General features: G+C 68.6%; 46 protein-coding genes and 2 pseudogenes (2 of these 48 cut by a window edge). 26 read left to right on the top strand and 22 right to left on the bottom strand.

The window, feature by feature from the left end:
* The 4 genes from C4B68_RS04285 to C4B68_RS04270 all read right to left on the bottom strand — a co-directional run.
* Positions 1–1,799 carry the 5' portion of an NADP-dependent isocitrate dehydrogenase gene (locus C4B68_RS04285; RefSeq protein WP_099506605.1) on the bottom strand. 421 nt of this gene lie to the left of the window's left edge, so 1,799 of the gene's 2,220 nt are visible here — the first part of the coding sequence; it begins with the start codon at positions 1,797–1,799; its stop codon lies off the left edge, out of view.
* Between the two features lie 165 nt (positions 1,800–1,964).
* The gene (locus C4B68_RS04280; RefSeq protein WP_099506604.1) at positions 1,965–3,050 is read right to left on the bottom strand and encodes a mechanosensitive ion channel family protein; all 1,086 of its coding nucleotides are present in this window, start codon (positions 3,048–3,050) and stop codon (positions 1,965–1,967) included.
* Positions 3,051–3,469: 419 nt separating this feature from the next.
* On the bottom strand, positions 3,470–4,234 hold the full coding sequence (locus C4B68_RS04275) for a crotonase/enoyl-CoA hydratase family protein (protein WP_099506603.1): 765 nt from the start codon (positions 4,232–4,234) through the stop codon (positions 3,470–3,472).
* 126 nt (positions 4,235–4,360) lie between these two features.
* Positions 4,361–5,320: a lysylphosphatidylglycerol synthase transmembrane domain-containing protein gene (locus tag C4B68_RS04270; protein ID WP_099506602.1), complete on the bottom strand. Its 960-nt coding sequence runs from the start codon at positions 5,318–5,320 to the stop codon at positions 4,361–4,363.
* Positions 5,321–5,548: 228 nt separating this feature from the next.
* On the opposite strand from C4B68_RS04270, the gene C4B68_RS04265 reads away from it, so the two are divergent.
* Entirely contained in the window at positions 5,549–7,468 is a 1,920-nt protein-coding gene (locus tag C4B68_RS04265) for an ABC transporter ATP-binding protein (RefSeq protein ID WP_240634670.1), read from the top strand.
* A 496-nt stretch (positions 7,469–7,964) separates the two neighbouring features.
* On the opposite strand, the pseudogene C4B68_RS44605 reads toward C4B68_RS04265, so the two are convergent.
* The 3 genes and pseudogenes from C4B68_RS44605 to C4B68_RS04250 form a co-directional block, all read right to left on the bottom strand.
* Positions 7,965–8,132: pseudogene (locus C4B68_RS44605) on the bottom strand (IS701 family transposase); the annotation flags it as partial.
* Between the two features lie 263 nt (positions 8,133–8,395).
* Positions 8,396–9,676, bottom strand: a complete 1,281-nt coding sequence (locus C4B68_RS04255) for a dihydrolipoamide acetyltransferase family protein (protein WP_099506600.1) — start codon at positions 9,674–9,676, stop codon at positions 8,396–8,398.
* The gene (locus C4B68_RS04250) at positions 9,669–11,858 is read right to left on the bottom strand and encodes an alpha-ketoacid dehydrogenase subunit alpha/beta (protein WP_099506599.1); all 2,190 of its coding nucleotides are present in this window, start codon (positions 11,856–11,858) and stop codon (positions 9,669–9,671) included. The genes C4B68_RS04255 and C4B68_RS04250 overlap by 8 nt, the downstream gene beginning before the upstream one ends.
* Before the next feature lie 133 nt (positions 11,859–11,991).
* On the opposite strand from C4B68_RS04250, the gene C4B68_RS04245 reads away from it, so the two are divergent.
* Together C4B68_RS04245 and C4B68_RS04240 are read left to right on the top strand one after the other, a co-directional pair.
* Positions 11,992–12,504, top strand: a complete 513-nt coding sequence (locus C4B68_RS04245) for a VOC family protein (RefSeq protein ID WP_099506598.1) — start codon at positions 11,992–11,994, stop codon at positions 12,502–12,504.
* Positions 12,501–13,184 carry a GntR family transcriptional regulator gene (locus C4B68_RS04240; protein WP_099506597.1) on the top strand — a complete coding sequence of 228 codons (684 nt, stop codon included), beginning with the start codon at positions 12,501–12,503 and terminating at the stop codon, positions 13,182–13,184. Before C4B68_RS04245 ends, C4B68_RS04240 begins: the two co-directional genes overlap by 4 nt.
* Before the next feature lie 140 nt (positions 13,185–13,324).
* Here C4B68_RS04240 and C4B68_RS41690 read toward each other — a convergent pair whose 3' ends face one another.
* Positions 13,325–13,489, bottom strand: coding sequence for a hypothetical protein (locus C4B68_RS41690; RefSeq protein ID WP_167459004.1), 165 nt, complete (start codon positions 13,487–13,489; stop codon positions 13,325–13,327).
* A 351-nt stretch (positions 13,490–13,840) separates the two neighbouring features.
* On the opposite strand from C4B68_RS41690, the gene C4B68_RS04235 reads away from it, so the two are divergent.
* Positions 13,841–15,217 carry an NADP-dependent succinic semialdehyde dehydrogenase gene (locus tag C4B68_RS04235; RefSeq protein ID WP_099506596.1) on the top strand — a complete coding sequence of 459 codons (1,377 nt, stop codon included), beginning with the start codon at positions 13,841–13,843 and terminating at the stop codon, positions 15,215–15,217.
* A gap of 707 nt (positions 15,218–15,924) precedes the next feature.
* Positions 15,925–17,220: an MFS transporter gene (locus C4B68_RS04230; RefSeq protein ID WP_099506595.1), complete on the top strand. Its 1,296-nt coding sequence runs from the start codon at positions 15,925–15,927 to the stop codon at positions 17,218–17,220.
* Positions 17,221–17,387: 167 nt separating this feature from the next.
* Here the strand turns inward: C4B68_RS04230 and ltrA are convergent, their stop codons facing one another.
* The 5 genes from ltrA to C4B68_RS04200 all read right to left on the bottom strand — a co-directional run bounded on the left by ltrA (position 17,388) and on the right by C4B68_RS04200 (position 24,767).
* A complete protein-coding gene (gene ltrA, locus C4B68_RS04225) occupies positions 17,388–18,821 on the bottom strand; it encodes a group II intron reverse transcriptase/maturase (protein WP_099506821.1) in 1,434 nt (477 codons plus the stop codon).
* 1,173 nt (positions 18,822–19,994) lie between these two features.
* Positions 19,995–20,705 (bottom strand): enoyl-CoA hydratase/isomerase family protein, encoded by a 711-nt coding sequence (locus C4B68_RS04215; RefSeq protein WP_167459003.1) that lies wholly within the window; start codon positions 20,703–20,705, stop codon positions 19,995–19,997.
* A 123-nt stretch (positions 20,706–20,828) separates the two neighbouring features.
* The gene (pntB, locus tag C4B68_RS04210; protein WP_206337119.1) at positions 20,829–22,256 is read right to left on the bottom strand and encodes a Re/Si-specific NAD(P)(+) transhydrogenase subunit beta; all 1,428 of its coding nucleotides are present in this window, start codon (positions 22,254–22,256) and stop codon (positions 20,829–20,831) included.
* Between the two features lie 23 nt (positions 22,257–22,279).
* Positions 22,280–23,839: a Re/Si-specific NAD(P)(+) transhydrogenase subunit alpha gene (locus tag C4B68_RS04205; protein WP_099506824.1), complete on the bottom strand. Its 1,560-nt coding sequence runs from the start codon at positions 23,837–23,839 to the stop codon at positions 22,280–22,282.
* Between the two features lie 118 nt (positions 23,840–23,957).
* On the bottom strand, positions 23,958–24,767 hold the full coding sequence (locus C4B68_RS04200) for an SDR family NAD(P)-dependent oxidoreductase (RefSeq protein ID WP_104879954.1): 810 nt from the start codon (positions 24,765–24,767) through the stop codon (positions 23,958–23,960).
* A gap of 194 nt (positions 24,768–24,961) precedes the next feature.
* On the opposite strand from C4B68_RS04200, the gene C4B68_RS04195 reads away from it, so the two are divergent.
* Positions 24,962–25,726, top strand: coding sequence for an FAD synthetase family protein (locus tag C4B68_RS04195; protein WP_099501606.1), 765 nt, complete (start codon positions 24,962–24,964; stop codon positions 25,724–25,726).
* Between the two features lie 25 nt (positions 25,727–25,751).
* Here C4B68_RS04195 and C4B68_RS44315 read toward each other — a convergent pair whose 3' ends face one another.
* Entirely contained in the window at positions 25,752–25,973 is a 222-nt protein-coding gene (locus C4B68_RS44315) for a VOC family protein (protein ID WP_338059731.1), read from the bottom strand.
* Positions 25,974–26,186: 213 nt separating this feature from the next.
* Between C4B68_RS44315 and C4B68_RS04185 the strand changes: the two genes are divergently transcribed.
* Positions 26,187–26,831: a helix-turn-helix domain-containing protein gene (locus tag C4B68_RS04185; protein ID WP_240634174.1), complete on the top strand. Its 645-nt coding sequence runs from the start codon at positions 26,187–26,189 to the stop codon at positions 26,829–26,831.
* Positions 26,832–26,976: 145 nt separating this feature from the next.
* Positions 26,977–28,377, top strand: a complete 1,401-nt coding sequence (locus C4B68_RS04180; protein WP_099501605.1) for a M24 family metallopeptidase — start codon at positions 26,977–26,979, stop codon at positions 28,375–28,377.
* Between the two features lie 354 nt (positions 28,378–28,731).
* Here the strand turns inward: C4B68_RS04180 and C4B68_RS04175 are convergent, their stop codons facing one another.
* Positions 28,732–30,150, bottom strand: a complete 1,419-nt coding sequence (locus C4B68_RS04175) for an FAD-binding oxidoreductase (protein WP_099501603.1) — start codon at positions 30,148–30,150, stop codon at positions 28,732–28,734.
* Between the two features lie 953 nt (positions 30,151–31,103).
* Here C4B68_RS04175 and C4B68_RS04170 point away from each other — a divergent pair.
* The 16 genes from C4B68_RS04170 (at position 31,104) to hypA (ending at position 47,494) form a co-directional block, all read left to right on the top strand.
* Positions 31,104–31,688 carry a carboxymuconolactone decarboxylase family protein gene (locus tag C4B68_RS04170; protein ID WP_099501601.1) on the top strand — a complete coding sequence of 195 codons (585 nt, stop codon included), beginning with the start codon at positions 31,104–31,106 and terminating at the stop codon, positions 31,686–31,688.
* A gap of 755 nt (positions 31,689–32,443) precedes the next feature.
* The gene (locus tag C4B68_RS04165) at positions 32,444–33,973 is read left to right on the top strand and encodes a 4-hydroxyphenylacetate 3-hydroxylase family protein (RefSeq protein WP_180289243.1); all 1,530 of its coding nucleotides are present in this window, start codon (positions 32,444–32,446) and stop codon (positions 33,971–33,973) included.
* 151 nt (positions 33,974–34,124) lie between these two features.
* The gene (locus C4B68_RS04160) at positions 34,125–34,985 is read left to right on the top strand and encodes a cupin domain-containing protein (RefSeq protein ID WP_167459002.1); all 861 of its coding nucleotides are present in this window, start codon (positions 34,125–34,127) and stop codon (positions 34,983–34,985) included.
* A gap of 108 nt (positions 34,986–35,093) precedes the next feature.
* Complete coding sequence (locus C4B68_RS04155) at positions 35,094–38,066, top strand: AfsR/SARP family transcriptional regulator (protein WP_240634173.1); 2,973 nt, start codon at positions 35,094–35,096, stop codon at positions 38,064–38,066.
* Positions 38,067–38,168: 102 nt separating this feature from the next.
* A complete protein-coding gene (locus C4B68_RS04150) occupies positions 38,169–38,708 on the top strand; it encodes a flavin reductase family protein (RefSeq protein WP_206337065.1) in 540 nt (179 codons plus the stop codon).
* Between the two features lie 114 nt (positions 38,709–38,822).
* A complete protein-coding gene (locus C4B68_RS04145; protein WP_167459001.1) occupies positions 38,823–39,710 on the top strand; it encodes an NAD(P)-dependent oxidoreductase in 888 nt (295 codons plus the stop codon).
* 513 nt (positions 39,711–40,223) lie between these two features.
* Positions 40,224–40,439 (top strand): barstar family protein, encoded by a 216-nt coding sequence (locus tag C4B68_RS42935; protein ID WP_240634171.1) that lies wholly within the window; start codon positions 40,224–40,226, stop codon positions 40,437–40,439.
* Complete coding sequence (locus C4B68_RS44040) at positions 40,436–40,567, top strand: hypothetical protein (RefSeq protein ID WP_257217297.1); 132 nt, start codon at positions 40,436–40,438, stop codon at positions 40,565–40,567. The genes C4B68_RS42935 and C4B68_RS44040 overlap by 4 nt, the downstream gene beginning before the upstream one ends.
* Before the next feature lie 298 nt (positions 40,568–40,865).
* Positions 40,866–42,512 (top strand): hypothetical protein, encoded by a 1,647-nt coding sequence (locus tag C4B68_RS04130; RefSeq protein WP_373682213.1) that lies wholly within the window; start codon positions 40,866–40,868, stop codon positions 42,510–42,512.
* A complete protein-coding gene (locus C4B68_RS04125; RefSeq protein ID WP_099501591.1) occupies positions 42,509–43,597 on the top strand; it encodes an NADH-quinone oxidoreductase subunit B family protein in 1,089 nt (362 codons plus the stop codon). The genes C4B68_RS04130 and C4B68_RS04125 overlap by 4 nt, the downstream gene beginning before the upstream one ends.
* Before the next feature lie 102 nt (positions 43,598–43,699).
* Complete coding sequence (locus tag C4B68_RS04120; protein ID WP_099501589.1) at positions 43,700–45,493, top strand: nickel-dependent hydrogenase large subunit; 1,794 nt, start codon at positions 43,700–43,702, stop codon at positions 45,491–45,493.
* Entirely contained in the window at positions 45,486–46,061 is a 576-nt protein-coding gene (locus C4B68_RS04115) for a NifU family protein (protein ID WP_099501588.1), read from the top strand. The genes C4B68_RS04120 and C4B68_RS04115 overlap by 8 nt, the downstream gene beginning before the upstream one ends.
* Positions 46,058–46,654 carry a DUF5947 family protein gene (locus C4B68_RS04110; RefSeq protein ID WP_099501587.1) on the top strand — a complete coding sequence of 199 codons (597 nt, stop codon included), beginning with the start codon at positions 46,058–46,060 and terminating at the stop codon, positions 46,652–46,654. Before C4B68_RS04115 ends, C4B68_RS04110 begins: the two co-directional genes overlap by 4 nt.
* 40 nt (positions 46,655–46,694) lie before the next feature.
* Entirely contained in the window at positions 46,695–46,901 is a 207-nt protein-coding gene (locus C4B68_RS04105; protein WP_099501585.1) for a hypothetical protein, read from the top strand.
* A 76-nt stretch (positions 46,902–46,977) separates the two neighbouring features.
* Positions 46,978–47,130 (top strand): hypothetical protein, encoded by a 153-nt coding sequence (locus C4B68_RS41685; RefSeq protein WP_167458934.1) that lies wholly within the window; start codon positions 46,978–46,980, stop codon positions 47,128–47,130.
* A 7-nt stretch (positions 47,131–47,137) separates the two neighbouring features.
* Positions 47,138–47,494: a hydrogenase maturation nickel metallochaperone HypA gene (gene hypA, locus C4B68_RS04100; RefSeq protein ID WP_099501584.1), complete on the top strand. Its 357-nt coding sequence runs from the start codon at positions 47,138–47,140 to the stop codon at positions 47,492–47,494.
* 57 nt (positions 47,495–47,551) lie between these two features.
* Here hypA and hypE read toward each other — a convergent pair whose 3' ends face one another.
* From hypE to C4B68_RS04065, 7 genes and pseudogenes are all read right to left on the bottom strand, one after another.
* A complete protein-coding gene (gene hypE / locus C4B68_RS04095) occupies positions 47,552–48,619 on the bottom strand; it encodes a hydrogenase expression/formation protein HypE (protein WP_099501583.1) in 1,068 nt (355 codons plus the stop codon).
* A complete protein-coding gene (gene hypD, locus C4B68_RS04090) occupies positions 48,612–49,754 on the bottom strand; it encodes a hydrogenase formation protein HypD (protein WP_099501581.1) in 1,143 nt (380 codons plus the stop codon). The genes hypE and hypD overlap by 8 nt, the downstream gene beginning before the upstream one ends.
* The gene (locus tag C4B68_RS04085) at positions 49,751–50,071 is read right to left on the bottom strand and encodes a HypC/HybG/HupF family hydrogenase formation chaperone (RefSeq protein WP_099501579.1); all 321 of its coding nucleotides are present in this window, start codon (positions 50,069–50,071) and stop codon (positions 49,751–49,753) included. The genes hypD and C4B68_RS04085 overlap by 4 nt, the downstream gene beginning before the upstream one ends.
* 3 nt (positions 50,072–50,074) lie before the next feature.
* Positions 50,075–52,408 (bottom strand): carbamoyltransferase HypF, encoded by a 2,334-nt coding sequence (hypF, locus tag C4B68_RS04080; RefSeq protein ID WP_099501577.1) that lies wholly within the window; start codon positions 52,406–52,408, stop codon positions 50,075–50,077.
* Positions 52,405–53,157: a hydrogenase nickel incorporation protein HypB gene (hypB, locus tag C4B68_RS04075; RefSeq protein ID WP_099501650.1), complete on the bottom strand. Its 753-nt coding sequence runs from the start codon at positions 53,155–53,157 to the stop codon at positions 52,405–52,407. Before hypB ends, hypF begins: the two co-directional genes overlap by 4 nt.
* A gap of 57 nt (positions 53,158–53,214) precedes the next feature.
* Positions 53,215–53,808 (bottom strand): annotated as a pseudogene (locus tag C4B68_RS04070) (hydrogenase maturation protease); the annotation flags it as partial.
* Complete coding sequence (locus C4B68_RS04065) at positions 53,805–55,577, bottom strand: hydrogenase maturation protein (RefSeq protein WP_099501575.1); 1,773 nt, start codon at positions 55,575–55,577, stop codon at positions 53,805–53,807. The pseudogene C4B68_RS04070 and the gene C4B68_RS04065, both read right to left, overlap by 4 nt.
* Positions 55,578–55,960: 383 nt before the next feature.
* Between C4B68_RS04065 and C4B68_RS04060 the strand changes: the two genes are divergently transcribed.
* Complete coding sequence (locus tag C4B68_RS04060) at positions 55,961–56,479, top strand: SRPBCC family protein (protein WP_099501573.1); 519 nt, start codon at positions 55,961–55,963, stop codon at positions 56,477–56,479.
* A gap of 212 nt (positions 56,480–56,691) precedes the next feature.
* Positions 56,692–57,671: the start of an FdhF/YdeP family oxidoreductase gene (locus tag C4B68_RS04055; RefSeq protein WP_099501571.1), read on the top strand. It continues 1,345 nt past the right edge of the window; 980 of the gene's 2,325 nt are visible here — the first part of the coding sequence; its start codon is at positions 56,692–56,694; its stop codon lies beyond the right edge, outside the window.

The following is a 57,671-nucleotide window of genomic DNA, read 5'->3' as shown; positions in this document are numbered from 1 at the left end:
TCCCAGCGCAGGTAGTTCTCCTTGACCAACTGCTGGACGTGCTTCGGCGCGGAGCCGCCGGCGCCCGTCTCGAAGAGGCCGCCGCCGGCCATCAGCGGGACGACCGACAGCATCTTGGCGCTGGTGCCCAGCTCCAGGATCGGGAACAGGTCGGTCAGGTAGTCACGCAGCACGTTGCCGGTGACGGAGATGGTGTTCTCGCCGCGGCGGATGCGCTCCACGGAGAGCTTGGTGGCCTCCTCCGGGGACAGGATGCGGATGTCCAGGCCCTCGGTGTCGTGCTCCGGCAGGTACTGCTTGACCTTCTCGATGAGCACGGCGTCGTGGGCGCGGTTCTCGTCCAGCCAGAACACCGCCGGGTCGCCGGTGGCGCGGGCGCGGGTGACGGCGAGCTTGACCCAGTCGCGGATCGGGGCGTCCTTGGCCTGGCAGGCGCGGAAGATGTCGCCGGCGGAGACGACCTGCTCCAGGACGACGTTCCCGGCCTGGTCGACGAGACGGACCGTGCCGGTGGTCGGGATCTCGAAGGTCTTGTCGTGGCTGCCGTACTCCTCGGCCTTCTGCGCCATCAGCCCGACGTTGGGGACCGAGCCCATCGTCGCCGGGTCGAAGGCGCCGTTGGCGCGGCAGTCGTCGATGACGACCTGGTAGACACCGGAGTAGCTGCTGTCCGGCAGGACCGCGAGGGTGTCGTGCTCCTGGCCGTCCGCGCCCCACATGTGCCCGGAGGTGCGGATCATCGCCGGCATGGAGGCGTCGACGATCACGTCGGACGGGACGTGCAGGTTGGTGATGCCCTTGTCGGAGTCGACCATGGCCAGCTCCGGGCCCTCGGCGAGCTCGGCGTCGAAGGAGGCCTTGATCTCGGCACCCTCGGGCAGGGCCTCCAGGCCCTTGTAGATGCCGCCGAGACCGTCGTTCGGGGTGAGACCCGCGGCGGCGAAGGTCTCGCCGTACTTGGCGAAGGTCTTCGGGAAGAAGGCGCGTACGACGTGACCGAAGATGATCGGGTCGGAGACCTTCATCATCGTGGCCTTGAGGTGCACCGAGAACAGCACGCCCTCGGCCTTGGCACGGGCGATCTGCGCCGTGAGGAACTCCCGCAGCGGCGCGACGTGCATGACGGAGGCGTCGACGACCTCGCCCGCGAGGACGGGGACGGACTCACGCAGCACGGTGGTGGAGCCGTCGTCGCCCGCCAGCTCGATACGGAGCGAGCCGGCCTCGGAGATCACGGCGGACTTCTCGGTGGAGCGGAAGTCGTCGACGCCCATGGTGGCGACGTTCGTCTTCGAGTCCGACGACCACGCGCCCATGCGGTGCGGGTGGGTCTTGGCGTAGTTCTTGACCGACGCGGGGGCGCGGCGGTCGGAGTTGCCCTCGCGCAGCACCGGGTTCACGGCGGAGCCCTTGACCTTGTCGTAACGGGCGCGGATGTCGCGCTCCTCGTCCGACTTCGGGTCGTCCGGGTAGTCCGGAAGCGCGTAGCCCTGCACCTGCAGCTCGGCGATCGCGGCCCTCAGCTGCGGGATCGACGCCGAGACGTTCGGCAGCTTGATGATGTTCGCCTCGGGCGTCTTGGCCAGCTCACCGAGCTCGTGGAGGGCGTCGGCGATGCGCTGGCCCTCCTGGAGGAACTCGGGGAAGAGGGCGATGATGCGCCCGGCCAGCGAGATGTCACGGGTCTCCACAGTGACACCCGCCTGCGAGGCGTACGCCTGGACCACCGGCAGGAACGAATACGTCGCCAGGGCCGGGGCCTCGTCAGTGTGCGTATAGATGATGGTCGAGTCAGTCACCGGGTGCTCCGCTCCACGTCTGCAACATTGCTCGACATCAAGATATCTCGTGAGCGACCCCGGCTCGACAGGGGTCTGCCTCGGGCCTCTGTCGCCGAGCCTGGCAGCACGCGCAGCCGGGCGGAAACGCTCCGCCCGGTGCTACGTCCGGCGCACGGTCCGGTGCTACGTCTGGGTGGTGGCCTCGCGCTGGTGCGGGATGCCCGACTCCAGGAGCTCCGCACCGCCTGGCTGCAGTGCCACCGTCCGCGCGGGCGCCGGAATCCGGATGCCCTCGAGGCGGTAGCGCTTGTGCAGGAGCTTGATGAACTCGTGCTTGATCCGGTACTGGTCGCTGAACTCGCCCACGCCGAGGATCACGGTGAAGCCGATGCGGGAGTCGCCGAACGTGTGGAAGCGGATGGCGGGCTCGTGGTCCGGGACGGCGCCGGTGATGTCGTTCATCACCTCCGCGACCACCTCGGTCGTGGCCTGCTCGACGTGCTCCAGGTCACTGTCGTAGGCGACGCCCACCTGAACCAGGATGGTCAGCTGCTGCTCGGGCCGGTTGTAGTTGGTCATGTTGGTCCCCGCGAGCTGGCCGTTGGGGATGATGACCAGGTTGTTGGAGAGGTTGCGGATGGTGGTCTGCCGCCAGTTGATGTCGACGACGTAGCCCTCCTCGCCGCTGCTCAGCCTGATGTAGTCGCCGGGCTGGACGGTCTTCGAGGCGAGGATGTGGATGCCCGCGAAGAGGTTGGCGAGGGTGTCCTGGAGGGCGAGCGCGACGGCGAGACCCCCAACGCCCAGGGCGGTGAGCAGCGGGGCTATGGAAATGCCCAGCGTCTGCAGCACCACCAGGCAGCCGATCGCCAGGACCACGACCCGGGTGATGTTGACGAAGATCGTGGCCGACCCGGCGACCCCGGAGCGTGACTGTGTGACCGTGCGCACCAGACCGGCGACCATCCGGGCCGCCGCCACCGTCACCACGAGGATGAGCAGCACGGTCAGGGACTGGTTCACGTTGCGCTGGACCGTCTTCGTGAGGGGCAGCGCCGCCCCCGCGGTGGCCGCGCCGCCCACGATCGCCGCCCACGGGCCCACGGTCCGCAGGGCGGCCACGATGACCTCGTCGCCGCTCCAGCGGGTGCGGTCCGCGTGCTTGCCCAGCCAGCGCAGCAGTATGCGCAGCAGGAACGCCGCCAGAAGACCCGCGGCGACGGCGATTCCGGCGATCATCCAGTCGTCCAGGGTGAGTGAGCGCGTCATCGATGACCTCCCTGGTGACCGCGGAGAAGGCCCGTGGGCCGGATGTGCTGTGTCGTCACTTGCCACCTGCTCGAATTCGGGAATGCACGATCACGCCCGGACTGGTGTTCGCGAATCCGGGGCGACCGCTCATCCTGCCGCATTGGGCTGCGTGCCCGTCACCAGGCCTGCGCGGAAAGGCCATTGACGGCGGCAGGGGAGACCTTCCTCGCCCGGAACCTGTCGACGGGCGAACCAGTCATGGGCGCGCTTGTGCGGCAGGACCGTCGGACGAAGAGCGTATACGTCGAACTTGCCCCGTACGCCGAAGAGTTGAGGCAAGCGGCTTACCCCTGTGTTGCCGCGCCCGAGATGGCCTGGATGTGTCGCGTCACCCCCGTGGATGGGCGCGGTCGATCCCGCCGGGGGACCGGACCGCGTCACAGTCCGCTGAACGAACCGTGCCTCCCGGCTCCCGACGCGAAGCGGGCGGCACCTTCCAGGCTCTCCGCCAACACGCCCATGCCGTAACGGAGTTCGGTGCGCATCGCCGTCTGCTCGACCAGGCCCTCCTGGTCGAGGACGGAGGCACGGTCGCTGCGGAGGCAGGACTGCGGGAAGTCGGCGATGGCGGCGGCGAGTTGCTCCGCCTCCGCGCGGGCGCGGCCGGTCGGGACGAGGCGGTTGGCGAGGCCCATCTCGTACGCCTCGGGGGCGGTGACCGGGCGGCCGGTGAGGATCATGTCCATCGCACGGCTGGTGCCGATGAGGCGGGGGAGCCGTACGGTGCCGCCGTCGATCAGCGGCACGCCCCAGCGGCGGCAGAAGACGCCGAAGACGGCGTCCTCCTCGGCGACCCGCAGATCGCACCAGAGCGCCAGCTCCAGGCCCCCGGCCACGGCGTGTCCCGCGACCGCCGCGATCACCGGCTTGGACAGCAGCATCCGGGTGGGGCCCATCGGCCCGTCGCCGTCCTCGGTGACCTGGTTGCCGCGTTCGGTGCCGATCGCCTTCAGGTCCGCGCCCGCGCAGAACGTGCCGCCCTCGCCCCACAGCACCGCGACCCTGGCCCCTTCATCGGTCTCGAACTCCCGGAAGGCGTCGGCGAGTTCGGCGGCGGTCGGTCCGTCCACCGCGTTGCGGGCCTCGGGGCGCGAGAGGACGACCGTGGTGACGTAACCCTCACGTTCGATACGGACCGGCATGGTGCTGTCCCCTTCTCCCGACCTTCTCCCGACCGGCGTGCTCACCGCGCGCCGAAGTTACCCCTCGGTATCACGACTGCCGGTGGAATGCACGGCCCACGCCGGGAAGGGGCCCGGGGGTTCGGCTCAGATCACCTTCCAGCGGACCAGCGCCCCGAGCGTCAGCGCCCCCGGGAGCAACGGCAGCCACACCGTGATGATCCGGTACGCCAGCACCACCGCCGTCACCAAGGCCACCGGACCGCCCGCCGCGACGAGCGTCACGATGAGCGCGGCCTCCACGGAGCCGAGGCCGCCAGGCGTGGGGACCAGGGCCACGGCGACCGTGGCCGCGAGATACGCGACCACCATGTGCGCCGGCGGCACCGGCAGGTCCAGCGCCAGCCCCACGGCGACCAGTCCGGCCGCCTGCAGGGTCGGGAAGGCGAGCGAACCGCCCCACAGAGCGAGCGCGCGGGAAGGCCGCGTGTGCACGGAGCGGGCCTCGCCGAGCGCGGTGCGCAGGAAGGAGAGCACCGCTGCGCGCAGCTTCCGTACGAGTACGAGGGAGCTCAGCGCGACGCACGCCAGTGCAGCGAGCGTCAGCAGCAAGGGCCCGACGGCGCCCTGCGGAATGAGCGTGCCGATCCGCAGCGCGTTCGGGAAGACGATCAGCAGGGTGAGCAGCAGGCCCACGCGCGCGACCGACTCCGCGAGGAGGTACAGCGCGACCGCCGCCGACGAGCGGGCCAGCGGGACGCCGCACACCGCCATGAAGCGCAGATTGACCGCGCTGGCGCCCAGGCCGGTGGGCAGGAGGTGGTTGGCCGCGCCCGCGGCGAACTGCGTGACGAGCAACCGGAGCGCGGGCAGCCGCTCGACGAGTGCTCCCTGCCGCGTGACCGCCGCGGCGACCCAGGTCAGGCAAGTCGCGGCGCCGGCGGCCAGCAGCCACGGCCAGTGCGCCGTCGCCAGATGCCCGAACCCCTCGGCGAGTACGGACCAGTGGCGCCCGGCGACCACCAGCACCAGTGCGAGCGGGAGCAGACAGAGGATCTGCCGAACGGGGAGGCGTCCGGCAAACCGTTGGGGGAATCGAGCGACCATCACATCGGGAGAGGCTTTCCACACCAGGTCAACGTGAGGTTGCCGGGACGGGGACGGCGGCTGACACGCCGGAGGCGGGGACGGCGGCTGACGCGCTGGGCACGCCGGGGACGGGGACGGGGACGGCGGCTGACGCGCCGGGCCCGTCATCGGGTCCTTCCAGGGGGTGCCGTTCACGCGAGTGTTGACCTCGATATTGCTTGAGGTCATACCGTCTGTCTCATGAGCATGGAGACCACAGCCTGGACCCAGCTGCACAGCGTCATGAACGCGCAGCAGGAGCGCCGACCCTTCGCCCGCGCGACGCTGCGCCGCATCGCCGCCTTCGCCCGCCCGCACCGCCGCCGTATCGCCCAGTTCGTCGTGCTCAGCGTGGTGACCGCGCTGCTCGCTGTCGCGACGCCGGTGCTCGCGGGGAGCGTCGTGGACGCCATCGTGTCCGGCGGCGACGAGGGCACCGTCATCCGCCTTGCCGTGCTCATCGCCGTCATAGCGCTCGCCGAGGCGGCGCTCGGGCTCGTCGGCCGTCGGCTTTCGTCGACGCTCGGCGAGGGACTGATCCTCGATCTGCGGACGGCTGTGTTCGATCATGTGCAGCGCATGCCGGTCGCGTTCTTCACACGTACCCGTACGGGAGCGCTCGTCAGTCGTCTCAACAACGACGTCATCGGCGCCCAACGCGCCTTCAGCAACACCCTCTCCGGCGTCGTCAGCAACCTTGTGACGCTGGTGCTCACCCTCGCCGTCATGCTCACCCTGTCCTGGCAGATCACCCTGCTCGCACTGGTCCTGCTGCCGGTGTTCGTGGTGCCCGCACGCCGGATGGGCAGCCGGATGGCCAGACTCCAGCGGGAGGCCGCGAACCTCAACGCCGCCATGGGCACCCGGATGACCGAGCGGTTCTCCGCGCCCGGCGCCACCCTCGTCAAGCTCTTCGGGCGGCCCGAGGACGAGTCCGCCGAGTTCGCGGCGCGCGCCCGGCGGGTGCGGGACATCGGGGTGCGTACGGCGATGGCGCAGTCCGCGTTCATCACCGCCCTGACGCTGGTGTCGGCGCTGGCCCTCGCCCTCGTGTACGGGCTCGGCGGCTGGTTCGCGCTGCGCGGCACCCTGGAGCCCGGCGCGGTCGTCGCGCTGGCCCTGCTGCTGACCCGTCTGTACGCGCCGCTCACCTCGCTCGCCGGGGCGCGCGTCGAGGTCATGAGCGCCCTGGTCAGCTTCGAGCGCGTCTTCGAGGTGCTCGACCTGAAGCCCCTCATCGAGGACAAGCCGGAAGCACGGAAGGTGCCCGAGGGACCGGCGTCCGTGGAATTCGACGCCGTCCGCTTCGCCTACCCCTCCGCCGACAAGGTCTCCCTCGCCTCGCTGGAGGAGGTCGCCGCCCTGGACACGCGCGGCGGCTCCGACGTCCTGCACGGCGTCTCCTTCCGCGCCGAACCCGGCCAGACCGTCGCGCTCGTCGGCTCCTCCGGCGCCGGCAAGTCGACCATCGCGCAACTGCTGCCGCGGCTGTACGACACCGACGAGGGCGCCGTCCGCATCGGCGGCGTCGACGTCCGCGACCTGAGCGCCGAGTCGCTGCGCGCGACCCTGGGCATGGTCACCCAGGACGGGCACCTGTTCCACGACTCGGTACGGGCGAACCTGCTGCTCGCCCGCCCGTCCGCGACCGAGGACGAGCTGTGGGACGTCCTGCGCCGCGCCCGTCTCGAAGACCTCGTACGCTCCCTGCCCGACGGCCTCGACACCGTGGTCGGCGAGCGCGGCTACCGGCTCTCCGGCGGCGAGCGCCAGCGCATGACCATCGCCCGGCTGCTGCTCGCCCGCCAGCGCGTCGTCATTCTCGACGAGGCCACCGCCCACCTCGACAACACCTCGGAGGCGGCCGTCCAGGAGGCGCTCACCGAGGCGCTGGACGGCAGGACCGCCGTGGTGATCGCGCACCGGCTGTCGACCGTGCGGGCCGCGGACGTGATCCTCGTCGTCGAGGCAGGGCGGATCGTGGAACGCGGGACGCACGACGAACTGCTCGTCGCCGAGGGGCGGTACGCGGAGCTGTACCGGACGCAGTTCACGAACGGCCGGGACGGCGCGCCGGAGATCGCGGTGTCCGAGGATGCGATGGCAGCCGAGGAAGCGGTGGCATAGGCACGGGCCCGGCGCCCGCCGTACTTCGGCGGGCGCCGGCGCGTACCCGTCCTTGCCGTGCGAGGTCGTGAGTACCAACTGCACGGTGACCGGCTTCCGCTGTCGAGCCTCCAGGGCGTTGGCCGGAGGCTCCGGGTTCCGCCACGGCAACGTGCACGGGGTGGGAGGAAAGCGCCGGAAGTGGCCATGAGCCCGGGTCGCGAGGTTCGGGGACAGGGGTACCTCGCGTGTCTTGCCGCCCTTGGGGAGGCAGAAGTACGGCCGCCCCTTGATGTCCCACCTGAGCCGGCGCCGGACGCAACACGCGCCGCAGGCCCAGCGCGGCCGGCGGGCTGCCGCCCGAAGAGTGCGAACGGATCATCAGCGAAACACGCGCCAGCCACCACCAGGAGGGCCTGGCCGCATAAGGAAGGTCTCTACGTTTCCAGGGGATCGACAGTGCAGCCCCCTTTTCCCGAGACCGGACGGTCATCGCTGCCAGGAAGGTGTGCGCCAACTCGGCGACGGCCGGCAGCCGCACTGCCGCCCACTGGTAGACACGCGGCCCCTTCGCACCCTCGCCGCACGAGATGCGTTCGCACGCCTGGGCCGGAGCCTGCGCGAACAGCTCCTCGATGCGGGGACAGCCCACAGCGAACTGGGACTTGGGCACGGCGAGCACGTATACGGTGCTCGCCGCGGGTCAAGGGCGCCCTGGCGGGCGTCGCTGCGCGATGGGCTCCGCCCACCCTGGACCCGCCCGGCTCGCGCCCGCCGGTAAACGCGGGCTGTCTGGGCGGACCCACCTCTTCGACGAGGGCAACGCTGAACCCCCAGTTCCGCACCGCGCAGTGCGGCCGCACAGCCGCCTGATCCACCGCCGAGGATCACGAGGTCGAGCGTGGTCTCGTCATGGTGCGTTCTCCTTCGCTTCGCGGTCGCCGGTACTCACAGCAGGATCCGGAGCGGGTGCTCGAGCACGTCCACGAACGCCTTCATCCACTCGGCCGCAGTGGCGCCGTCCACCGACCGGTGATCGACGGCGAGGGTCAGACGCAGAACAGACGCGATGTTGACCGCGCCCTCTTCGACGACTGCCTCCTGCCGCACCGCACCGACGGCCAGGATCGCGGCCTGTGGCGGGTTGATGATCGCTGCGAAGTCCTCGGTGCCGTACATGCCGAGGTTCGTGATCGTGATCGTGCCGCCTTCCAGTTCGTCCTGCCGGAGCCGGCGCTCCTTCGCGCGGGCGATCAGGTCCTTCGTCCCCGTGGCAACGCCGCTCATCGACAGGGAGTCCACGCCGCGGATCACTGGGGTGACCAAACCACCGTCGGTGGCGACGGCTACGGCGATGTCGACGTCCGAGAAGTGCCGGATCGAGGTGTCGTTCCACTGCACGTTCATCGCGGGAACGCCCACGTGCGCGGACGCGATCGCCTTGACGAGCAGGTCGTTGATCGACACCTTCACGCCCTGGCCGGCGTTGATCTGTTGCCGCAGCTCAAGCAATGCGTCGACGCGTGCGCTGGCGCGTAGATAGAAGTGCGGCGTGTTCTGCTTGCTCTCCGTCAGCCGGCGGGCGATGGCCGCCCGCATCCGCGTGTTGGGCACGTCCACCCATCGGGGATCGACCGCCGAAGTGCCGATGCTCTGGCTCTCCGCCCCGGCCTTTGCCGGCAATGTTTCCTCCGGCTCCGCCGACCTGGCGACAGCTGCTTCGATGTCGGACCGCCGGATTCGTCCGTGCGGGCCGCTCCCTACCACAGCGTTCAGATCGACTCCGAGCTCGCGCGCGAGACGTCGCGCCAGCGGGCTGGCGAAGATGCGCTCGCTGTTGTCTCGCGCCGCCTCGGTGGGGGCAGGAGCAACCGTGCCTGCCGGCGTCCCCGGCTCTTCCGCCGCCGGCGCCGAGGCGTTGGAAGCCGTCACCGGCGCTTCTCCGGTACCCAGCGAAGCCACCAGGGCATCCACCGCGGACGCCGCTTCGCCCGGTGCCCCCCAGACTGCGATCGGTGTGCCCACCGCGACTGTTGTGCCTGCTTCCACCAGGAGGCGCAGTAGCACGCCGTCGCTCTCGGCTTCCACGTCGACCGCGGCTTTCTCGGTCTCCACCGTCACGATCGGGTGTCCGGCCGCATAAGGGGTGTTCAAGCCGACGTTCCAGGATTCCAGGATCGCCTCTGTGGTGTTGGCGGCGACCTCGGGCATACGCAGAAGCTCAGCCATTGTTCTGCTCCTGCGAGATCTCGCGGAGCTTGGCGACGACTTCCTCCGTGGAAGCGAACGCGGCACGCTCCAGTACCTTGCTGATGCTCGGCGACGCCTCGCCACCCGTCACGCGCTCGATCGGGGCGTCGAGCCAGTCGAACAGCCGGCGTTGGATCTCGTCCGCGAGCCAGCCGCCGTAGGAGGTGCCGATGGCGCCCTGCTCGGCGATGAGCACGTTGTTGGTCTTCTTCACCGACTGCGTGATCGTGTCCCAGTCCAGACTGGCCCGGTCCAGCCAGCGCAGGTCGATGACCTCGGCGTCCACTCCCGTCTGTTCGACGGCCTCCAGAACGGCCGGCGTCATCGCCAGGTAGGTGATGATGGTCAGGGCCGCGCCCTCACGGCGTACGGCGGCCTTGCCGACCGGCAGGTAGTGGTCGTAGTTCTCCGGCAGTCCGGGACCGGTCGAGTTGTACAGGTCCACGTGCTCAAGGACCACGACCGGGTCGTCGCAGGCCAAGGCCGTGTTCATCAGGCCGACGTAGTCGAACGGCGTCGACGGGGCGACGATGCGCCAGCCCGCCGCCGTCGCGAAGATGCCGGCCGGGTCCATCGAGTGCTGTGATCCGTAGCCGGTACCGGTGGCGACCTTGCTGCGCAGGACGAACGGCACCTTGCCCTCGCCGCCGAACATGTGGCGGGCCTTGCCGATCTGGTTGAACAGCTGGTCGGCCGCGACCCACATGAAGTCGGCGTACATGAACTCGACGATCGGGCGGAACCGGCCGTCCAGAGCCAGTCCGCCGCCGAGGCCGGCGAACGCGTTCTCCGAAATCGGGGTCCCGATCACGCGGTCGGGGAACTCCTCACTCAGGCCGCGGGTGGCGCCATTGGTGCCGCCGTTGAGCCGGTGCACGTCCTCCCCCATCACCACGACACGAGGATCGGTCTCCAGGCGGCGCCCCATCACACCGGCGACGGCGCCGATGAACTTGACATCGGTCAAGCCATCAGCGAAGTCCTCGGCGTCGGTGAACTCGATCTGGGCCAGCTCCGACAGGTCGCCCCGGACGCCTTCGTCGACGAACGCCGGGTCGGGCCACTCCGAGGGCCGGATGCGTCGCTCACCCGGCTTGCCGCCCGGCCGCGGTTCCAGCAGGACGTCGCCGAGTTCGGACATCAGATCCTTGGCGCGCTTGATCGTCTCCGCAACCGCCCTCTTGCTGAGGATTCTGCGTCGCACCAGGTGTCCCACCATGGTGTCGATCGGGTCGCGAGCGCGCCACTGCGCTTCCTCTTCCTTGGTGCGATACCGGAACGCCGAGCCGGGAAAGGGACCGTTCTGGTGGAAGTAGCGGTACACATCGGCTTCGATCATCGTCGGACCGTCGCCGCTGCGCATGTGCGCGAGGGCCTGCTGCGTCACGAGGTACACGGCCAGCGGATCCATGCCGTCGACCTTCCAGCTCCGGATGCCGAAGCCCGGGCCGCGGCCGGACAGCCGTGCCTCGGCGGTGACTTCGGACACGTGGGTGGAGACGGCGTACAGGTTGTTCTCGACGAAGAAGCACAAGGGCAGCGACCACGCCGCCGCGAGATTGAGGCTCTCCAGCGTGGATCCGATGTTGATCGCGCCGTCGCCGAAGAACGTGAAGGTCACCGCGTCAGTGCCGGCCTTCTTGTGGGCCCACGCGGATCCGGCCGCGAGCGGTACCCCGCCACCGACGATCGCGTTGGTCCCGATGGCGCCGGCCTCGTGCCACTGGAGGTGCATGCTGCCGCCTCGACCGTGGCTGAAGCCCCGGTCCAGTCCGCAGATTTCGCGCAGGCTGCGCAGGAGCGCGGCCCGCACATCCTCGGGCAACGGCTTCGTCGGATCTATGCCTTTCGGATGCAGATGGGCGAGCACCTTGGCGAGGAACTGGTGATGGCCACGATGCGACCCGTTCACCGTGTCCTCCGACGCAAGGGCGAAGCACGCACCGACCGCGCCGCCCTCCTGGCCGATGCTGGAGTGCGCGGGGCCGTGGATGAGCCCGTCCGCGGCAAGCTCCAGGACGTACTCCTCGAAGGTCCGGATCAGCACCAGCTGGCTGAACATGCCCGTCAGGAGGTCCGGAGCCGCGGCGTCCCAGTCGTCCTGGGTGACGACGAACTCCGACCACGCGGCCTTCGCTTCGAGTGTGTGTTCCGCAGGCATCGGGAGCCCCCTTCAATCGACCGGAGTGCACCGACCCTGCCACACAGTTGGATCCAATTGCAAGACTGTGCTCGACTTCTGCCGCCTCTGACGTCATCATGGGAAGCACTTTTGGATCCAAAGGAGGAAAACCATGGCTCTACCTGGCCTCATGCGCCTGGATCACATCGGATTCACGGTGCCGGACCTGGACCAGGCGCATGCGTGGCTCGTGGACGTCCTGGGTTGTGAGTACCTGTACTCGCTCGGCCCGTTCAGCTCGGCAGGCGACTGGATGTCGGAGCACCTGAACGTGGACGCACGCACAGTCATGCGTCAACTGCGCTTCTACCGGTGTGGCGAGCAGGCCGTGTTCGAGGTCTTCGAGTACCAAGCCGATGTGCAGCAGACGGTTGTCCCGCGCAACAGTGACGTCGGCGGCCACCATGTCGCGCTGTACGTCGAAGATCTGGACGACGCCGTGGCGTACCTGAGGGCGAGGGACGTACCCGTGCTGGGCGACCCGACCGTCAGCGCCGGACCGTCAGAGGGGCAGCGATGGGTCTACTTCCTCTCACCGTGGGGAATGCACTTCGAGCTCGTGTCCTATCCTGCTGGCAAGGCCTTCGACCGTGACCCGTCAAAGTTCAGAGGTGACCGCTCTTGACTCCTGAGCACGCTCGCGATCCGCGCGGGTCGGACAGTGTCAGGAGTCAGCGCATCGCCGGCATCCTTCGCGACGAGATCCTCGCCGGCGATCTGCCCCCCGGCACCTGGTTGCGCCAGGATGAACTCGCGGCGCGCCTCGGCACGAGCCGGATCCCGGTCCGCGAAGCGCTACGGATCCTGGAATCCGACGGCCTCACCGAGTCGTTCCCCAACCGAGGGTCCCGGGTTCCCGTGCTCAGCCTCGAGGACGTGAACACGTACTACCGGATGCGCGAGCGACTCGAGCCGCTGACTCTGACCGAGAGTCTCCCCCATCTCACCGATCAGCAGCTCGCCCACTTGGAGCACATCCAGGACGAGATCGAGAACCAGAACGACGTCAATCGGTTCCTTCTTCTGGACCGCGACTTCCACATGATGACCTACGCGGGTTGCCCCAGCGACCACCTGCTGGCCATGACGGAGCGGCTCTGGAACTCCACCCAGCACTATCGCCGTGCGTTCATGGTGCTCGCGGACCCTGACCGGGCCCCGATCGTCAACGCCGAACACCGGCTGATCCTCGACGCCGTGCGGCGCCGTGATCCTGAAGACGGTGAGCGGTACCTCACGGGGCACATCCGCCGCACCAGGGTCGAACTCATGGCTCACCCCGAACTCTTCGTCGAACAGCGGTGACGGAGTCTGTACGGTCTTCCGGTGTAACTCCCGATCAAGGAAGCAGCACCTGACGAGCGGCGTGGATGTCCGAGTGGCAGAACCGGCCCCTGGACCCGGTCTACCCGGTGATATCGCTCAGGCCCCGATATGGGTCGCCGTCATGGACCGGATGTTGGAAAAGTCGAAGCCAGGATTGCACCGCACTCCGACATGTCCAGCTGCACCTTGAGCCGGGCGAGCCGTTCGCCCCGAAGGCGCGCGAAGTCGATCTGCTCCTCCGCATCGACTGCGCTACTGCCTGTTGTGGCCGTGCTGTTGATCACGGCGACCTCCTGGCGCTCATCGCGAAGCGACACGCGATAGCGCCGGCACGGAACACCCACCCTGCGGTTCGGCGCCGACCAACTGTCCGAGCACCGTCTCCTGACCGAGGCCATGCGCGGGCGACAGCCGGATACCGCGGTGGCCGTCCCTGCCCTACGCATTCGACGCACGCAGCTGGCTCTCTCAACGCATCGCGAACTGTTCTCAGATGGGCACGCGCGGCAAGAATGTATCCAACTAGATGCGAGCGGAGGGCATCTGCGTCGTATCCCCTGGCGCACCATTCCTGCGAAGCCTACGATGGATCCAATCAAGCCTCATTGAATGCCCCACACCACGAGGAGAGCGCCGTGCCCATCGCTACTGTCAACCCCGCTACCGGTGAGCTCATCGAAGAGTTCGCTTCCCTCACGAAGGAACAGGTCAATCAGCGGCTGACGCGAGCAGAGGCCGCGGCCGCGATGCTGCGGGCAACCGACTTCGACACTCGCGCCCGGTGGATGCGGGCAGCCGCAGACCTGGTCGAGGCCGAGGCAGCCCACACGGCGCGAAGGCTCACGATCGAGATGGGCAAGCCGATCGCGCAGGCCCGCGGAGAGGTCCTCAAGTGCGCGCACGCGATGCGGTTCTACGCCGACAACGCCGAAAGCCTGTTGGCCGACCAGCCGCTCGCTGACCCGAGCACGGTCGGAGCTTCGGCTGCCTACACCTCCTACGAGCCTCTGGGCGTCGTTCTTGCCGTGATGCCGTGGAACTATCCGATGTGGCAGGTGATCCGCTTCGCTGCGCCTGCGCTGATGGCCGGCAACGTCGGCCTGCTCAAGCACGCCTCGAACGTGCCGCAGTCCGCGATGTACCTCGACACGCTCTTCGAACGAGCGGGCTTCCCCGTCGGGTCGTTCCAGACGCTCCTCATCGGGGCAGCCGACGTCGAAGCAGTCCTCCGCGACCGGCGCGTCGCCGCCGCGACGCTGACCGGTTCGGAGCCGGCCGGCCGGTCGGTCGCCGCTGTCGCCGGCTCCGAGGTGAAGAAGGTCGTGCTGGAGCTGGGTGGGTCCGACCCGTTCATCGTGCTGCCTTCCGCCGATGTCGGCGCGGCCGCCCGCACCGCCGTGACCGCTCGTACGATCAACAACGGTCAGTCCTGCATCGCGGCCAAGCGGTTCATCGTCCACACGGAGGTGTACGACGAGTTCGTCGAGGCCTTTGTCGCGGGCACGAAGGCGCTGACCGTCGGCGACCCGCTCGACGAGGAGACCGAGATCGGGCCGATCGCCACGGAGTCCGGCTGGCGCGAGCTCGTCGACCTGGTCGGCGACGCCGTCGCGAAGGGTGCCCTCCTGCGGTGCGGTGGGTCGGCGGTCGGAACTGAGGGGTGGTTCTTCGAGCCGGCCGTGCTGGAGGAGGTCACCACCGAGATGCGGGTGTACCGGGAGGAGGCCTTCGGTCCGCTGGCAGTGGTCCACCGGGTCGACGACGTCGAGCAGGCCTTGAAGCTCGCCAACGACACGACCTTCGGCCTGAGCTCGTCCGTGTGGACCACCGACCCGGACGAGGAGCGGTTCCTGATCAGCCGTCTCGCGGCCGGTGCCGTCTTCGTCAACGGTATGACTGTCTCCTACCCCCAGCTGCCCTTCGGCGGCATCAAGGACTCCGGTATCGGCCGCGAACTCGCCGCGGAAGGCATCCGGGAGTTCTGCAACCTCAAGACGGTCTGGAAGAGCTGACGGGAACCGTCGGTTTTTCCTCGGACTGGGCGCGAGGGGCCCTGGCATCGCCTGCCGGCTCCTCGCACACGGTCACGACGTCATCGGCCTGGAACCTCCCCGCGCCGCTCGCTGAGCCGGCCGCCGAGGTGTGAGGAGCTGCCTCGCCGGGGGAGACGCTCGCCACGCCGGTGTCCTTCGCGGTGCTCGCCGACCACATCGCCACCGACTCGATCCTCACCGATGAGCAGGTGGAGCATCTTGCGGCTTGCTCCCTCGGGCGCCCGGCCGGCTCGTACGGCAGTGTCGACGCGGAAGCAGGATGCCGCCGAGCACACGGGGAACCAACAGCCGCACCGTCTGCCGCTTCTCAGTGGTACTCGCCAGTTCCGGACCGGCTGGCCGGCCCCTGGAGCTCTCCCGCCAGAAACCCGCACAGCGGGCGGAGGTGTGACGACTCGTCACACAACTGCGGCGGTGAGCGGCCCTCCTGATCTCGAGTGGACCTCGACATCACGGGCGCCCGCGGGGGACCGGCGGCAGCCGAGGCCGCCCCGAAACTCCGAGCCATGCGTGCCGACGGTGACCTCGACATGTACCGGGCCCCGTTTCAACAGGAGCGCAGCCGCAACCGGGCCCGATGCCGCAAGACCCCCGGCTCGCCCTCCGATCACAACAGAACCCCCATGGGATCCGCAGCCGTTCGAGAACGACCTCAGGAGAACCCTATGACCGAAGCACCGCCCTCGGCCGTGCCGACGACCACCGCGTCCCCGGAACCGACCTTTCCGCGGTGGTACCGCTCCATCCCGCGCGAGCACCGGCCCGCGTTCTGGGCCGGGTCCGCCGGGTGGGGCCTGGACGCCTTCGACTTCATGACGCTGCCGCTGGCCCTCGGGTCCATCGCTGCGGCGTTCGCGCTGACCTCCACCGAGTCGGGCTTGATCGTGACCGTCACCGTGCTGGCCTCGGCGGTGGGCGGGGCCCTGGCGGGCCTGCTCGCGGACCGGGTGGGGCGGGTGCGGGTCCTGATGATCACCATCGCGACCTTCGCGGTCTTCACCGCGCTGTCCGGCCTGTCCCAGAACTACGGTCAGATGCTGCTGTTCAAGGGGCTCCAGGGCCTCGGGTTCGGTGGTGAGTTCGCGGCCGGCGCGGTCCTGATCGCCGAGATCGCCCCCGCCCGGCACCGCGGCCGGATCATGGGATTCGTCGCCAGCTCCTACGCGGTCGGCTGGGCCCTGGCCGTAATCGCCTACTCCGTCATCTTCAGCCATGCAGGCCCCGACGCCTGGCGCTACCTGTTCATGCTCGGCATCCTCCCCGCCTTCGCGCTGCTCTTCATACGGCGCAACGTCAAAGACTCGGACGCCTCGAAGGAGAATCGCCGCCGGGCCAAGGAGGAGACCGCCACGTCGATGTGGAGCGGACTCGTCGCGCTGTTCCGCCGTGACCTGCGGCGTACCACGCTGCTGACCCTGCTGGTCGGGATCGGGGCACAAGGCGGGTACTTCGCCATCTTCACCTGGCTGCCGTCCTACCTGCACAAGGAGCGCGGACTGACGATCGTCGGCACCAGCGGCTACCTCTCGGTCATCATCGTCGGCTGCTTCCTCGGCTACGCCAGTGGTGGGTTCCTGCACGACTGGATCGGCCGCCGGAAGACGTACATCCTCTTCGCGGCCGGCGGTGTGGTGTGCGTGGTCGCCTACACCTGGATCCCCGAGGGGGCCAACAGCCTGCTGCTGGTGCTGGGCGTGCCGCTGGGGATGGCGGCGTGCGGATTGCTGGCCGGTTCGGGCGTGTTCTTCAGCGAGTTGTTTCCCAGCCGGGTGCGCGGCGTCGGCGTCGGCGTCGCCCACAACTTCGGCCGGGGAGTTGCCGCATTCTTCCCCGTCCTCGTCGGCGTGCTCTCCTCGGTCTTCGGACTGAAGGCGGCCATGGGTATCGGAGCCCTGGGGTACATCCTGGTGATCGTCGGCGTGCTGGCGCTCCCGGAAACCCGGGGCCGGCAGATCGCGTAGATCCGGTGGCCGTCTGTGCGACATCCCACGAGAAACTGTGAAGTCGGCCCGGGGCGCGGTTCCGGTCTTCCGACCGGCCCGTTTCCCCGGACCGCTTCCCGCACCCGGCGTGCCCGTTTCCGGGCACCGGGCGCTCCACAAGCCCTGTCATGGGCATCCGGGGGTCCTCATCCCGTGACTGGCCAGGGAGTTGGGATCTTCGTTCCCCGGTATCGGTAGCGCGTCGTGCCTACCTTCGCCGGGTTGAACAGTGATCGCTCCTCCGAGGCCGGCCACCACACGCCGCCCTTGTAATAGCGGTGGCGCAGGTCCTTCCAGCTGGACCGGCGGTGTTTGCGGCGCAACCATCGGCCGACCTGTTGCCATGTGTAGAAGCTCAGGTAGCCGAAGGCGGCGCTGGACACGCCGGGGCGGAAGTAGACGCACCAGCCCTTGAGCGCCGGATTGAGCTGGCGCAACAGAGCATCGAGCGGCTGGCTCGTGTCCATCTGTCGGCAGAGGGTCCTGACCTTGCCCGTCACGGCCTGCACGGCCTTGCGTGCGGGATAGGTGTAGACGTACTGCTTGGACGTACCTCGCTTGCGGTGGCGCTGGATACGCCAGCCGAGGAAGTCGAGGCCCCCGTCGATGTGGGTGATCAGAGTCTTCTCCGGTGACAGGCGCAGGCCCATCGGAGAGAGGACTCCAGCGATCTCCTCGCGCAGGGCTTCAGCGTCGGCTTTGGTGCCTGAAACGACCAGACACCAGTCGTCCGCGTACCGGATAAGCCGGTAGTTGGGCAGACCTTTGCGACGACGCTTGGCCCGCTCACTCGCACTGACACCTGGACCTCCCGGGGCCTGGGCGATGTGCTCGTCTAGGACCGAGAGAGCCACGTTGCTCATGAGCGGCGAGAGGATCGAACCCTGCGGGGTTCCGGCGCGGGTCTCTCGCAGCACGCGGTCCTCACCGAGGATGCCCGCTTTGAGGAACGCCTTCACCAGTGCCAGGACGCGCTTGTCCCCGACTCGTCTGCGTACCCGGTCCATCAGGGCCGGGTGCGAGATTTCGTCGAAGCAGGCTTTGATGTCGCCCTCAACGATCCACTCATACGAGCGGGACGCCATGTGACGCACCTCGGCCACAGCGTCGTGAGCACGACGGTTCGGGCGGAACCCGTAGGAACACGGTAGGGACTCCGCCTCGAAAATCGGCTCCAGCACCAGCTTCAAGGATGCCTGGACCACCCGGTCGGTCACGGTGGCGATCCCCAGACGACGCAACCTGCCGCCTGTCTTGGGGATCATCCGTTCCCGCACCGGCAGCGGCTGGAAACTACGGTCCTTGACCTGCGACCGCAGCCCGTCGAGGAAGTCCTCGACGCCCTGTCCGGCCTCGACGGAACGGGCGGTGCGCCCGTCCACCCCGGCCGTGCGCGCACCCTTGTTGCCCCGCACCCGATCCCACGCCACCAGAAGGAAGGCGGGATCGGCGACGAGATTGAAGAGGTCATCGAACCTGCGATGAGGGTCATCACGGGCCCAACAGTGCAGCTTGGTCTGGATCTTCAGTACCTTGCGCTCCGCCTGATACTCGGCGTGCTCAAGCTCGTCGGTGTTCACCGGCGACAACCTCCTGACATTCCAGTAACTTCGTCTGCTGGCTTGCTGGCCCCCTTGGCCCTGCGACCGGTTCTCCCGGTCTCCTTGTTGGGTCGTTACTCCCACGACTACTACGGGGCCTCCGCCCCATCCGACAGCCCTCAGTCGACAACGGACCTGCCCGCCGCCGGACTGGCTGTCCAGAGGGAAGGGCGACTGCGGATGGTTCCCACGTTCACCACGAAATCGATCAAGGAGGGAGGTGCCCACCTATACCCCGGCAGCCTCGCCATGCCTACGCCGCAGGCTTTCGGCATGGCCTCCCCACCAGACCCGCGATCCGGCTTCGGAGTTGAACATCACCCAAACGAGTGACGGTCACGCGCTGCATCTCGACCCGTATCCGTCAGGTTTGAGTCGAGTGCGACAGTTACAGGGCTTCGGACAGTGGTTCCTCGCGTACACCTTCTCCTCGCTGCTAGCCGGACCCGGGTCATCTGACAGTGCCGACCCGTCCCGTACGTTGTCGGGGCTGCTCTCACCGTTGCGCGCGTTTCCGCACTTCGACTGCCCCCAGCTTCACCGGTCAGCTGCGACTGACCGGCGGTGAGGTCCTTTCACCCTCACTCGATTTCATGGCGCCTCGTGGCGCACCACGGGGTGTCGCACAGACGTCTCCTGCATCTCTGCCGTCCGGAAGGAAGCGATGGCCGCAGTCGTCCAGTTCGGCGAGACACTCGGCCGGAGGCACTGCTCCAGCGCCTCCATCGAGAACGGACCAGGGAGCTCGCGCAGTTCGCGTACGACCGCCGGCGCCTACCCGGGGCTCCGCACCTTCAGCCCGACCGCGGATCGATCGGACCGGGTGAGAACGCTTCGGCGATTCTGAAGTCACGTCACAACGTCGAAGAGCACGCCGAGGAGGAAGAGCATCCTGGCCACGGGGACAACGACTCCGCCGGGTACAGCCCTGCGTCGAGGACGGTGAGCTCGGCGACCTCACCGTCCTCGACGCGCTCGGCGGAGGTGACCAGCACGGCGTCTCCGAGCCGCAGGTGGCTGTCGCCTGTTGAGATCGTCCTGGACGAGGACGATGCTGGTGCCGAGTTGGATATGGGCCGCACGACCAGGTCGCGGTGGTCAGGCGTACCGCAAGGACCAGCGCACGTCACCCCCGACAACACTCCGAAGAGTTCAGTGGTCGAAAAGCTCGATGAAACGTGGCAGCGACGCGTCGAACGCGTCGTCGTATGACATCGATGCGAACTCGTAGAGGGAGCGACGGCCAGGGGCACCTGCGCCGGCCGCCCTCAGTGCCTTATCGAGCCACTCCCGGGCGACCACAGCTGCTCGGCCGGCCTCGACCACGGCCTGCACGAGACCGACTTCGCGGGCCCTCTCGGCGGTGAACGGCTCGCCGGAACCTATGTTCTCCATCGCCAGGCGCGGCCCGAGCCGATGAATGATGGGCACTTGCGCGATCATCGGCCATATCCCGGCGCTGGCCTCCACCGTGCCGATTCGCGCACTGTCCACTGCGACGGCGAAGTCGCAGGCCGCGACGAACGAGGCGCCACTGGCGAGCGCGTCGCCGTTGACGGCAGCCGCGACAGGCAAACCCAGACGAGGGAAAATCCGGAGGGTCTCGATCAATGCCTTGCCGAACAGAGCTGGGTCTGCACCCGCTTTGATGGGAGCGATGTCGAGACCGCCACAGAAGGTCTCACCTGCGCCGGTGAGCAGGACGGCGCGGATGTCCGGGTTGTCGTCACACTCCTGCAGCCGGGCGCGGATGTCGTTGAGCATGCCTGGGTTCAGCAGGTTCCGCTCGCCATTGTGAATGGTCAAGACGCTGATGGCACCGACCACTTCTTGCTCTATGCCGCCGCTCCAGGCACTGTCCACGCTATTCATCATCTGAGTCCTCTCGCTTCGTTGCGGTCTGTTTGCCGAAGACGGCGCGTCCGATTCCTGGCATGTCGGCCTTGCTGCGTCGCGATGCGTCGCTACTGCGTCCTCGCCCAGGCCTCAGAGGACTCGGAGGATGCCTTCGACGCGGTCCTTGGCGTCGCCGAAGAGCATGGAGGAGTTGTCGCGGTAGAAGAGCGGGTTCTGGACGCCGGCATACCCGGAGGCCATGGAGCGTTTGAAGACGACGACGTTCTCGGCGTTCCAGACCTGAAGGACGGGCATGCCGGCGATGGGCGAGCTTGGGTCCTCGGTGGCGGCGGGGTTGACGGTGTCGTTGGCGCCGATGACGAGGACGACGGCGGTGTCGTCGAAGTCGTCGTTGATCTCGTCCATCTCCAGCACGATGTCGTAGGGGACCTTGGCCTCGGCGAGCAGGACGTTCATGTGGCCCGGCAGCCGGCCCGCGACAGGGTGGATGCCGAAGCGCACGTCGACGCCTCGGTCCCTGAGTTTGCGGGTCAGCTCGGCGACGCCGTGCTGGGCCTGTGCCACGGCCATGCCGTAGCCGGGGGTGATGATCACCGAGTCGGCCGACCCGAGGAGCTCGGCGACGCCCTCGGCGGTGATCTCGCGGTGCTCGCCGTAGTCCTTGTCGTCGGCCGGGCCGGCCTCGATGCCGAACCCGCCGGCGATCACGGAGATGAAGGACCGGTTCATCGCCTTGCACATGACGGAGGACAGGTAGGCACCCGAGGAGCCGACCAGGGCGCCGGTGATGATCAGCAGGTCGTTCTCGAGCAGGAACCCCGACGCCGCGGCCGCCCAGCCGGAGTAGGAGTTCAGCATCGAGACCACGACCGGCATGTCACCGCCGCCGATCGAGGCGACCAGGTGCCAACCCAGGGCCAGCGCGACGATCGTGACCGCGACCAGCAGCCACAGCGCCGGGTCGATCACGAACCACGTGGTCAGCACCGCGAAGGCGGCCAGGGCACCGAGGTTGAGGTAGTTCTTGCCGGGCAGCATCAGCGGGGACGACTTGATCCGGGCCGAGAGCTTGAGGAACGCCACGATCGAGCCGGTGAAGGTGACCGCGCCGATGAAGACGCCGATGAACACCTCGGCGGAATGGATCCCGAGCAGCTCCTGAGCCTCCAGCACCTTGGCCTCGACACTGACCGGGCCGTCCAGGCTGGCCTCGACGTGCAGGTAGCCGTTCCAGCCCACCAGCACCGCGGCCAGACCCACGAAGGAGTGCAGCAAGGCGATCAGCTCGGGCATCCCGGTCATCTCCACCACCCGCGCCCGCCACAGCCCTATCGCGGCACCGACCGCCATGGCGCCGATCATCAGCGCCAGACCGACTCCGGAGATGTGATGGTGGATCGCCAGCGCAATCGTCGCGGCCAGGGCCACCGCCATACCGCCGATGCCGAAGGTCTTGCCGGCCTTGGCGGTCTCGTGACGGGACAGTCCGGCCAGTGCCAGGATGAAGAGCAGGGCCGCGACGATGTAGGCAGCCGCCGCGGCGGTCTCGACAGTCATCAGATCAGACATGACAGGGCCCTTCAGCTTCTCGAGAACATGGAGAGCATCCGGCGGGTCACCGCGAAGCCACCGAAGATGTTGACCGAGGCCAGCAGGATCGCGATCGTCGACAGCACCGTGACCACCGCGCCGTTCGGGGTGTCACCGTGCCCGATCTGCAGCAGGGCGCCGACCACGATGATGCCTGAGATCGCGTTGGTCACACTCATCAGAGGCGTGTGCAGGGCGTGGTGCACTTGCCCGATCACGTAGTAGCCGATCACGATCGCCAGCGCGAACACCGTCAGGTGTCCCAGCAGTGCCGACGGGGACAGGGCCGCGAGCAGGAACAACACCGTGGCGCCGACCCCGACCACTGTGAACCGCCGCTGGGTCGACACCGGTGGCTTGGTCTGGGGGCCGGCCGGCTTCACCTCAGCGGGTGCGGAGGCGGGAGCGGCTGCTGGAGCGGCGGACACCTGGACCGGCGGTGGCGGCCAGGTCAACTCGCCGTCGCGCACCACGGTCATCGACCGCTGCACCACGTCGTCGAAGTCCAGAACCAGCCGGCCGTCCTTGTCCGGGGTCATCAGCTTGATCAGGTTGACCAGGTTGGTGCCGTACAGCTGGGACGCCTGCGCGGGCAACCGACCGGGCAGGTCGGTGTAGCCGATGATCGTCACACCGTTGGCCGTGACCACCGCCTCGTCCTTGACCATGCCCTCGACGTTGCCGCCGCTCGCGGCGGCCATGTCCACGATCACGCTGCCCGACCTCATCAGCGCCACCATCTCCGCGGTGATCAGCGTCGGCGCCTGCCGGCCCGGGATCTGTGCCGTCGTGATCACGATGTCCATCTCCGTGATCCGGTCTCTGTACAGCTCGGCCGCGCGGGAGTTGTAGTCCGTCGACATCTCCTTGGCGTAGCCCGTGGCGGACACCTCCACCTCGCCGGCGTCCCCGGTATCGACCGAGAGGTACTCGCCGCCCAGCGACCTGACCTGATCGGCCACTTCCGGACGCGGGTCGGTGGCGTACACGATGGCACCCAGGCTTCCCGCCGCACCGATCGCGGCCAGACCCGCCACCCCCGCACCACAGACCAGCACCTTGGCCGGCGGCACCTTGCCCGCAGCCGTCACCTGACCGGTGAAGAACCGGCCGAAGACATGAGCGGCCTCCACCACCGCCCGGTAACCCGCGATGTTCGCCATCGACGACAGCACGTCCAATGACTGCGCCCGCGAGATACGCGGCACCGCATCCATCGCCAACGCCGTGATCGGCCGCTTCGCCAGGTCCTCCATCAGCGCAGGGTTCAGCGCCGGGCTCATGATGCCCATGACCGTCGTACCCGGCTTCAACCCGTCCAACTGCAGCGACGAGAGGGCATTCACCCCGAGCACGACGTCCGCCGCGAGCGGGTCACCGACCCGCGCACCGGCCTCGACATACGCCTCGTCCGGGAAGCTTGACAACGCACCAGCACCCGGCTCCACCACGACGTCGTACCCCAGCTTCACCAGCTGGACCACCGTGGCAGGAGTCGCGGCAACGCGCGTCTCGCCACGGCGGGCTTCGCTCACGATTCCGATCAGCATTCCCAACACTCCAGGGTGTCGATGTTGCAGAGCACTCGGCGGATACTCACGTACACAAACCGGAGCGCCATCCAAGGCGAGTGCGGACCTTGGATGGCGCTTGCCTGGGGGCCTGAGATCAGGCGACGGGCTTCGACAGCCCGCCGTCGACGCGCAGCACCTGACCGGTCACGTAGGAGGCGTCGTCGGACGCCAGGAACGCCGCCGCGGCGCCGATTTCGGCGGTCTCGGCCCAGCGGTCCAGGCGAATGCCAAGCCCCTTGGCCATGCCGGCCCGAACCTCTTCGGCGCTCTTGCCCTGCTGCTTGGCCATGGCCTCGGTCTTGGTGAGCCAGCCCTCGGTCTTCGTCATTCCGGGGGAGATCGCGTTGACCCGGATGTTGCTGGGAGCCGCCTCGGACGCCAGGTAGCTCGTGAGCGCGACCACGCCCGCATTCACGATGGCCGTAGGACCGGTGTTGGGAATCAGCGCGTGCGCAGTCGCGCCGACAACATTGACGATGTTGCCGCTGCCAGTCCGGCTCAAGAACGGGAGAGCGGCCTGCGAGACGCGAATGAACCCGATCAGCTTCGTGTCGAAGGCCGACGCGATGTTCTCCTCGTCGACCTTGTCCAGGGTGGTCGGCGCGAGCTGCGGCCCTGCGTTGTTGACGAGGATGTCAAGGCTGCCCTGCCACGCGTGGACCTCTGCCAGCGCGCTGTTGACGGAATCCGCGTCGGTGACGTCCGCGACGACGGGGAGCACGCCCTCCGCGTCGGATCCGGCGGTGAGACGACCGGCCGCAGCCTTGACGGCCGCCTCGTCCCTGGCTGCGATCGCCACCTTGGCGCCACGCTCGAGCAGCGCCTGTGCGATGGCGAAGCCCAGGCCTCGACTACCACCGGTCACGAAAGCCGTGCGGCCCTCCAAGTTCCAACCTGCAGCCATGTTCGGTTCCTCCAGTCAGCGGTTCGTACCTACTGCCGAGAGTGGATCTGAATCGCCGAGGCCAGTGCAAGCGTGGTTAACGCAGGGTTCACACGTGGACTGCCGGGCCGCCTCGCGCCTTGCCAACGGCTAACGGTGCGCGGTTCATACTGGCCTGCGCTCAGGCTGCTCTGAGGGTGAAGGAGGGATGGGCGATGGAGGTCCTCAGTCTCGAGGCACCCCACGGGAGACGGGGCGCGGGTGGTCGCCGCCTCCCCGGTGGAGCCCGCTCGCGCGCCAAAGTCGCGATCGGGACCTTCGACGGTGTTCACCTCGGTCACCGTCAGGTCCTCAACGGGTGCGACACAGTGCTCACTTTCGACCCTCACCCGATGCAGGTGCTCGAGCCGCGCCGGGTGCCGGGCCTGCTGAGCGATCGCCGGTACAAGCTCCACAAGCTTGCGGCCTTGGGGATCCGGCGGGTGGCTATCGTCGCGTTCGACCACGCCTGGTCGCGAGTCTCGGCTGAGGACTTCGTCGAAGCCGTCGTGATCGACCGCCTCGGCGCGGAGTTCGTCAGTGTCGGCCAGGGCTTTCGATTCGGCGCCCGGGGCGCCGGGACGACAGCGACTTTCGATCAGTATCCCGAGCTGAGCACCCGGGTCGTCCCGCTCGTCACGCGGGGCCCGACCGGTGAGCCGATCTCATCGACGCGCATTCGCCGGCTGATCGCCGACGGAGACATCGAATGGGCCGCCGACCTGCTGGGAGCCTCCTTCACCCTTCCGGCATTCGTTGGCGATGAGGGCCGGTTACTGATCCCGTCCACGTTCGCGCGCCCCGCACCCGGGTTCTATCTCGGTCACGTCGACGGTCACCCTTGCGGGCTCCGCGTGTGCCAGGACCACACGGTCGCAGTCACGGGCACAGCGCTGACCGGCACCTTTGTCGAGGTGACGTTCGTGAAGCGAGCCTCGTAGGCCGAGCCGGCGTTCCACTTCTCCCTCAGGCGTCCGGGTTCCGCGGATCCCACAGACGCCTGGACGTGTGCCGTTCATAGCCCTTCCCACCCGGGTAACTGACGAGTTCCAGCTGGAGCCCCCAGGGAGCCAAGAAGGAGCCCCAGGTCCGACCAGCGCTTGGTCCTGTCGTACGCACCGTTGGCTCACCCATGATCTGGACGCCGTGCGCGATGAGGTGAGCCAGGGCGGCCTCGAAGTCGTCCACGTACGTCGACGAAAAGCCGGGTCGCGGCGTCGAGATCGGGCACGGTGATTCCTAGATGGTCACCACCACGCAGACCCGGCAGTCCACCTGCGAGCAGCGCACACCCTCTGATTTATTTGTTTAGTATTGCTGTACACCGGCCCCGGGCAACGTCCGACGCCGATCAACGACTGCCCGTAGATCGCTTGCCGGAATCGAGGAGGGAACGGACCCGTGGACCCCGAAGCACGCGCTCGCTTGCGCACCGCTCGCACTGAGGCCAAGCTCAGCGTTCGTGAGTTGAGTCGCCGCGTCGGCATCTCACCGAGCATGTTGTCCCAGATCGAGAATGGGCACTCCGAACCCTCGGTCGCCACCCTCTACTCCCTGGTGTCCGAACTCTCGATCTCGTTCGACCAGCTCCTCGCCGGACCGGGGATCGAGCACGGTCCCGGCCCACTGACGGCCCCCGCGTCCCCTCTTGTGACGCCCGACAAGCGAGCAGAGCTCGTGATGGACAGTGGCGTCACCTGGGAGCGGCTCACACCAAGCCCTGACCCGCTTGTCAATGCACTGCTCGTCACCTACCCACCCGGCAGCAGCTCTTCCACGAACGGAGGGCTGATGAGTCACCATGGACGGGAGTACGGCTTCCTGATGTCGGGACGTCTGACCGTCCGCCTCGGGTTCGAGACCTACAGCCTCGAACCCGGCTCGTCCATCAGCTTCGACTCTGCAGTTCCCCACTTGTACGTGAACGAGAGCGACGAGCCGGCGAGCGGCCTGTGGCATGTGGTCGCCGTCTCCGGTGCGTCGGGAACCGAGGGCCCGATCCCCGCCTGGCGCTCCACTGACACGCAGCAAGAAGGCTGCTCGTAACGAACCTGCTGCGCATCGGCAGTTGACGTCGCACACGCACGGGTGTTCAGTAGCACTTAACGCTTAGCTTGCGCGCCATGTTGAGTACATGCGGCGCGTGTGCGGCTCCACTACCCGTAGCTGTCCGCTTGGCAAAGGACTTGTGATGGCGATTCCGACGTTTGGGCCGAACTCGGTCGACTGGGAGACCCGCATCGACATGGGCAGGCTCCGTGACGAGCGGCTGGCCCGCCTCCGCAAGTCGTTGGAGCAGTCCGACGTCGGTGCGGTCCTGGCCTTCGACTTCGCCAACATCCGTTACATGACCTCGACCCACATCGGCACCTGGGGGATCGACAAGATGATCCGGTTCTCCCTGCTGGTCAGGGGAGGTGAGCCGATCGTCTGGGACTTCGGTTCAGCCGCCAAGCACCACCAGCTGTACAACCCGTGGCTGGACTACTCGAAGGCCCACTCGGACGGTGATCCGCACGGAGCCCACCACGGAGCCGATGCCCGCAACCCGAGCGGCGCTCGCGCCGGCATCTCGACGTTGCGCGGCGCCATCAACCCCCTGGTCGGGATGGCCGACACCGTCGCCCAGAAGATCAAGCACGAGCTAGAGCTCTATGGGCTCCTCGGCGAGCCGCTCGGCGTCGACGTCATCGAACTCCCGGTCCTGGCGGCCCTGCAGAACGCGGGCATCACCGTCGTCGACGGCCAACAGGTGTTCCTGGAAGCCCGGCGCATCAAGACACGTGACGAGATCCACCTGCTCACCCATGCCTGCTCGATGGTCGATGCCGCCTACGAAAACCTCTACGAGTTCCTCCGGCCGGGTGTGCGCGAGAACGAGTGCGTGGGTGTGGTGGCCAAGACGCTCTACGACCTCGGCTCGGAGTTCGTCGAAGGCGTCAACGCGATCTCCGGGGAGCGGTGCGCACCCCACCCCCACGTCTTCTCGGACCGCATCGTGCGGCCCGGTGATCCTGCGTTCTTCGACATCCTGCACAGCTACAACGGCTACCGCACCTGCTACTACCGCACGTTCGCCGTCGGCAGTGCCTCTTCCGCTCAACGCGACGCCTACACGCGGTGCCGTGAGTACATGGACGAAGCGATCAGCCTCGTCCGCCCCGGAGCCACAACCGCCGACATCGTCTCGGTGTGGCCAACGGCGCAGGAGTTCGGGTTCCCCGACGAAGAAGCGGCCTTCGCGCTGCAGTACGGCCATGGCGTCGGGCTGTCGATCTGGGAGAAGCCGGTGTTCTCCCGACTGGTGTCCCTCGAGCACCCCGAGGTGCTCGAAGAGGGCATGGTGTTCGCACTGGAGACCTACTGGCCGTCAAAGGACGGCTGGGGCGCGGCCCGGATCGAGGAGGAGCTCGTGGTCACCGCGGACGGATGCGAGGTGATCACCAAGTTCCCCGCGGAGGAGCTACTCGTCGCCGGCCAGCGTTACTTCACCGTCTCGGGACCGTTGACAACCCAGCGCGACTCGCAGTCGCATCTGAACACGACAGCCGGGAGCCAGTCCAGCCACCGAAACGGCTCTGCCGGCCTTTGACGGGAAGGCCGTCCCAAGCCCGCTGGGCCACGCGGACACGGGTCGCCGATGGCGCCCGCGAGTCAGGCACGTGAAGGAGCTTCACGGAACTCCGCGTCGAACCTCCGCCGCGCGACCTCTGAGCCCCACCAAGATCATTTCTTGGTGGGGCTCGCCGTTCACCGGGCAGCGTGGCGACCTCTGCTTGATCATGTGTTTCCAGGATCACCCGGAACGTCAGAGATGGTCACCGAAGGTTCCGCGTTGAGGACTACGGCCGGGTTGCTGCGGAGACCCGGGTATGGCCCCGCCGGTACGGGGCGAGGGGCGGAGCGACACACAGGGCCGCCCGTGTGACGCTCCGCCGGTGTCGGGTCAGTCGGTGGTCTCAGGGGCGATGTTCTTGTTGAAGCGGAGCAGGTTGTGAGGGTCCCAGGTGGCCTTGATCGAACGCAGCCGCTGGTGCTTGGCCTCGCTGCCGTGCACTCCGCGCCGCCACTCTTCGCCCAGGTCGTCGGTGAGGTTGGTGTAACAGTTCGTCAGTGCGTGCGGCCGCATCGCCTCGGTGAGGGTCGTCGCCCACTCGTCGTACTGCGCGTCGTACTCGGGTGCGTCCCACTTGCAGATTGCTTCCCACAGCCAGGCGGCTCCCTCACGGGAGAAGGCCATGGCGTCCTCGTCGACATCCTCGGAGATCGCGCCGCCCATGAACGAGATGTTGATCGAGTAGACGAGGCCGGGGTTCGACGGCACGGCGGCAACGTTGTCGAGTAGCACGTCGACGGCGTCGGCGGACAGTGTCGGCAGGTACCCACCACGCAGGTTCATGCGCATGCCGTAGGGGGCTACGGCGTCGAGCATGCTGTTTGCCTGGAGCCATGTGGTCTTCGCGACCAGGTTGGCAAGCGGCTGGCCGAGCGCGGCGAGCGGCTCGACGACCTCATGGGCCGTGGCGGGCTCTCCGGTGTAGACCACGACGAGAATCAGCGCCGGCTTCCCGTGCACCTCCTCGGGCAGCATCGGCAGAGGGGGAGCATCAGCGATCGCGACCAGCAGGCCCAGCTCCCGCGGGGCTGTGGCCAGGTGCGCCGAAAGCTTGCCGAGGACGTCGGCGGCCTGGTCGAACGGGAAGATCAGCTGTCCGGCAACGACCTCGGGGCCGACCGGGTGCGCGCGGTACTCGAGCGAGGTGACGACCCCGAAGTTGCCGCCCCCGCCGCGCAGCGCCCAGAACAGCTCGGGGTTCTCGGTCTCGTCGGCGCGGACCTTGCGGCCGTCCACGGTGATCATGTCGCAGGCCAGCAGATTGTCGACGGTGGCGCCGTAGCGGCGCATCAGGAAGCCGATGCCGCCGCCCAGAGTCAGCCCGGCGACGCCGGTGCTGGTGACCGTCCCGGCGGGTACCGCCAGGCCGTGCTGCTGTGCGGCGGCGTCCATCTCGCCGAGCTTGACGCCTGGTTGGGCCCGTACCACCCGGGTCTCCGGGTCGACGGTGACCGTCCGCATCGCCGAGAGGTCAATGACCAACGCCCCACCGGGCATCGCATAGCCGTCGGAACCATGCCCGCCGCTGCGCACGGCCACCGGGATGGCGCGTGCGGAGGCATAGCTGAGCACGGCCGCGACGTCCTCCTCGTCGGCGCACTGTGCGATCAGCGCGGGGCCTTCGTCGGCGGCACGGCCCTGGTACAGCGCACGCGCCGCATCGTACTGGTCGTCGCCGGGCCGCAACACCGCGCCGCGGAAGTCGGTGGGGAACTCGGAGTGGGAGTGGGGTTCTGCGGACACGTTCATGGAAACCTCCTGTGTCAGGACGCACTGGGCGGACTGGAAGTCCAGATTCCGGTTACGTCGGCGGCACGCCAACGTCCGTGATAAATCGGCCTGTTGATCCCGCAACGATCGTCTGCTGCGTGCCGACGCCCGCGAGAACGTCCGCATGATCAGCCGCCCGGGCCTGTCGGACGCGGTGCAGGCGCAGCTCGAGAGGGCGGGCCCCGCTGGGTTGCCGCCACCTAAGGCGCTATCGGATCCATTCTGCCTCACGATGTCAAGATTCCCTCTGAGGATGGTTGAAATTGGATCCATCCTCTGTCACGGTGTAAGCGGATCTCCGCCCGATGGCCTGGGGGGCGACCGCAGAGTCTCGGGCGAGATTCGCGCTCTCCTACCGCGGACCCTCGGTGAGATCTGCGGCCGCGACCGGGGCAAGGTCAATGCGTCGTGGCACGCACGATGCGTTTCGCCCTGTCCGTGAACCAGCGGCCCGTCGACGGTGCGGTCGAGGCTCAGTGGATGCAGGTTCATCAGCCTCTTCGAGGACCCGCAGCGGATCGTGAGGTGACGTCCGGAGTGTTGAAGGACACAATGAGCCTGCCCGAGCAAGACCCTGAAGCGAAGGCTCCCGCTGTCGCCTGGAGCGTGGCGCTGCGCGGCGCCGTACGAGGCAGGTCTCTGGCGCAGACGACCACGGCCGCCCTGCTAGTCGGGTCAACTCTGTTCATGGTCAACCTGTACTCGCAGGTCCGGGAAGGCCCGTTCACGTGGGTGCTGGCGACTCGCATCGCCCTGACCTTCCTCGTGCCGTGGTTCAACGCCACGATGGGGATGGCGATCGGCCTGCGGAAACCTGGCGCTTCACCGCGTTGCCCGGCCGAGCCTGCAGATACGGCCACTCCCCAGGAGTCTGCCCCACCCCCACCCCGAGCCAGCCGCTTACAGGCAGGACCCGTCGAAAGGTGATTCCCATGTCGCTGGTGCCGATACTCACATCCGATCAGTTCTCATCGGTCGACCAACCCGCTCTCGCTCAGGGGGTGAAGGCCTACGGCGAAGTGCTGAACACCTGGGCGGGCATCGGGAACAGTCCTGGCCTGCTCGCCAAATACCTCCCCTTCCTCGGGCAGCTCAACGGCCCAGGCGCGTTGGAGGGGCGCGTGAAGGACCTGGTCGCCGTGCGCGTCGCCGTGCTCAACCACTGTCGCTATACAGCGAGTCACCGCTGCACGTCCGCGCTGGCCAAGGGGGTGGAGGTCGACGAACTCGCGGCCGTTGCGAGCGGCAAGCTCGAAGGCTTCACCGAGCAGGAGCAGCTGGCTCTTCAGCTGGCCGAGGAGATGACGGTCATGCTTCCGACGGTCCCCGCGGACGATGGCCTCACCGGCGTCTCGGCGAGCGTCCGCGACGACGTGCAACGGGTGTTCGACGCAGCACAGTTGGTAGAGCTGGTCATGTGCATCAGCATGTGGAATGCCTTGTCACGCTTCCACCGTGTCATGGCCTTCGAGCTGGACATGCCGAAGCCACCCGCACCGGTGGAAGCCCAGCTCTGAAACCGCGCAGGACAGTGAGGCCGGTCAGGCAGGAGCCTGGCCGGCCTCACGCTGTTGCCGGACGAGGAGGGCCATGAAATCCAGCTCCCCCAGGCCGGTCGAGATGCACGTCTGAAGCAGCTGCTGCACGACGCGGCGACCGGCAGAGGTACTGCACCGGTGCCGGAGGTGTGCGGAACGCGCACGGCGATCGCGAAGGATCTTCGGGTGAGCGGTCGGTGGAACGCCGGCGGTGTGCATGGCGGGAGGGTGGGACTGTGCTCGCTTGCACGGGGCCGCCCAGGCTTCTCATGCTGTCCGACGGTCAGTTCGCCACGTGAGAGGACGAGCCGGCCCTCGGTCGCTTCGGATCCTGATCAGGGTTGCCGTCGCGCGGGGGAGGCGGTGGTCTCCGGCGCGGGGCTGCAATTGCTACGGTCGGCAGTGGCATCGGCCGACTTGAGGAGACGGCTAACGCATCGCTAACGGCGTCTCTCATCGCGTTAACACCCCACTAACACCTCGTGGCTAACCTCAAGGAAATCAACGGCCGAGCGAATGTCCACTTCAGGGCGAGATGTGTTTCCGTGGCTTTGAATTGAACGGCTCGAATGGTCGGCCGATTGTGGCGCTGATTTCCCAGCTTCTAACGCGTTGAGGATTAGGTTCACAAACGGATTCGCGGCAGTTCCCGGGCGACGCTCTGTCGAGTGGAACGCGTATCACGACCCGGCAAGAACAGTTCAAGCACGGTGAAGTGGAGAAGGTGGCATCTGATGCGAACTGGCGACCAGTACTTGGAGTCCCTCAGGGACGGGCGCGTTGTCTGGGTCGGAGGTGAACGGGTCGATGACGTCACGACCCACCCGACAACCAGGGCGCAGGCCAAGCGTATAGCGAAGTTCTACGACCTGCATCACGAGCCCGAGATGCAGGACATCATGACCTTCGTCGATGACGACGGAGTGCGTCGTTCGATGATGTGGTTCACGCACACGGACGCCGAAGGGCTGCGGCGCAAGCGTGTGTATCTGGAGACCGTGGTCCGGGAGCTCGACGGCGGCTCGACGGGCCGGACCCCGTGCGCGAACAACTATGGCCTGATCACCTACGAAGAGGACCCGAAGCCGTGGAGTGACCAGTCCGTGGGCACCGGCGGGCGTGACCTGACCGTGGGCATCATGAACTTCCTGGAGCTCGTGAAGGAGGGCGATCTCAACTGCGCCTTCGCCTTCATCGACCCTCAGGTCGACCGGTCCAAGCAGGCCGCGGCCCAGACCGCGCTGCGCGTCGTGGAGACCCGCGACGACGGCATCGTGGTCAACGGTGTCAAAGCCGTGAGCACCGGTACGCCATTCGCCGACTACATTCACATCGGCGTCTTCTTCCGCCCGGGAATCGAGAGCGAACAGGTCATTTACGGCGCGTGTCCGGCCAACGCGCCGGGCATCGCGATGGTTTCCCGCGAGGCGACGGTTCGTGACGACCCCGAGAACCACCCGCTGGCCTCGGCCGGTGACGAGCTCGAATGCACCGTCATCTTCGACAACGTGTTCATTCCGTGGGAGCACGTTTTCCACATCGGCAGTCCCGAGCACGCTTCGCTGTACCCGCAGCGCATTTTCGACTGGGTGCACTACGAGGCGCTCATCCGGACGATGGTCCGGGCCGAGCTCATGGCCGGCCTCGCGATGCTGATGACCGAGCACCTCGGCACCTACCAGCTTCCGCCCGTCCAGGCACGCCTTGCGCGTCTCGTCGAGTTCTACCAGACGATACGAGCCCACGTGATCGCGTCCGAGACGGAAGGGTTCATCTCGCCGGCGGGGCTCTACAAGCCGAACGTCCTGCTCTTCGACTTCGGCCGGTCGTACTACCTGGACAAGTACGCGGAAATGAGGGACGAGGTGATCGACCTCGCCGGTCGTGCCTCGCTCCTGTTCCCCACCGAGGAGCAGTGGCAGAACCCCGAGCTCCACGACTGGCTCGCGCCGCTGCAGGCGGGTGCGGTCGGCGAGCCCTACGACCGCATGCGCATCTCGCGTGTCATCCGTGACCTCTTCCTCACCGACTTCGGCGACCGGATCAGCACCTTCGAGCAGTTCAACGGAACCCCGCTGCTCGCCACCCGGATGCTCACGATGAAGCGCTCGGAGCTGTCGCCCTCCGGGCCGCTCACGCAGCTTGCCCGGAAGGTCTGTGGCCTTCCGGAGGCCGAGGCCCCCGAGGTGACGGCTTACACCGAGCAGGCCGAGTATGCCCGACGCCTTGACGGCGTGCGGCTCGAGGGCTCACGGGTCCGCTGAGCCGACGACGGTGCAGGGCGGTCCGCGGCCGTTGCCGGCCGCGGACCGCCGTCCTTAGCGTTCCCTCGGGCGGAGGCCCGACGAGGATCACCCAGCAACTAGGCGAGGGATGCCGGCCAGGGCATCTTCGCGTGTGGACGGAGAGGTTGACATGGCTTACTACATCGCACGTGCGGCGGATCGGAAGTTCTTCGATGTCGAGGGCGTGCCGGGTCTTCGGCAGGCGCTCCTGGTCGGGCATGAGCAGGGTGCTTCGCACCTGGAGGTGAGCCTGTACGAGCTGGCTCCTGGCGCGACAACGGGCTGGACCCGCTGCCCGTTCGAGGAGTCCTGGTTCATCACGGGCGGAACCGGCGAAGCTGCCTTTGCCGGTCTGCGCTACGAACTCGGTTCCGGCGACTACGGTGTGGCGCCCGTCGGCGTCGCCCACTCACTGACCGCCGGTGATGAGGGACTCACGTATCTCGGAGTACGCGCGCCGAAGCCGCCGACGTTCGACGGAGCCCGTAGCAGCATCGCCGCCAAGCCCGCTCCGGGTGAGAATCTCGGTCGGCCGTCCGAGACGGACCCACGGCATCGCTTCGTCGGGCACTTCGAGGACTCGGACATGGCCCCGTACGCGCAGCTGTCGATGCCTGGCTACCACGGTCCCAACGTCAAGAACATCAGCCTCAGGATGATGGTCGACCAGCTCCTGGGAGCACAGCATCACACCGTCTTCGTGTGCGAGATCGCGCCGAAGTCCGGCCCGGGCCAGGCGGCCAAGGTCCACTACCACCCGTTCGAGGAGATCTACTACTTCACATCCGGCGGAATGCGAGGGACCCTCGACGGCAAGGAGGAGGTCATCGAGACGGGCGATCTGGTGTGGGCAGGCACCAACGGCACTCATGGTTTCGTCAACGAACGTGCCGAACCGGCCCGTTGGATCGAAGTGCAGTCGCCGATTCCTCCGACTTCGGACGGGTTCTTCTTCCCGGACGACTGGCGTAAGCTCCCGGAAGAGCACTGAGGCGCACGGAGGACGCGACGATCGATGGGTGACTCCGATCCCGGTCGACCAAGCGGCTCAGAGGCGCCAGGTCGACAGCATCGCGCGATCATCAGACGGAAACTGGCAATGCCGGAGCCGGCGAAGGACATCGTCGTTCGCGAGAGGCTCAGCCAACGGTTGAGAGGGTTGCTCGACCGCCACACTGTGGTGAATGTCTTCGCTACAGCCGGGGCCGGCAAGACCACGGCAGTGGCTCTGGCTGTCAGTGACCTCGACAGGCCCGTTGCCTGGCTGTCACTCGACGGTACGGAGCAGGCGGCCGGCCGCCTGCTCGTCTATCTCGAGGCGGCTGTTGAGGGCGCTGTCCCCAGCGCAGCCGATGTGGCGTCTGATGCCCTGAGCAGCAGTCTCCACATCGGTGAGGCAGCCGGACTGCTGGCTGAGAGCCTCCAAGGGAGCCGGCTCATCCTCGTGTGCGACAACGTGGAGCGAATCGCCCCCGACGAGACCTGCGTCGCGGTGCTGTCGTCCTTCGCTCGCTACCTGCCATCCGGCGTGAACCTCGTACTGGTCTCGCGCGTCGATGTCCGCCTCGACTCGGGCTCGACGAGCGAGCGCGACCGGGTGGGCGAGCTGGTCGAGAGCGATCTTTCTTTCGACGCCCAGGAAGCCGCCGCGGCACTACGGACGGTCGGCCATGTCGACGTGAATCCGGCTCAGGCGGTGGCGGCTACCGGGGGATGGGTCACTGGTGTCTTGTTCGAGGGCTGGCGACATGCGCAGTCTCGCGAGCTGGATCCCGACTCGCTGCGGTCCTATGTCGCAGCGAACGTCTTCAACTCGCTTTCGCTGGTTGAGAGAACGTTCCTCATTCATACCAGTCTGCTGGAGGAGGTGTCGGTCGAGGGTGCCCGGGCCCTGGGTCAGGAGAATGCGGCGCAGGTCATGGCGGACCTCCGCGCCCGGCATCTTCCGGTGACGTGGTCCTCGGACGGTTCGCGCATGACGCCGCACCCGGTGTTTCGCGACTTTCTGCGCAAGGCTCTGGGACGGGAGGATGCCAGGACGCTCGGCGCGGTTCGTCGCAGGCACGCCGAGGTCCTGATCGCCGGCGGCGAGCACGAGGAAGCCGTCGACGAGTTGCTCCGGCTCGGGGACCTGGAGGCGGCTGGGCGGCTGGCTGCCGTAGCCCTCCCCAGCCTCGTCGCGCGGATGGACTTCGCGCCGGCGGCACGGTGGCTCGATGCGCTGGGAGCGTCGGTCCGGACGCCGACCCCGGAGATCGGATCGGTCATCCTGCGCGTCGCGTTCGCACTCGAGCAATGCGATCGCGGAGTGGAACTCGTCGATCGCCATGGATATGACTGGCTTCCGGAGCCGGGGGCTCCCGACTTCGAGGAGGCCCACGTCCTGGCCTGTTGGTGCCTTTGGCACTCCGGTCGGATCGAGGAGGCGCAGTCCATTGCCGATCAGCTGCCACCGGGCCGGAACTGGCTCATCGCGCACACGTTGATCGCGCTGGCCACTGGCGAGGAGCCGCCACCTTTTCCCGAGTACTCGACCACGCCGTCCGGCCCACTCGACGGTTTGCTGATGCGGCTTGCCTTCTTGCGCGGTCGCCTTGAAGGACTCGATGACCCGGGGTCGTTCGATCCGTGGCGCACGATACTCGGCGGCCCGTGGGTCGTTGCCGCGCTGCGCGTCACCGGGCGACTCGATGCCGCGATGTCGATGTTCGAGCCTCGCCGTGGTTCATCGCAGCCGGTCTGGTTGCACGCCGTCGACGCGGTCGATCTCATGCTTGACCTCGGCCGCGGAGACGAAGCCTGCGCGTCCATCAAGCGGGGGAGAGAGCTCATCGCATCAACCGGCTCGAAGGTGTACAAGAACTTGAGCCTGCTTGTCGAAGCCAAGCTGTGCCTGCGCCTCGAGCGTGACACGCAACGTGCCGATCGCGTGCTGGCGGAGGCGACTGCCAACGGAGCCTTGGAGTACACCCTCACACGCGAGACGTGGCTGATGTGGTCGGGTCTGTCGATGCTTCGGCAGAACAGAGATGCCGAGGGGCACGAGTACCTCGTGGAATGCCTCCGGAGCATGCAGAAGGGAGACCGCCATCTCGATCTTCCGACGGTTGCCGTGTACCTGGCCGAGGCACAATGGCGTCTCGGCCTCCAGGATGAGTCCGACGCCACAGCCGACCTGGCGATGGTCTCCGCATCGACGCACGGAACACAGCACCTGCTGCTGACGGCCCTGGCGGACGTGCCGTCGGTTGCGGCCAGAGCTGCGGACACCAAGTCCAGTCGCATGTCGGCCTGGCATGAGATCCTTGCCGTGCTTTCGGGCGAACATCCCGTACGCGTGAACGTGAGTACGCCCCGACTCGTGCTTGAGGAGTTCGGCGAGCCGACCCTTACGGTCGACGGAAACCTGACTCAGCCCCGGCTGACGAAGAGTGTCGAGCTCCTCAGCTACCTGCTCTGGGCACCCGACCGCAGGGCCACACGCGAAGAGCTTCTCGGGGCGCTCTTCGGCGGCCGCAATGATGCTGCCAGCCGCAGCTATCTGCGGCAGGCGCTCTACCGGCTTCGCGAGGTACTGCCTGACGGCTTGGGCCCGTCGCAGGACGGCGACGTCATTCAACTGGTTGGCCCCGCGTTGGCCATGGGTTCGGCACAACAGTCAGTCGACCTCGTCGCTCAGGCTGGGAGACAGGACGGAGAGACTCGTCTCCAGACGCTGTTGCGCGCCCTCAGCAGTGCTGAGAAGGGGCCCTACCTTGCGACGGTTTCAGGTGAGTGGGTCGCCGAGCGGCGTGCAGTCCTGGCCGAGACCTTTTTGTCGGCTCGAGTCGACGCAGCCAAGCTCGCGTATCGAATGAACCGTTATCGCGAGGCAAAGGGACTGGTCGACCGGGTGCTTCGCGAAGACCCCTACCGTGAGCAGGCCTGGCAGCTCGCCATCAGGCTGGCGCATGCCAGCGGCAGCGATGACGCCGTGCTGGCGCTCTACCAACGGTACGTCGCGCGGATGCGGGAGCTCGGCGTGCCCCCGTCCGACGAGGTTCGCCGGCTCGTCATGCAGCTGCGCCGATAGGTCCGGCCGATTTCGCATCGGTAAACATGTCGTCAGCCACACTCAAGCCACCTGGCTACAGGAAAAGCTCAAGCCATCTCGTTACAGGCAACGGAGGGCATCATGGGTGCATCGACCACGCAGGAGATGCGTGCAACCTTTCGCGGAGCAATGGCGCGGTTCACGACCGGCGTCACGATCGTGACCACCAGGACTCCGAACGGACCGGCAGGGATGACGGCCAGCGCTGTTGCGTCTGTGTCACTGGATCCGCTCATGCTGCTGGTGTGCGTCGGAAACACGCTTGCGACGAGGGACGCGATTTCCGGCTCCGGAGTCTTCGCTGTCAGCGTTCTTTCACAAGGCCAGGAACGGCACGCGCTTCGGTTCGCGAGCCGGTGTGACGACAAGTTCGCCGGCATGGGGCTGCGAACCGACCACGACCTCCCGGTTGTCGACGGCTCAGTCGCTCACTTCGCTTGCAACGTGAAGGAAGAGATCGCCGGGGGAGACCACACGATCTTCATCGGCGAGGTGGTCAGCTGCGGCTACTCCGTCGACTCGGACCCCCTTGTGTACTTCGGTGGGAGATTCGGCAGCCTCTGCGATCCCCGTTCCCATGCGCAGCTGGCGTTCGACTGGCAGCTCGCTTCATCGATCTAGCAAGACCCCGTCCAGGCGTCCAGGCCAGTACTGCGCATCACCGCGAGGTGTCTGGCCTGGGTGAGATCAACAACCCTTTGCGCATGTCGCGCACCTTGTCCCCAGGAGATGAACGTGGACGTATCCGTGCTGGGTCTCGGCCAGATGGGATCCGCCATTGCCGAACGACTCATCAGCGCAGGCCATGAGGTCAGCGTCTGGAATCGGTCGAAAGGCAAGGCAGACGGCCTGGTGGCCAAGGGCGCGTTCGAGCTGGACGCCCCCCATGAGGCATGGGCCCGGTCAGACGTCTGCATCACGATGGTCGCAGACTCCCATGCCCTGGCCGATATCGCGCTCGCGCCCGACGGTGGGCTCGCCCACGCCGCGTCCGGCAAGGGACGGACTCTCATCGACATGAGCACTGTCTCTGCGGAGGTCTCCCGTGAGGTGGCCGCCGCGGCTGCCGCCGGCGGCGTCCGCTACCTACGCGCTCCAGTGAGCGGAAACCCGGGTGTCGTGCGTGCAGGGAACCTCACGATCATCGCCTCGGGTGAGGACGCCGACTTTACGTCCGTGGAAAGTCTGCTTCGCGACATCGGTCCCCATGTGTTCTACGCCGGCGAGGGGGATGCTGCCCGAATCATCAAGCTGGCTCTCAACCTCATGGTCGCCGGGACGGCCGAACTCCTCGCCGAGTGCATCGCATTGGCGGAGGCACACGATGTACAACGGGACAAGCTTCTGGAGATCGTCGGCGCCTCGGCGGTCGCGTCACCGTTCGTGAAGTACAAGATCGGGCCCCTCCTGGCGGACGACTACACGTCGACGTTCAGCTCGCGGCTTATGCGCAAGGACGTGGACCTGGCCCTCGAGTCGGCGGCAGCCGGTGGAGTTCCGCTGCCGGTCACCGGCGTCGTGCAGCAGCTGCTTCAGGCGTGCATCTCGACTGGCCTGGGTGAGCTGGACTTCATGGCCCTCCTCATCCGGCTACAGCGTGAGGCCGGCCAGACCTCTGCCTGACCGGCCTCAGTGCCCTGTGCGGTTTCAGAAGCCATCCGCTTACCGATCAGCGGGCTTGTCTGGTCGAACGGGGCTTCTGACCGGGTGATCGTGTGGGTGTGGGCGCATGAAGGCAGGGCCTCTTGGCAGCTCGGGCTTGTCGAAGCCAACGAGCAGTTCCAAGAGGCCCTGTTGCCGCAGTCTGTCGCGTTCGCGCCGGTGGAGTCCAGCGCGCCGTCTCCGTCGTTGGACCAGTCGGTCCCGAACAAGTCGTCGTTCACCAGGGCCCGGCAGCAGCTTGGGGCCGCACCGGTGTAAGGAGTCTTCCAGGGTGGCTCCGGCGCAGGGGAGGACGCTCAACGTGGCTCCCCCCCCCAGGCGGTAGGCCTGATGATGGGTCTAGCCACGTGCTCCCCGCGTCCGCGGGGATGGTCCCCTCGACAAGCCGGCGCCGATCGTCGGCATCCGGTGCTCCCCGCGCCCACGGGGATGGCTCCAGGAAGAGGCGGACCGGACCCTGAAGGCGGTGCTGAAATGACCCACGCCACTCTCGCGCAGGTAGTCCGTGCGGCCGGTTGGAAGGTCATCCCCCTCGACCTCGCCGGCGTCACGGACCAGGCCGGATTCATGGACCGCTGCACGAGCGCCCTGGGCCTGCCGGCGGCGGCCGGCCGCAACTGGGACGCGTTCACGGATGCCGCGGGCGACCTGGGCTGGGGACCCGAGGTGCCGGGCCGCTGCTCGTGGTGATCGGCTGGCAGGACTTTGCCACGGCGCAGCCCGCGGAGTGGGAGAGCGCCCAGCAGGTCCTGGAGTCGGTCGCCGGGCGCCAGCAGCAGTACGACTCGACGCTGGCGGTCGTGCTCGCTCTCGCATGATCCCAAGCCCTGAGCATTCACCTCAATGATCACCTGGCTGGAGCCAGAGTCCTGCCCCAGATGGGCAGTTGAGACCCGCATCCGTCAGGCACAAGGCCCCACAAGGGCAAGGACCTTGAGCGACCGGGGCCGCCGGAACCGCAGCGGAACGGCGTCCGCCTCCACGGCCGGTCCGGCACAGGCTGACCCCCCGAATGGCTCAGTTCCGCTCGGCCGGAGGGGCGAGGGCGCGTGAGCGGTGTGACCGTGGTGGAAGGCATGGGCGCACAGAGGAGGCGCAGGAATCCAAGGAGGCGGGATGCCGGACGGCCTGGTCGAGGGCGGCGTGACGTGTGCTGTCACAGGGGCTGGCACAGAGCTGCCGCCGGACGGGTTCTGGTACGGCTTCGAGCAGATGAGCGCGGTCGCCGACGCAGTCCTCTACGAGGGGTACCTCCTCTACCCCTACCGTCGGTCTTCCACCAAGAACCGCGTCCGCTGGCAGTTCGGGGTGCTGTTCCCCCGGGACTGGGTGGAACAGGCCGGCCCGGTCGTCCCAGGTGTGTCCGGTTCCGCGGATTCCTGGTATCAGCAGACCGAGTGTCTGCTGCGCGTCCGACGGCCCGGTGCGGTCGTACGGGTGAGGCTGCGGTACCTGCAGATGCAGCACAAGCAGATGGAGGAGGCCGGCCGGAACGGCAGCCACCGTGCGGTCGCGTCGCTGCGCACGGACGACGGCGTGGCGCATCTGACCTTCGACGAGGCGGTACCGCGCAAGGCCGACCTCGCCGTTCCCCTGGACGACCTCCTCCGGCGTGAACACACCGTTCCGGTGGAAGCGGCGGCCGGCGTGGACAGCGAGCCACTGCCCGGGGGCGTCGGGAGGGCGGTGCGGCGCCGAGAGGAGGTATGTGCCGGCATCACGCTCATGGCCGAGCGGCTTTCCCAGGACATCTGCCGGCTCCGGGTGCGCACCGCACACATGGGGCCCGCACCGTCTCCGGGGACCCCTCGCGACGAGGCGCTGCGCCGTGCGCTCATCGCCACGCACACCCTTGTCGCCGGTGAGGGCGTGGAGTTCGTCTCACTGATCGATCCGCCCGCCGGGCTGCGCGAACACGCCCGCGCGTGCCGGAACGAATTCACCTTTCCCGTGCTCGGCGGCGAAGAACCCCCCGCGGCCCGGACCAGCACCAGTGACAGCCCTGACCCGCGGGTCGGCACCACCGGACACGTCCTGCTCTCCTCGCCGGTCATCCTCCCCGATCACCCTCAGGTGGCGCCGGAGAGCCCGGGTGACCTGCACGACGCCGCTGAGATCGACGAGATTCTCACCTTGCGCACGATGCTGCTGACGGACGAGGAGAAGCGCGAGGCACGCGCCACCGACGCGCGGGCCGCCGCGATCCTCGACCGGGTCGACACGATGCCCCAGGAGGTCTTCGCGCGGCTGCACGGCGCCGTCCGCTCCCTGGCACCGGCCACCCCTGCCACCCCTGTCATCGTTACGCCCGCGTTCCCCACTACCGGCACGCCCGACGTCCCCGCCGCCGAACGACCCGTCTGGTGGCAGGAGGGCGCCGACGCCGATCTGTCCCCGGCCACCGACACCGTGCTCGTCGACGGCGTCCCCCTGGGGAAGGGCAGCCGCGTACGGCTGTGCCCGAGGGGCCGGGGCGCCGACGCCCAGGACATGTTCCTGGTCGGGCGGACCGCACACGTGGCCGCCGTCTTCCATGACGTGGACGGCAGCGTGCATCTCGCCGTCACCGTCGACGACGACCCCGCGTCCGAACTGCACACCTGGTATGGCCGCTTCCACTACTTCCGCCCCGACGAGCTCGAGCCACTCCAGCCACTCCAGCCACTCGGGTCCGCCGACGCCCCGGACGAGACGTCGGCCCCGGCTCCCGCCGCGGCACCCGACCGACTCCGAGACCCCCTGCAGCAAAGGCCGATGACATGACCATCCATGGCGGCACCACCGACGTCCGCGGCGAACCCGGCCGCGCCGAGAAGCAGAGCAGCTTCGACGAGATGACCATCCTCTGGATCTCCGAGGGGATGAGCTGCGACGGCGACACCGTCTCCCTGACGGCCGCCGACCAGCCCTCCATCGAAGACCTGGTCCTCGGTCTGATCCCGGGTCTGCCGAAGGTGACGTTGTACAACAAGGTGCTCTCACCGACCCTGGGCGGCGAGGACTTCCTCGCTCCGTACCGGGCGGCGGCGCGCGGCGAGCTGGCTCCGTTCATCCTCGTCATCGAGGGCTCGGTCCCCAACCAGAACATCATCAAGGGCGACGGCTACTGGACATCCTTCGGCAACGACCTGGAGACCGGCCAACCGGAAACCCTGAACACGTGGATCGACCAACTCGCCCCCAGGGCCTGGGCGGTGGTGGCCGCGGGCACGTGCGCCACCTTCGGCGGCATCCACGCGATGGCCGGCAACCCGACCGGGTGCATGGGCCTCGCGGATTACCTCGGCTGGGACTTCACCTCTCAGGGCGGCCTGCCCATCGTGAACGTGCCTGGCTGTCCGATCCAGCCCGAGAACTTCATGGAGACCCTGGTCTGGGTCCTCTATCACGCGGCCGGCTCCGCGCCCCCGCCCTCGCTGGACCACATGCTGCGCCCGCAGTGGCTGTTCGGCAGGACGGTGCACGAGGGCTGCGACCGCGGCTCGTACTACGAGCAGGCCGAGTTCGCGATGGACTACAACTCCCCCAAGTGCCTGGTCAAGACGGGCTGTTGGGGGCCGGTCGTGAACTGCAACGTGCCCAAGCGTGGCTGGATGGGCGGCGTCGGCGGCTGCCCGAACGTCGGCGGTATCTGCATCGGGTGCACGATGCCCGCCTTCCCCGACGCGTTCATGCCGTTCATGGACGAGCCGCCCGGCGCCACGCTGTCGTCGCTGGTCATCAAGCCGTACGGGGCCGTCGTCCGCCGGCTGCGCGGCTTCACGAACGACCTGGTGAACCACGAGACCAAGTGGCGCCACAAGAACCGCAAGCTCACCAGCGGTTACGACCCGTACTGGCGTTCCTGACGCGCACTCCACGATCCACGCACGCAGCCACCCATCAGCCACCGACAGCACCGACAGCACCGACAGCACCGACAGCACCGACAGCGAGGGGCCGTACCACCGATGACCACAACCGAAGCCCGGCCTACGGGACGCAAGCCGCCACAGCTCGTGGACATGTCCTGGGACCCGATCACCCGCATCATCGGGAACCTGGGCATCTACACGAAGATCGACTTCGCCAACCAGGAAGTCGTCGAGTGCCACAGCACCTCGTCGCTGTTCCGCGGCTACTCGGTGTTCATGCGGGGCAAGGACCCCCGGGACGCGGGCTTCATCACCTCCCGCATCTGTGGCATCTGCGGCGACAACCACACCACGTGCTCCGACTACGCCCAGCAGATGGCGTACGGCGTCAAGCCACCCCGGCTGGCCGAGCAGATCGTCAACCTCGGCGAAGCGGCCGAGTACATGTTCGACCACACGATCTTCCAGGACAACCTGGTCTTCGTGGACTTCTGCGAGGCGATGGTCAAGGCCACCAACCCCGGTGTCCTGGCCCGCGCCGAGCGCACCGACGCGCCCCGCGGGGACATCCACGGCTACCGGACGATCGCCGACATCATGAAGGCCTTCAACCCCTTCGAGGGCGAGGTCTACAAGGAGGCCCTGAAGGTCAGCCGGGTCACCCGCGAGATGTTCTGCCTGATGGAGGGGCGGCACGTCCACCCGTCCGCGCTGTATCCCGGTGGCGTCGGCACGATGCCGACGCCGACCGTCTTCACCGACTACCTCAGCCGGCTCATGCGGGTCATCGACTTCGTCAAGAAGGCCGTCGCCATGAACGACGACGTCTTCGACTTCTTCTACGAGGCGCTGCCCGGCTACGAGGAGGTCGGCCGCCGCCGCGTCCTTCTCGGCTGCTGGGGCGCCTGGCAGGACCCGGCCGTCTGCGACTACCGCTACGCGACGATGAACGAGTGGGGCAAGGCGATGTACGTCACCCCGGGCGTCATCGTCGACGGTGAACTGGTCACCAACAACCTCGTCGACATCAACCTCGGCATCCGGATCCTGATCGGCAGCTCGTACTACGACGACTGGGTCAACGAGAAGCCTTTCGTCACCCACGACCCGCTGGGCAACCCCGTCGACATGCGTCACCCGTGGAACCAGACGACGCTCCCCGTGCCGCAGAAGCGGGACTTCGCCGACAAGTACACGTGGGTGATGAGCCCGCGCTGGTACGACAAGAAGTCCGGTCAGCACCTCGCCCTCGACACCGGCGGCGGCCCGCTCGCCCGGCTGTGGTCGACCGCGCTGAGCGGGCTGGTCGACACCCCGTATGTCAAGGCCACCGGCAACAGCGTGCGTATCTCCCTGCCCAAGGGCGAGACGCTGCCGGAGACGACCCTGGAGTGGCACATCCCGAAGTGGAGCAACACCCTCGAACGGGACCGCGCCCGGCCGTACTTCGTGGCCTACGCGGCCGCCATGGCCCTGCAGTTCATCGAGGAGGCCATGGGGCTGGTGCGGGCCGGCGACACCAAGGTGTTCGAGGACTTCGAGGTGCCTGACGAGGCGATCGGCTGCGGCTTCCACGAGGCGGTGCGCGGCGTCCTCTCCCACCACCTGGTGATCAAGGACAAGAAGATCGCCAACTATCACCCGTACCCGCCGACCCCGTGGAACGCCAGCCCCCGCGACAGCTACGGCACCCCCGGCCCCTACGAGGACGCCGTCCAGGGCCAGCCCATCTTCGAGGAGAACGGGCCGGAGGACTTCAAGGGCGTCGACATCATGCGCACCGTCCGCAGCTTCGACCCCTGTCTGCCGTGCGGCGTGCACATGTACATGGGCAAGGGCAAGACGCTGACGACCCTGCACTCGCCGACGTACGGGGCGAACCATGGCTGAGGCCCCGGCCGTCGAACGTCTCGCGGACCCAGCCGTCGAGGCCAGGCTCGCCCGTCTCGACGAACTGCTGGCAGGGCTCGACTCCGCCCCCGGTCCGCACACACGCTCCGCTGTCGAGGCGGTGGCTCTGCTCACCGAGGTCTACGGCGAGGCACTCGCCCGGGTCCTGGACCACGCGGACGGTCAGCTGGCCGAACGCCTCGCCGACGACGAGCTGTTGGGGCACCTGATGGTGCTGCACGCGATCCACCCGGAGCCGGTCGAGCGCCGGGCCGCCCGCGCGGTCGAACGGCTGCGGCCCGCCGTACGCGAAGGGGGCGGTGACGTGGAGTGGGCCGGCGTGGACGGGCAGGTGGGCCGGGTGCGAGTGACGACGGGTGGCGGTTGTGGCAGCGGGTGCGGGGGTGGGGGCGGCGGGGCGACCGAGGTCGCCGCCGCGGTCCGGGAGGCCGTACTCGCCATGGCTCCGGAGCTGACGGCGGTGGAGCCGCTGCCGGACGCCCCGGACCGGCGGCCGGCCCCGGCCTTCGTACCACTGGCCACGCTCACGCACCGAGGTGCACCGTGACCACGGACGGAGCGCTCGCCCGCCTCATCCGCTCCGCGGCCGACCGCACGGCGACGTCCGCGGCCGAGCTGTGCGAACTGTGCGCGGCGCCGGTGCCCGACGACCACCGCCACCTCTACGACGGCGGCGACGACGAGGTGCGCTGCGTCTGCCGCCCCTGCTCGGTGCTGTTCGCCGACGACGCGGCGGGCGAGGGGCGCTACCGGCTCGTCCCCCGGCGCAGGGTCCGGCTGCCCAGGGTGGACACGGCGATCCTGGGTGTGCCCGTGGGGCTGGTCTTCTTCGTGCCCCGGGCCGACGGCACGGTCACGGCCCAGGGCCCGAGCCCGGCGGGCGCCATGCGGTGGGAGGTGGACGCGGCGTCCTGGCAGCGGCTGGCCGCGATGTGTCCGCAGCTCGCATCCATGGCACCCGAGGTGGAGGCACTGCTGGTGAACACCGTCCACGGCCTCGACCACCACTGGATCGTGCCGATCGACGACTGCTACCGCATGGTCGCGGTCGTACGCAGGGAATGGCGGGGCCTGTCCGGCGGGGGCCGGGTCTGGCGGGCCGTCGAAGGGTTCTTCGAGGACCTCACCGAGCGGCCCTGAGCACGTCCTCCGCAGCGCGGAGGCGAGGAAGGAGCACCCCATGGGCACCATCAGAGTCGGCCGGCCCCAGGCCAAGCCCGACACGCCCAGGCATGTGCCCGGTATGCACGAGGGCAACGAAGGGCCGTACGAGCACCAGAGCGGGCACCACGAGGACGGCACCGCCGACGCGCGCCGCTCCACCGGGATCCGTTCGAAGAAGCATGACGCTCTCCTGAAGATCATGCCGAACATCCCGCCGGGTTGAGGAACAGCAGGGAGTTACCGGAATGAAGGTCCAACGAGCAGGAAGAAGGCCGGCCGCCCCGCGCGCGGGAGCCGTGATGACGGGACGGCGGGTGCTGAAGGCCCAGGCTCTCGTCGTGGGCGTGCTCTCCCTGGCGCTGTGCGTCCGGGAGATCCCCAGCCTGGTGCGTGAGGCGCGGATCCGGCGGATGACCGTCGGCGGCTTCCGCGCCCGCCGCCGGTACCCGTGAGCCGGCGGTGCACGAGCTGTCGATCGCGACCGCGATCATCGAGCAGGCCGACGCGCTCGCCCGGGCGGACGGAGCCGATGCCGTCTCCGCCGTGACCGTCCGGGTCGGCGAGCTGGCGGGGGTCGTTCCCGACGCCCTGAGTTTCGCCTTCGAGGTGGCCCGCGACGGCACTGCCCTGGCCGCGGCCCGTCTCGTGGTGGAGCAGGTTTCCGCACAGGCTTACTGCGGCCCGTGTGCCGAGGAGTTCGCGGTGGGCATGCCCCCGTTTTTCTGGTGCCCGCGCTGCGATCAGCCGTCCAACGACCTGCGCAGCGGGCGGGAGCTGGCGATCACCGGTATCGAGTCGTTACGGGCATCGGCCTGACACGCACGGGTGGCCCCGCCGGAGCTGTACGCGCCGGCGGGGCCACCCGTGCGCGCATCAGCAGATGCGCGGCAGTTGCTCCCCGAGCGGCAGGTCGACCACGCGTGTGCCACCGAGGCCGGTCGAAACCACGACCATGCCGGGGTGCTCGGCGACGCACTCCCCGATCAGCGTGGCACCAGCGCCCTGCGGGTGGGCGCGCATCGCCGCGAGGACCTCATCCGCCGCCGACCCGGGTACGAAGGCCACCAGTCGCCCCTCGTTGGCGACGTAGAGAGGGTCGAGGCCCAGGAAGCCGCAGGCGTTGGCCACGGCGTCCGGCACCGGGATGACGCGCTCGTTCAGCCGGACGCCGGTGCCCGAGGCGCGGGCGATCTCGTTGAGGGACGCGGCCAGGCCGCCGCGGGTGGGGTCGCGGAGCACGTGGATGTCCGGGGTGACGGACAGCATGGCGGCCACCAGGTCCGCCAGCGGCGCGGTGTCGCTGGCGATCTCGACGCCGAACTCCAGCCCCTCCCGCACGCTCATGATCGCCACGCCGTGGAGGCCGATGGGACCGCTGACGATGACGGCGTCGCCGGGCCGCGCCCGCTGGGGGCGGATGTCCACCCCGTCGGGCACGAGCCCGACCCCGGCGGTGGTGACGTACACACCGTCGCCGTGCCCGGACTCCACCACCTTGGTGTCACCCGTGGCGATGGTGACCCCGGCCGTCTCGGCCGCCGCCCCCATGGCGCGCGCGATGCGCTCGACCACGGTCAGCTCAACGCCCTCCTCAAGTACGAAGGCGGCGGACAGGTAGGCGGGCCTGGCGCCGCTCATCGCCAGGTCGTTGACCGTGCCGTTGACCGCCAGGTCGCCGAGGCTGCCGCCGGGGAAGAACAGCGGCCTGACCACATAGGAGTCGGTGGAGAACGCCAGCCGGGCGCCGCCCAGTTGGAGCACGGCGGAGTCGGTGAGCGCGGCGAGGGTGGCGTTGCCGTAGGCGGGAGCGAACACCTGCTCCATGAGCTCGGCGGAGAGGGCGCCTCCTCCGCCGTGCCCCATGACCACGACGGGCTGGTCGCGCAGGGGGGCGGGGCAGGTCCACCGGGCGGGATCGATGGTGTCGGCGAGCTCAGGCAACGGGGTTCATCTCCTCGCGCGTGGCCCGGGTGGCCTGGGGCGTCGGGCCGTTCATCCGGCGGTACAGGTAGTAGGCGGCGCAGGCGCCCTCGCTGGAGACCATGGTCGCGCCGAGCGGGGTGCGCGGGGTGCAGGTGGTGCCGAACGCGGCGCACTCGGTCGGCTTGATCAGCCCCTGGAGCACCTCGCCGCTGCGGCATTCGGCCGGTTCCTCGGTGCGGATGCCGCCGACGTCGAAGCGGTGCTCGGCGTCGTACGCCCGAAAGGCCTTGGCCAGCCGCCACCCGCTCAGCGGGATGCGTCCGATGCCGCGCCAGTTGCGGTCGGTGACCTCGAACACCTCCTCGATCATGCGCAGGGCGGCCGGGTTGCCCGCCTCGCGCACGGCCCGCGCGTACGCGTTCTCCACCCGGTGCTCACCGCGCTCCAGTTGGCGCACCGCCCGGCGAATGCCCTCGAGGATGTCCAGCGGTTCGAACCCCGTCACCACGAGCGGTACGCCGAACCGCTCGGCGAGCTGCGGATACTCGGCCGTGCCCATCACGCTGCACACGTGGCCGGCGGCCAGGAAGCCCTGCACCCGGCAGACCGGGGAGGTCATGATGGCCTCGATGGCCGGGGGTACCCGCACATGGGACACCAGCAGGCTGAAGTTGGTCAGGCCCAGGCGGCGGGCCTGGTGCACGGCCATGGCGTTGGCGGGGGCGGTGGTCTCGAAGCCGATCGCGAAGAACACCACCTCCCGGTCCGGGTTCCGGCGGGCCAACTCCAGGGCGTCCAGCGGGGAGTAGACCACGCGTACGTCGCCCCCCTCGCCCTTGACCCGGAACAGGTCGCGGTCGCTGCCCGGAACGCGGAGCATGTCGCCGAAGGAGCAGAAGATCACCCCTTGCCGCGAAGCGATCTCCAGCGCCTGGTCGATGACGTCCAGCGGGGTGACGCAGACGGGGCAGCCGGGGCCGTGGATCAACTCGACCTGCTCGGGGAGGAGTTGGTCGATTCCGTGTCGGATGATGGAGTGGGTCTGCCCTCCGCACACCTCCATCAGCGCCCACGGGTGGGTGGCGGTGGCATGGATCTCGTCCAGCAACCGCCGTGCGAGATCCGGGTCGTTGAACTCGTCGATGTACTTCATCGCGCCTCACTCCCGCTGTTCTCGCGCTCCGATGCCGCTGAGGTTCCGTCCTCCTGCGCCGCCTGTTCCCAGGCGTCGCCGAACTCCTCCTCCAGCAGCCCCAGTTCCTCGAAGAGCTTCAAGGAGGCCAGCGCCGACTCCTCATCCAGGCGCTGGAGCGCGAAGCCGACGTGCACAATGACGTACTCGCCGACCCGGACATCGGGGACGTACTCCAGACACGCCTGCTTCTGCACGCCGCCGAAGTCGATCAGCCCGGTGAGCGGGTCGGCGCTGCCGTCGATGGCCACGACCTTGCCGGGCACTGCCAAACACATGGGTCACTCCTCCTGTCGTAGGTGCGCCGCGACCACCAGCTGGCCCAGGGCCAAACCGCCGTCGTTCGGGGGGACTTCGCCGTGGCGCAGTACGGTGAAGCCGTCGGCGGCGAGCAGTTCCGTGCAGCCCTCCTCCAGCAGCGCGTTGGCGAAGACGCCGCCGGTGAGGGCCACGGTGGCCAGACCGGTGGTCCGGCGTGCACGCCTGCAGATCTCCGACACCGCCTGCGCGACGCCGCGGTGGAAGCGCGCGGCGATCAGCGGTGCCGGGGTGCCGCGCCGCAGGTCGGCGACGATCGCGCTCAGCACCGGGGCCGGGTCCCACCGCACGGGACCGGTGCCGACGCCGAAGGCGTACGCCGTGGCGTCGGCGCCCCAGGCCGCAGCGGCCGCGGCCTCCAACTCCAGGGCGGCCTGGGCCTCGTATCCCACGCGGTGGCACACACCCGCGAGGGACGACACCGCGTCGAAGAGCCGTCCCATGCTGGAGGTCGGCACGCAGGCCACCTGGCGCGTCACCTGCCGTTCCAGTACGGCCAGTTCCTCTGGCGCGCAGGCGGCGACGCTGGGCAGGTCCGCGTCCCACGGCAGGCCGGCGGCCCACAGCCGCGCCAGCGCCAGACGGCACGGGTTGGCCACGCCCGCGTCGCCGCCGGGGAGCGGCGCGGGCGCCAGATGGGCGAAACGCCGGTAGCCGGTGAAGTCCGCGAGCAGGACCTCGCCGCCCCAGACGGTGCCGTCGTCGCCGTACCCGGTGCCGTCGAACGCGACGCCGATCACGGGGGTGGTGCCGTCGAGGCCGTGCTGGGCCATGGCCGAGGCGATGTGCGCGTGGTGGTGCTGGACGAACGCAGCGTCCGAAGCTGTCAGTTGGCGGGCATGTCGGCGAGCCCACCGAGTCGAGTGGTAGGCCGGGTGCCGGTCCGCGGCGACGAGTTCGGGGCTCACACCGGTCAGGCTCCGCAACCGCCGCTCCGCGCGCTGCGCGGCCTCCAGGGTGGTCAGGTCGCCCATGTCACCGATGTGCGGGCCGAACCAGGCCTGGTCGCCCTCGCCGACACACAGCGCGTTCTTCAGATCGCCGCCCACCGCGAGCGCGGGACGCACCGCGACCGGCAGACGCAGCGGCCGGGGCACGTACCCGCGGGAGCGGCGCAGCACCTGTTCGGTGCCGTCGGGGCGTACCCGCAGCAGCGAGTCGTCGCACGGGGAGGCGATGACCCGGTCGTGGGCGAGCCAGGCGTCGGCCAGCCCGGCCAGCCGGGTCAGCGCCTCGTCGTCGTCCGTGACGATCGGCTCGCCGGAGCGGTTGCCGCTCGTCATGACCAGCGCGGGCGGGCCGGGCGGATCGCCCGGCAGGCCGAACAGCAGGGTGTGGACAGGGGTGTACGGCAGCATCACGCCGAGGTGGGGGCTGCCGGGGCACACATCGGGAGCGAGGTTCGACGCGTGCCGGCGCAGCAGGACGATCGGACGCCGGGCGCTGGTGAGGGCGGCGCGCTCGGCCGCGGACACCGCGGCGATCCGCTGCACGGTGGCGAGGTCCGCGCACATCACCGCGAACGGCTTGTCGCCCCGCTCCTTGCGGGTGCGCAGCTTGTCGACGGCGCGTGCGTCGGTGGCGTCGCAGGCCAGGTGGTAACCGCCGAGGCCCTTCACGGCGACGATCCGACCGGCGGTCAGCAGCGCCCGCGCCGTCGTCAGCGCCTCGGCGTCCCTGGCGGCGCGGATGCCGCTGCCGGGCGCGGGCACGAGGCGCAGCCTGGGGCCGCAGTCGGGGCACGCTACGGGCTGGGCGTGGAAGCGGCGGTCGCCGGGGTCGCCGTACTCCCGGGCGCAGGCGGGGCACATCGGGAAGTCGGCCATGGTCGTGACGGCCCGGTCGTACGGCATCCCGGTGGCGATGGTGAAGCGGGGCCCGCAGTGGGTGCAGGTGACGAAGGGGTGCCGATGGCGGCGGTCGGCAGGATCGGCCAGCTCGCGTAGGCAGTCGCCGCAGGTCGCGGTGTCGGGCGGGAGGAGGGTGCGTCCCGGGGACTGCTCGGTCGAGCGGATCGTGAAGGCGTCGTCGGCCCCGGTGGCGGGCAGGTCCTCGATCGCGACCTCGGTGACGGCGGCCAGCGGCGGCAACTCGGCGGGCAGCCGGTCGCGGAACCGTGCGACGTCGTCCGGTGGTCCCTCGACCTCGATGAGCACGCCGTACGCCGTGTTGCTCACGAAGCCGGTCAGCGCGAGGCCGGTGGCCAGGCGGTGCACGTACGGGCGGAAACCCACGCCCTGCACGGTGCCGCGTACGGTGACGCGGCGGCGCACCGCCTGGGTGGTGGGCGCTGTCACGAGACGCGGCCGGCGGTGAGGCCGGATGCGCCCCGGGGGTCGACATGGGTATGGCCGTGGGGGTGGGGTGCGAGGGGCGGCCGGTGAACCGGGCCCCCGTCGCGCGCGGCGAGCACGCGCTCCAGGACGGCGTCGACTCCGTCGCCGGTGCGGGCGCAGGTCCGTACGACCTCCACCCCGGGATTGACCCGCTGCACATGGGCGTTGAAGGAGTCTTCGTCGAAGCCCGCGGGCTCGGCCAGGTCGGTCTTGGTGAGCACGACCAGGTGGGCGGAGCCGAAGGCGGTGGGGTACTTCAGCGGCTTGTCCTCGCCCTCCGTCACCGCCATGAGCACGATGCGCAGGCTTTCCCCGAGGTCGTAGGACGCGGGGCAGACGAGGTTGCCGACGTTCTCCACGAAGAGCAGCGCGGTGTCCTGCGGCAGCCAGCTCTCCACGTGGCCGCGCAGCTGCCGGGCCTCCAGGTGGCACAGCCCGTCGGTCAGGAGCTGCTTGACCGGTGCTCCTGAACGGGCCAGTCGGTGGGCGTCGTTCTCCGTGGCGAGGTCCGCGGTGAGCGCGGCCACCGGGATACGCCGCTCCAGCGCACGGGCCAGCACGCGTCCGAGCAGTTCCGTCTTGCCGCTGCCCGGGCTGGACAGCAGATTGACCTCGCTCACCCCGCGCCGGGCCAGGTCGGCGCGCAGGCTTTCGGCCAGGCCGTCGTTCTTGGCCAGGACGGCGTGGGTGACGTCCGCGGAATCGCACATGGGGCGCTGCTCCTCGCGATGAGCTGTGGTGACAGTCGGGGCAAAGTCGTTCCGCCAGCGATCCTCGGCGCCACCGGCGACCGGGAGCGCGAGCCCGGCCGCGGACAGGTCCGCGGATTCCTCCTGGCGGCTCAACGGAGGTGTAGCCGCGGGGTCGGCGAGCAGCACGGGAACCATGGCGTGCAGTGCCTCGACGGCTTGGCCGACCGCGTCGCGCACCGGTGCGCTGACGCCGGGCAGGATGTCTTCGTCGCCGCGTGGCCGCACCTGGGGCTCGCAGGCGAGCACGAGGACGCGCGGTAGCGTTTCGTCGCCCAGGTGGGCGGCCAGGGCCAGGACCTTCGCCGGGTCCATGCCATGGGCCTCGGGCGGGGCGGTGGCCCGCGCGCCGTGCGGGAGTTCCGGCTCGATCAACGACAGGGTGCCGGGCCGATGGCCGCGTGCGGCCGCATCGACCAGGACGGCGGTGGCGTAGTCGTTCAGCAGCTCGTACGCAAGGTCCAGGCCGCGGATGCCGAAGTCCCGCACACGCACTTCGGGCGGCAGCGGGCGCCGGTCCAGGGCGCGGATCACCTCGGGGCCGAAGGCGTCGTCGGCGAGGAAGATGTTGCCGACGCCCGCCACCAGCAGACGCGTACCTGACCTAGTCATCGGATGCCCCCGGTGGCCTGCTCGTCGGCCGGGGACAGCGGCCGGGCGCAGCCGCCGGGCAGCTTCCGAACGAAGGCCGACCGCAGGGCGTGGTACGGGGCGTGCGGATCGAAGAAGGTGGCGCGCATACGGGCGAGTTCGGCCCGCCGGTACTCGGCGAGCGGTCGTTCCTCCTCGTCCGCACGCCGTGTCGCGGCCTTCGCGGCGATCCGTCGTCGAAGGTCTTCCGGGGCGTCGAGGAGCGCAGCCGCCATTCGCTCGACCTCGGCGGCGAAGTCCCGTGCCGCGACCGGTACCAGACGGTCCACCAGCCCGTCCCGCGCGGCTGTCCCGGCGCTTACCGGCAACGCCTCGGTCGTCAGCCGCAGGGCCGTTTCCGCGCCGGCGCGGCGCGGCAGCGTGTACGTCCAGAACTCCGAGCCGTACAGGCCCATTCGCCGGTAGTGCGGGTTGAGGACGGCGCCCGCACGGCACCACACCTGGTCGGCGGCCAGGGCGAGCATGAGACCGCCGGCCGCCGCGTTGCCGCCGAGCGCCGCGACCACGAGTCGGTCGGTGGTGCACAGCACCGCCTCGACCAGGTCGTCGATGGCCTTGAGGTTGGCCCAGGACTCGGCGGCCGGGTCGGCGGCCGCCTCGATGACGTTCAGGTGGATGCCGTTGGAGAAGAAGTCGCGCGCACCGCCGAGGACGAGCACCGAGGTGGGGCGGGTGAGCGCGTACCGGTAGGCGGCGAGCAGCCTGCGGCAGTGGTCGGTGCTCATCGCCCCGCCTGGAAAGGAGAAGGTCAGGAAGCCGATGTCGCCGCGCTGCCGGTACCGGATGTCGGTCCAGGTGCGTCGATCGCGGGGAAGTTCGAGCGCGACGGTGGCCTCCGGAAGCCAGGACGGGCGGTCACCGGAGCGCGAGCACTCCGCTGGCGACGCGGCGCCGGGCTGCGCCAGGAAGGAGGCGAGAACGGAGGCCGCGGGGCGACGGAACGGCGCGGGGTCGCCGGAGTTCTTGCGGGGGCGCAGTTCCGGAATCCACACCGCTCCGTCCCGGGTGGCCCGGCAGATGGCTCCCGCTCGCGTCGCGAGCACGTCACCGGGGCGTCCGCGCAGTTCGTCCTCGGGGTGCCCGCCGTGCAGGAACAGTTCTCGGCCCATGAGCTCGTCCAGGACGCCCGGCTGAGAGTCGGCCCCGCGGAGCTTGCGCAGCACCGTCTCCGTGGTGTCGTTCGCCCAGTCGATCCTTCGTCGCTCCTGGCGGAAGAAGTCGCGCCACACCACGCGGACGGCCGGATCGCGCTGCGGCCGCGGTTTGAATGCCCCGTCGGAGTATCGCCGTACGGCCATCAGCACGGCGGCCGAGGCGGCGTCGGAGACCTCGTTGCGGTACAGGTCGCTCTTGCCCACCGGCGATACCGCGAACGACTCCGCCGCCCAGATGTCGCCCGCGTCCATCGCCGCCTCGGCCTGGAGTACCGTCACCCCCCAGTCCGGCGCCTCCGCGGCGATCGCCCAGTCCAGTGAGGAAGGCCCACGGTCGCCAGGCGGCCCCGGGTGCACGACGAGGCAGGTGTGCTCCCGCCACACGTCCTCGGGCAGCGCCGTCTTCAGCATCGGGGCGATGATCAACTCCGGGCGCAGCTCGCGTACGGCGGCACGGACCGCTTCGGGGCCGTGCGGGGCGAGAACGACGTCCACCTGGTGTCCGAGGTCCGACAGTTCGGCGTAGACGCGCTGGGAAAGGCTGTTGAACGCGCTGACGACGAGCAAGATGTCCATGACGCGGCATGTTCGCCGGTTTCCGGGACGACGGAAAGGATAACGGCGGCGTTTCGCCTGCCTCCGTCAGGTCTCCTTCATCCGGATCGCGTTCCTCAGGGGCGGCCGACCGGCGAACGCCGAGCCCGATGCAAGACCGGCCGCTTCCGTCGCTCGTTCACCGGCGCTGCGTCACCCGTTCGGCTGATGAGTGCCTGCTCCGCAGCCCGGCCACCGCGGCAATGGGGAGGTCCGCTCCCTACCTGGCGCATGGGCGGGTGGGCCGATGATCCACGTGGCGGCGTGCAGATGATGCGGTGACACTCAAGGTATCGGCGCCTGGAAACAAGATGTCGGCGCCTGGAAATTGGTAGGCCATGAACACCATTCACCTTTGGTAGGCCATGAACACCATTCAAGAGTCGGTTGAGATCGCGGTCCCGGTGCGTACGGCGTACGACCAGTGGACGCAGTTCAAGAGCTTTCCGCGGTTCATGTCCGCGGTGAAGCGGGTGGATCAAGTGAGCCCTGCGATGACGCGATGGGCGGTGAGGGTGGGCCCGTGGCGTCGCGAGTTCCGGGCGGAGATCGTGGAGCAGGAACCGGATTCGCTGGTTGCCTGGCGGAGTACGGAACGTGATCCGTGGCATTGGGGTGAGGTGTCGTTTCGTTCGATGGCTCCGGACCGGACCGTGGTCACGGTGCGGATGCAGGTCAGGCCGCGTGGAGTGGTGGGCCGGCTGACGGATCCGTCGAAGATGACGCGGCGTGTGGTGCGCGATGAGCTGGGGAATTTCAAGGAGTTCATCGAAGGGCTGGGGGACGCGAGTGGGGCGTGGCGGGGCTCGATCCGCAACGGCCGGGTGCGGCCGGCGGAGCCGGAGCCGCCGAGGAGCCGGGTCCCCAAGTGGCCCGTCGGCTGAAGCGTACGACGGCGGTGGGCCGTCTCTGAACCGCTCTGCGGCGAGCCGGACCGTCGGCTGAACAACCGTGTGACCCGCCGCGGGTGTCGTCGGCCCTGCCGGACAGGGGTGACTGGTCGGCTGGGCTGCGTGACACGGAATCCGCTATGACACAGCATCAACTTATATGGGGGATTTGGGCGTCCCGTACGGCAGAGCGAGAGGCATTCCTCATGAAGAAGGCACCGAAGCAGGAGCCGGACGAGCGGCTGACTGTGACTCCGCCCAAGAAGTGGGCGGCGGGAGTGCCCGCTGTGACGCACGCGTTGGAGTATTCCCTCGAAGAGGCGACGCTCCGCACGACCGCGACGACGCTGTTGACCATGAACCAGGTCGACGGGATCGACTGTCCGGGCTGTGCCTGGTCGGACCCGGCACCGGGGCACCGGCACATGAACGAGTACTGCGAGAACGGTGCCAAGCACATCAATGACGAGGCGACCGGCCGGCGGATCACCCGGGACTTCTTCCGCACCCACTCGGTCTCCGAGCTGAACCGGCAGTCGGATATGTGGCTGAACCAGCAGGGCCGGCTGACCGAGCCGATGATCAAGCGACCGGGCTCGGACTACTACGAGCCGATCAGCTGGCACGACGCGCTCGGTCTGGTCGCGGACGAGCTGAAATCACTGGACTCCCCGGACGAGGCCGCCTTCTACACCTCCGGCCGGGCCAGCAACGAGTCGGCGTTCGTGCTGCAGCTGTTCGCCCGCGCGTTCGGCACGAACAACCTGCCCGACTGCAGCAACCTGTGCCACGAGACCAGCGGGTTCGGCCTGCACGAGACGCTGGGCACCGGCAAGGGCACGGTGGGGCTGGAGGACTTCTACCAGGCCGACCTGGTCTTCCTGGTCGGGCAGAACCCGGCGACGAACCATCCGCGCCAGCTGTCCGCGCTGGAGAAGTGCAAAGTCAACGGCGGCAAGATCATCGCCGTGAACACGCTGCCCGAAGCGGGACTGTTCCGGTTCAAGAACCCCCAGCAGGTCCGCGGTGTGATCGGCAACGGCATCAAGATCTCCGACCTGTTCCTCCACATCCGCAGCGGTGGCGACCTCGCCCTGTTCCAGGGCGTCAACCGGCTGCTGCTGGAAGCCGAGGACGCCGCCCCCGGCACCGTCCTCGACAACGAGTTCATCAGCGCCCACACGTC

Origin of the sequence: Streptomyces dengpaensis, assembly GCF_002946835.1 — a bacterium.
GTDB classification, from domain to species: domain Bacteria; phylum Actinomycetota; class Actinomycetes; order Streptomycetales; family Streptomycetaceae; genus Streptomyces; species Streptomyces dengpaensis.
The sequence above is the reverse complement of the archived record's forward strand: the minus strand, read 5'-3'. Positions and strand labels throughout refer to the sequence as shown.

Coding starts and splice junctions, on each gene's coding strand:
- C4B68_RS04280 (WP_099506604.1), bottom strand. CDS start 3,050: ATGACGCGCTCACTCACCCTGGACGACTGGATGATCGCCGGAATCGCC.
- C4B68_RS04275 (WP_099506603.1), bottom strand. CDS start 4,234: ATGCCGGTCCGTATCGAACGTGAGGGTTACGTCACCACGGTCGTCCTC.
- C4B68_RS04270 (WP_099506602.1), bottom strand. CDS start 5,320: ATGGTCGCTCGATTCCCCCAACGGTTTGCCGGACGCCTCCCCGTTCGG.
- C4B68_RS04265 (WP_240634670.1), top strand. CDS start 5,549: ATGGAGACCACAGCCTGGACCCAGCTGCACAGCGTCATGAACGCGCAG.
- C4B68_RS04255 (WP_099506600.1), bottom strand. CDS start 9,676: ATGGCTGAGCTTCTGCGTATGCCCGAGGTCGCCGCCAACACCACAGAG.
- C4B68_RS04250 (WP_099506599.1), bottom strand. CDS start 11,858: ATGCCTGCGGAACACACACTCGAAGCGAAGGCCGCGTGGTCGGAGTTC.
- C4B68_RS04245 (WP_099506598.1), top strand. CDS start 11,992: ATGGCTCTACCTGGCCTCATGCGCCTGGATCACATCGGATTCACGGTG.
- C4B68_RS04230 (WP_099506595.1), top strand. CDS start 15,925: ATGACCGAAGCACCGCCCTCGGCCGTGCCGACGACCACCGCGTCCCCG.
- pntB (WP_206337119.1), bottom strand. CDS start 22,256: ATGACTGTCGAGACCGCCGCGGCGGCTGCCTACATCGTCGCGGCCCTG.
- C4B68_RS04205 (WP_099506824.1), bottom strand. CDS start 23,839: ATGCTGATCGGAATCGTGAGCGAAGCCCGCCGTGGCGAGACGCGCGTT.
- C4B68_RS04200 (WP_104879954.1), bottom strand. CDS start 24,767: ATGGCTGCAGGTTGGAACTTGGAGGGCCGCACGGCTTTCGTGACCGGT.
- C4B68_RS04195 (WP_099501606.1), top strand. CDS start 24,962: ATGGAGGTCCTCAGTCTCGAGGCACCCCACGGGAGACGGGGCGCGGGT.
- C4B68_RS04180 (WP_099501605.1), top strand. CDS start 26,977: ATGGCGATTCCGACGTTTGGGCCGAACTCGGTCGACTGGGAGACCCGC.
- C4B68_RS04175 (WP_099501603.1), bottom strand. CDS start 30,150: ATGAACGTGTCCGCAGAACCCCACTCCCACTCCGAGTTCCCCACCGAC.
- C4B68_RS04170 (WP_099501601.1), top strand. CDS start 31,104: ATGTCGCTGGTGCCGATACTCACATCCGATCAGTTCTCATCGGTCGAC.
- C4B68_RS04165 (WP_180289243.1), top strand. CDS start 32,444: ATGCGAACTGGCGACCAGTACTTGGAGTCCCTCAGGGACGGGCGCGTT.
- C4B68_RS04160 (WP_167459002.1), top strand. CDS start 34,125: ATGGCTTACTACATCGCACGTGCGGCGGATCGGAAGTTCTTCGATGTC.
- C4B68_RS04155 (WP_240634173.1), top strand. CDS start 35,094: ATGCCGGAGCCGGCGAAGGACATCGTCGTTCGCGAGAGGCTCAGCCAA.
- C4B68_RS04150 (WP_206337065.1), top strand. CDS start 38,169: ATGGGTGCATCGACCACGCAGGAGATGCGTGCAACCTTTCGCGGAGCA.
- C4B68_RS42935 (WP_240634171.1), top strand. CDS start 40,224: ATGACCCACGCCACTCTCGCGCAGGTAGTCCGTGCGGCCGGTTGGAAG.
- C4B68_RS04130 (WP_373682213.1), top strand. CDS start 40,866: ATGCCGGACGGCCTGGTCGAGGGCGGCGTGACGTGTGCTGTCACAGGG.
- C4B68_RS04125 (WP_099501591.1), top strand. CDS start 42,509: ATGACCATCCATGGCGGCACCACCGACGTCCGCGGCGAACCCGGCCGC.
- C4B68_RS04120 (WP_099501589.1), top strand. CDS start 43,700: ATGACCACAACCGAAGCCCGGCCTACGGGACGCAAGCCGCCACAGCTC.
- C4B68_RS04115 (WP_099501588.1), top strand. CDS start 45,486: ATGGCTGAGGCCCCGGCCGTCGAACGTCTCGCGGACCCAGCCGTCGAG.
- C4B68_RS04105 (WP_099501585.1), top strand. CDS start 46,695: ATGGGCACCATCAGAGTCGGCCGGCCCCAGGCCAAGCCCGACACGCCC.
- C4B68_RS41685 (WP_167458934.1), top strand. CDS start 46,978: ATGACGGGACGGCGGGTGCTGAAGGCCCAGGCTCTCGTCGTGGGCGTG.
- hypD (WP_099501581.1), bottom strand. CDS start 49,754: ATGAAGTACATCGACGAGTTCAACGACCCGGATCTCGCACGGCGGTTG.
- C4B68_RS04085 (WP_099501579.1), bottom strand. CDS start 50,071: ATGTGTTTGGCAGTGCCCGGCAAGGTCGTGGCCATCGACGGCAGCGCC.
- hypB (WP_099501650.1), bottom strand. CDS start 53,157: ATGTGCGATTCCGCGGACGTCACCCACGCCGTCCTGGCCAAGAACGAC.
- C4B68_RS04065 (WP_099501575.1), bottom strand. CDS start 55,577: ATGGACATCTTGCTCGTCGTCAGCGCGTTCAACAGCCTTTCCCAGCGC.
- C4B68_RS04060 (WP_099501573.1), top strand. CDS start 55,961: ATGAACACCATTCAAGAGTCGGTTGAGATCGCGGTCCCGGTGCGTACG.